At 44.9% G+C, this 57,671-nt stretch carries 56 protein-coding genes (1 of these 56 running past the window's edge); 35 read left to right on the forward strand and 21 right to left on the reverse strand.

The features are described 5' to 3' along the window. The first annotated feature begins 137 nt into the window (after window positions 1-137). Window positions 138-1,226: a peptidase C39 family protein gene (locus AAEU32_RS11695; RefSeq protein ID WP_421970711.1), complete on the forward strand. Its 1,089-nt coding sequence runs from the start codon at window positions 138-140 to the stop codon at window positions 1,224-1,226. Between the two features lie 136 nt (window positions 1,227-1,362). On the opposite strand, the gene AAEU32_RS11700 is transcribed toward AAEU32_RS11695, so the two are convergent. Further along, window positions 1,363-3,522, reverse strand: coding sequence for a M3 family metallopeptidase (locus tag AAEU32_RS11700; RefSeq protein ID WP_421970712.1), 2,160 nt, complete (start codon window positions 3,520-3,522; stop codon window positions 1,363-1,365). 412 nt (window positions 3,523-3,934) lie between these two features. Between AAEU32_RS11700 and AAEU32_RS11705 the strand changes: the two genes are divergently transcribed. From AAEU32_RS11705 to AAEU32_RS11745, 9 genes are all read left to right on the forward strand, one after another. Further along, entirely contained in the window at window positions 3,935-5,146 is a 1,212-nt protein-coding gene (locus AAEU32_RS11705; RefSeq protein ID WP_421970713.1) for an EAL and HDOD domain-containing protein, read from the forward strand. A 173-nt stretch (window positions 5,147-5,319) separates the two neighbouring features. Continuing rightward, complete coding sequence (locus AAEU32_RS11710; protein WP_421970714.1) at window positions 5,320-6,492, forward strand: DUF418 domain-containing protein; 1,173 nt, start codon at window positions 5,320-5,322, stop codon at window positions 6,490-6,492. 40 nt (window positions 6,493-6,532) lie between these two features. Continuing rightward, window positions 6,533-7,636, forward strand: a complete 1,104-nt coding sequence (locus AAEU32_RS11715; RefSeq protein WP_421970715.1) for an ABC transporter substrate-binding protein — start codon at window positions 6,533-6,535, stop codon at window positions 7,634-7,636. Between the two features lie 43 nt (window positions 7,637-7,679). Continuing rightward, on the forward strand, window positions 7,680-8,720 hold the full coding sequence (rluF, locus tag AAEU32_RS11720) for a 23S rRNA pseudouridine(2604) synthase RluF (RefSeq protein WP_421970716.1): 1,041 nt from the start codon (window positions 7,680-7,682) through the stop codon (window positions 8,718-8,720). Between the two features lie 33 nt (window positions 8,721-8,753). Beyond that, window positions 8,754-9,341: a GDSL-type esterase/lipase family protein gene (locus AAEU32_RS11725; protein WP_421970717.1), complete on the forward strand. Its 588-nt coding sequence runs from the start codon at window positions 8,754-8,756 to the stop codon at window positions 9,339-9,341. A 112-nt stretch (window positions 9,342-9,453) separates the two neighbouring features. Further along, complete coding sequence (locus AAEU32_RS11730) at window positions 9,454-9,960, forward strand: TerB family tellurite resistance protein (protein WP_421970718.1); 507 nt, start codon at window positions 9,454-9,456, stop codon at window positions 9,958-9,960. A gap of 5 nt (window positions 9,961-9,965) precedes the next feature. Continuing rightward, complete coding sequence (locus tag AAEU32_RS11735) at window positions 9,966-10,571, forward strand: hypothetical protein (protein ID WP_421970719.1); 606 nt, start codon at window positions 9,966-9,968, stop codon at window positions 10,569-10,571. Between the two features lie 96 nt (window positions 10,572-10,667). Continuing rightward, window positions 10,668-11,933: a hypothetical protein gene (locus AAEU32_RS11740; RefSeq protein WP_421970720.1), complete on the forward strand. Its 1,266-nt coding sequence runs from the start codon at window positions 10,668-10,670 to the stop codon at window positions 11,931-11,933. Between the two features lie 70 nt (window positions 11,934-12,003). Further along, complete coding sequence (locus tag AAEU32_RS11745) at window positions 12,004-12,456, forward strand: hypothetical protein (RefSeq protein WP_421970721.1); 453 nt, start codon at window positions 12,004-12,006, stop codon at window positions 12,454-12,456. Window positions 12,457-12,533: 77 nt separating this feature from the next. Here AAEU32_RS11745 and AAEU32_RS11750 read toward each other — a convergent pair whose 3' ends face one another. Both AAEU32_RS11750 and AAEU32_RS11755 read right to left on the reverse strand, forming a co-directional pair. Beyond that, on the reverse strand, window positions 12,534-15,599 hold the full coding sequence (locus tag AAEU32_RS11750) for an efflux RND transporter permease subunit (RefSeq protein ID WP_421970722.1): 3,066 nt from the start codon (window positions 15,597-15,599) through the stop codon (window positions 12,534-12,536). Beyond that, the gene (locus AAEU32_RS11755; RefSeq protein ID WP_421970723.1) at window positions 15,600-16,685 is read right to left on the reverse strand and encodes an efflux RND transporter periplasmic adaptor subunit; all 1,086 of its coding nucleotides are present in this window, start codon (window positions 16,683-16,685) and stop codon (window positions 15,600-15,602) included. A 115-nt stretch (window positions 16,686-16,800) separates the two neighbouring features. Here AAEU32_RS11755 and AAEU32_RS11760 point away from each other — a divergent pair, with 115 nt between their 5' ends. From AAEU32_RS11760 to AAEU32_RS11770, 3 genes are all read left to right on the forward strand, one after another. Next, the gene (locus AAEU32_RS11760) at window positions 16,801-17,685 is read left to right on the forward strand and encodes a LysR family transcriptional regulator (protein ID WP_421970724.1); all 885 of its coding nucleotides are present in this window, start codon (window positions 16,801-16,803) and stop codon (window positions 17,683-17,685) included. Further along, a complete protein-coding gene (locus tag AAEU32_RS11765) occupies window positions 17,678-17,980 on the forward strand; it encodes an MGMT family protein (RefSeq protein WP_421970725.1) in 303 nt (100 codons plus the stop codon). Before AAEU32_RS11760 ends, AAEU32_RS11765 begins: the two co-directional genes overlap by 8 nt. Before the next feature lie 254 nt (window positions 17,981-18,234). Continuing rightward, entirely contained in the window at window positions 18,235-18,498 is a 264-nt protein-coding gene (locus tag AAEU32_RS11770; protein ID WP_421970726.1) for a hypothetical protein, read from the forward strand. Window positions 18,499-18,641: 143 nt separating this feature from the next. Here AAEU32_RS11770 and trhA read toward each other — a convergent pair whose 3' ends face one another. Continuing rightward, window positions 18,642-19,268, reverse strand: a complete 627-nt coding sequence (trhA, locus tag AAEU32_RS11775) for a PAQR family membrane homeostasis protein TrhA (RefSeq protein WP_421970727.1) — start codon at window positions 19,266-19,268, stop codon at window positions 18,642-18,644. A 270-nt stretch (window positions 19,269-19,538) separates the two neighbouring features. Here trhA and AAEU32_RS11780 point away from each other — a divergent pair, with 270 nt between their 5' ends. The 14 genes from AAEU32_RS11780 to AAEU32_RS11845 all read left to right on the forward strand — a co-directional run bounded on the left by AAEU32_RS11780 (window position 19,539) and on the right by AAEU32_RS11845 (window position 30,087). Then, complete coding sequence (locus AAEU32_RS11780) at window positions 19,539-19,790, forward strand: hypothetical protein (RefSeq protein ID WP_421970728.1); 252 nt, start codon at window positions 19,539-19,541, stop codon at window positions 19,788-19,790. 418 nt (window positions 19,791-20,208) lie between these two features. Further along, window positions 20,209-20,766 (forward strand): sigma-70 family RNA polymerase sigma factor, encoded by a 558-nt coding sequence (locus AAEU32_RS11785; RefSeq protein WP_421970835.1) that lies wholly within the window; start codon window positions 20,209-20,211, stop codon window positions 20,764-20,766. Further along, entirely contained in the window at window positions 20,759-21,424 is a 666-nt protein-coding gene (locus tag AAEU32_RS11790) for a ChrR family anti-sigma-E factor (RefSeq protein WP_421970729.1), read from the forward strand. The genes AAEU32_RS11785 and AAEU32_RS11790 overlap by 8 nt, the downstream gene beginning before the upstream one ends. After that, the gene (locus AAEU32_RS11795; protein WP_421970730.1) at window positions 21,424-22,374 is read left to right on the forward strand and encodes a YbgA family protein; all 951 of its coding nucleotides are present in this window, start codon (window positions 21,424-21,426) and stop codon (window positions 22,372-22,374) included. Before AAEU32_RS11790 ends, AAEU32_RS11795 begins: the two co-directional genes overlap by 1 nt. Further along, window positions 22,374-23,765, forward strand: a complete 1,392-nt coding sequence (phrB, locus tag AAEU32_RS11800; RefSeq protein WP_421970731.1) for a deoxyribodipyrimidine photo-lyase — start codon at window positions 22,374-22,376, stop codon at window positions 23,763-23,765. The genes AAEU32_RS11795 and phrB overlap by 1 nt, the downstream gene beginning before the upstream one ends. Continuing rightward, complete coding sequence (locus AAEU32_RS11805; protein ID WP_421970732.1) at window positions 23,758-24,183, forward strand: nuclear transport factor 2 family protein; 426 nt, start codon at window positions 23,758-23,760, stop codon at window positions 24,181-24,183. Before phrB ends, AAEU32_RS11805 begins: the two co-directional genes overlap by 8 nt. Beyond that, the gene (locus tag AAEU32_RS11810; RefSeq protein WP_421970733.1) at window positions 24,183-24,893 is read left to right on the forward strand and encodes an SDR family NAD(P)-dependent oxidoreductase; all 711 of its coding nucleotides are present in this window, start codon (window positions 24,183-24,185) and stop codon (window positions 24,891-24,893) included. The genes AAEU32_RS11805 and AAEU32_RS11810 overlap by 1 nt, the downstream gene beginning before the upstream one ends. Continuing rightward, window positions 24,890-26,143 carry an NAD(P)/FAD-dependent oxidoreductase gene (locus AAEU32_RS11815; protein WP_421970734.1) on the forward strand — a complete coding sequence of 418 codons (1,254 nt, stop codon included), beginning with the start codon at window positions 24,890-24,892 and terminating at the stop codon, window positions 26,141-26,143. Before AAEU32_RS11810 ends, AAEU32_RS11815 begins: the two co-directional genes overlap by 4 nt. A gap of 4 nt (window positions 26,144-26,147) precedes the next feature. Then, the gene (locus AAEU32_RS11820; RefSeq protein ID WP_421970735.1) at window positions 26,148-26,918 is read left to right on the forward strand and encodes a DUF1365 domain-containing protein; all 771 of its coding nucleotides are present in this window, start codon (window positions 26,148-26,150) and stop codon (window positions 26,916-26,918) included. After that, on the forward strand, window positions 26,918-28,183 hold the full coding sequence (locus AAEU32_RS11825) for a class I SAM-dependent methyltransferase (RefSeq protein WP_421970736.1): 1,266 nt from the start codon (window positions 26,918-26,920) through the stop codon (window positions 28,181-28,183). Before AAEU32_RS11820 ends, AAEU32_RS11825 begins: the two co-directional genes overlap by 1 nt. Next, complete coding sequence (locus tag AAEU32_RS11830) at window positions 28,155-28,658, forward strand: DUF2878 domain-containing protein (RefSeq protein ID WP_421970737.1); 504 nt, start codon at window positions 28,155-28,157, stop codon at window positions 28,656-28,658. The genes AAEU32_RS11825 and AAEU32_RS11830 overlap by 29 nt, the downstream gene beginning before the upstream one ends. A gap of 23 nt (window positions 28,659-28,681) precedes the next feature. Further along, window positions 28,682-29,176, forward strand: a complete 495-nt coding sequence (locus tag AAEU32_RS11835; protein ID WP_421970738.1) for a chalcone isomerase family protein — start codon at window positions 28,682-28,684, stop codon at window positions 29,174-29,176. Beyond that, window positions 29,173-29,697, forward strand: a complete 525-nt coding sequence (locus AAEU32_RS11840) for a DUF3833 domain-containing protein (protein ID WP_421970739.1) — start codon at window positions 29,173-29,175, stop codon at window positions 29,695-29,697. The genes AAEU32_RS11835 and AAEU32_RS11840 overlap by 4 nt, the downstream gene beginning before the upstream one ends. 114 nt (window positions 29,698-29,811) lie before the next feature. After that, complete coding sequence (locus AAEU32_RS11845; RefSeq protein ID WP_105188989.1) at window positions 29,812-30,087, forward strand: HU family DNA-binding protein; 276 nt, start codon at window positions 29,812-29,814, stop codon at window positions 30,085-30,087. A gap of 217 nt (window positions 30,088-30,304) precedes the next feature. On the opposite strand, the gene ilvN is transcribed toward AAEU32_RS11845, so the two are convergent. The 8 genes from ilvN to AAEU32_RS11885 all read right to left on the reverse strand — a co-directional run bounded on the left by ilvN (window position 30,305) and on the right by AAEU32_RS11885 (window position 40,142). Beyond that, window positions 30,305-30,802 carry an acetolactate synthase small subunit gene (gene ilvN, locus AAEU32_RS11850; protein ID WP_421970740.1) on the reverse strand — a complete coding sequence of 166 codons (498 nt, stop codon included), beginning with the start codon at window positions 30,800-30,802 and terminating at the stop codon, window positions 30,305-30,307. Beyond that, a complete protein-coding gene (locus AAEU32_RS11855; RefSeq protein ID WP_421970741.1) occupies window positions 30,802-32,526 on the reverse strand; it encodes an acetolactate synthase 3 large subunit in 1,725 nt (574 codons plus the stop codon). The genes ilvN and AAEU32_RS11855 overlap by 1 nt, the downstream gene beginning before the upstream one ends. Window positions 32,527-32,888: 362 nt before the next feature. Next, window positions 32,889-33,896, reverse strand: a complete 1,008-nt coding sequence (locus AAEU32_RS11860) for an isocitrate dehydrogenase (protein WP_421970742.1) — start codon at window positions 33,894-33,896, stop codon at window positions 32,889-32,891. Between the two features lie 369 nt (window positions 33,897-34,265). Continuing rightward, window positions 34,266-35,978: a hypothetical protein gene (locus AAEU32_RS11865; RefSeq protein ID WP_421970743.1), complete on the reverse strand. Its 1,713-nt coding sequence runs from the start codon at window positions 35,976-35,978 to the stop codon at window positions 34,266-34,268. After that, window positions 35,953-36,345 (reverse strand): DUF3192 domain-containing protein, encoded by a 393-nt coding sequence (locus tag AAEU32_RS11870; protein WP_421970744.1) that lies wholly within the window; start codon window positions 36,343-36,345, stop codon window positions 35,953-35,955. The genes AAEU32_RS11865 and AAEU32_RS11870 overlap by 26 nt, the downstream gene beginning before the upstream one ends. Window positions 36,346-36,404: 59 nt before the next feature. Further along, window positions 36,405-37,208: a flap endonuclease Xni gene (gene xni, locus AAEU32_RS11875; RefSeq protein WP_421970745.1), complete on the reverse strand. Its 804-nt coding sequence runs from the start codon at window positions 37,206-37,208 to the stop codon at window positions 36,405-36,407. After that, window positions 37,208-38,551 carry a nucleotide 5'-monophosphate nucleosidase PpnN gene (ppnN, locus tag AAEU32_RS11880; protein WP_421970746.1) on the reverse strand — a complete coding sequence of 448 codons (1,344 nt, stop codon included), beginning with the start codon at window positions 38,549-38,551 and terminating at the stop codon, window positions 37,208-37,210. Before ppnN ends, xni begins: the two co-directional genes overlap by 1 nt. Window positions 38,552-38,576: 25 nt before the next feature. Next, window positions 38,577-40,142, reverse strand: a complete 1,566-nt coding sequence (locus AAEU32_RS11885; RefSeq protein WP_421970836.1) for a GGDEF domain-containing protein — start codon at window positions 40,140-40,142, stop codon at window positions 38,577-38,579. A 262-nt stretch (window positions 40,143-40,404) separates the two neighbouring features. Between AAEU32_RS11885 and AAEU32_RS11890 the strand changes: the two genes are divergently transcribed. The 3 genes from AAEU32_RS11890 (at window position 40,405) to AAEU32_RS11900 (ending at window position 44,544) form a co-directional block, all read left to right on the forward strand. Next, complete coding sequence (locus AAEU32_RS11890; RefSeq protein WP_421970747.1) at window positions 40,405-42,192, forward strand: M61 family metallopeptidase; 1,788 nt, start codon at window positions 40,405-40,407, stop codon at window positions 42,190-42,192. A 246-nt stretch (window positions 42,193-42,438) separates the two neighbouring features. Then, entirely contained in the window at window positions 42,439-43,524 is a 1,086-nt protein-coding gene (locus tag AAEU32_RS11895) for a PAS domain-containing protein (RefSeq protein WP_421970748.1), read from the forward strand. Window positions 43,525-44,043: 519 nt separating this feature from the next. Beyond that, the gene (locus AAEU32_RS11900) at window positions 44,044-44,544 is read left to right on the forward strand and encodes a type II secretion system protein (protein ID WP_421970749.1); all 501 of its coding nucleotides are present in this window, start codon (window positions 44,044-44,046) and stop codon (window positions 44,542-44,544) included. 125 nt (window positions 44,545-44,669) lie between these two features. Here the strand turns inward: AAEU32_RS11900 and AAEU32_RS11905 are convergent, their stop codons facing one another. The 9 genes from AAEU32_RS11905 to hisG all read right to left on the reverse strand — a co-directional run bounded on the left by AAEU32_RS11905 (window position 44,670) and on the right by hisG (window position 52,341). Continuing rightward, complete coding sequence (locus AAEU32_RS11905) at window positions 44,670-45,176, reverse strand: hypothetical protein (protein ID WP_421970750.1); 507 nt, start codon at window positions 45,174-45,176, stop codon at window positions 44,670-44,672. Window positions 45,177-45,260: 84 nt separating this feature from the next. Further along, window positions 45,261-45,869, reverse strand: a complete 609-nt coding sequence (gene hisIE / locus AAEU32_RS11910) for a bifunctional phosphoribosyl-AMP cyclohydrolase/phosphoribosyl-ATP diphosphatase HisIE (protein ID WP_421970751.1) — start codon at window positions 45,867-45,869, stop codon at window positions 45,261-45,263. After that, window positions 45,860-46,639: an imidazole glycerol phosphate synthase subunit HisF gene (gene hisF, locus AAEU32_RS11915; RefSeq protein WP_421970752.1), complete on the reverse strand. Its 780-nt coding sequence runs from the start codon at window positions 46,637-46,639 to the stop codon at window positions 45,860-45,862. The genes hisIE and hisF overlap by 10 nt, the downstream gene beginning before the upstream one ends. Next, window positions 46,621-47,355 (reverse strand): 1-(5-phosphoribosyl)-5-[(5-phosphoribosylamino)methylideneamino] imidazole-4-carboxamide isomerase, encoded by a 735-nt coding sequence (locus AAEU32_RS11920; protein ID WP_421970753.1) that lies wholly within the window; start codon window positions 47,353-47,355, stop codon window positions 46,621-46,623. The genes hisF and AAEU32_RS11920 overlap by 19 nt, the downstream gene beginning before the upstream one ends. Window positions 47,356-47,364: 9 nt before the next feature. Further along, window positions 47,365-47,955 (reverse strand): imidazole glycerol phosphate synthase subunit HisH, encoded by a 591-nt coding sequence (gene hisH, locus AAEU32_RS11925; RefSeq protein WP_421970754.1) that lies wholly within the window; start codon window positions 47,953-47,955, stop codon window positions 47,365-47,367. Next, complete coding sequence (gene hisB, locus AAEU32_RS11930) at window positions 47,952-49,013, reverse strand: bifunctional histidinol-phosphatase/imidazoleglycerol-phosphate dehydratase HisB (RefSeq protein ID WP_421970755.1); 1,062 nt, start codon at window positions 49,011-49,013, stop codon at window positions 47,952-47,954. The genes hisH and hisB overlap by 4 nt, the downstream gene beginning before the upstream one ends. A gap of 23 nt (window positions 49,014-49,036) precedes the next feature. Then, window positions 49,037-50,143 carry a histidinol-phosphate transaminase gene (gene hisC, locus AAEU32_RS11935; protein WP_421970756.1) on the reverse strand — a complete coding sequence of 369 codons (1,107 nt, stop codon included), beginning with the start codon at window positions 50,141-50,143 and terminating at the stop codon, window positions 49,037-49,039. Beyond that, on the reverse strand, window positions 50,140-51,435 hold the full coding sequence (gene hisD / locus AAEU32_RS11940) for a histidinol dehydrogenase (RefSeq protein WP_421970757.1): 1,296 nt from the start codon (window positions 51,433-51,435) through the stop codon (window positions 50,140-50,142). Before hisD ends, hisC begins: the two co-directional genes overlap by 4 nt. A 6-nt stretch (window positions 51,436-51,441) precedes the next feature. Next, complete coding sequence (gene hisG, locus AAEU32_RS11945; protein ID WP_421970758.1) at window positions 51,442-52,341, reverse strand: ATP phosphoribosyltransferase; 900 nt, start codon at window positions 52,339-52,341, stop codon at window positions 51,442-51,444. A 352-nt stretch (window positions 52,342-52,693) separates the two neighbouring features. Between hisG and AAEU32_RS11950 the strand changes: the two genes are divergently transcribed. The 5 genes from AAEU32_RS11950 to AAEU32_RS11970 all read left to right on the forward strand — a co-directional run. Continuing rightward, window positions 52,694-52,906: a hypothetical protein gene (locus AAEU32_RS11950; RefSeq protein WP_421970759.1), complete on the forward strand. Its 213-nt coding sequence runs from the start codon at window positions 52,694-52,696 to the stop codon at window positions 52,904-52,906. A 91-nt stretch (window positions 52,907-52,997) separates the two neighbouring features. Continuing rightward, on the forward strand, window positions 52,998-54,908 hold the full coding sequence (yoaA, locus tag AAEU32_RS11955; protein ID WP_421970760.1) for a DNA repair helicase YoaA: 1,911 nt from the start codon (window positions 52,998-53,000) through the stop codon (window positions 54,906-54,908). Next, window positions 54,908-55,594, forward strand: a complete 687-nt coding sequence (gene tsaB / locus AAEU32_RS11960) for a tRNA (adenosine(37)-N6)-threonylcarbamoyltransferase complex dimerization subunit type 1 TsaB (protein ID WP_421970837.1) — start codon at window positions 54,908-54,910, stop codon at window positions 55,592-55,594. The genes yoaA and tsaB overlap by 1 nt, the downstream gene beginning before the upstream one ends. A 243-nt stretch (window positions 55,595-55,837) precedes the next feature. Continuing rightward, window positions 55,838-56,128 (forward strand): hypothetical protein, encoded by a 291-nt coding sequence (locus tag AAEU32_RS11965; RefSeq protein ID WP_421970761.1) that lies wholly within the window; start codon window positions 55,838-55,840, stop codon window positions 56,126-56,128. A gap of 80 nt (window positions 56,129-56,208) precedes the next feature. Then, window positions 56,209-57,671, forward strand: the 5' portion of a protein-coding gene (locus AAEU32_RS11970; RefSeq protein ID WP_421970762.1) for an EAL domain-containing protein. Its footprint extends 586 nt past the window's final position; the window shows 1,463 of its 2,049 coding nt (coding positions 1-1,463); it begins with the start codon at window positions 56,209-56,211; the stop codon falls past the right edge of the window.

A 57,671-nucleotide genomic window follows, 5' to 3' on the forward strand; every position in this document is an offset into this window, starting at 1 on the left:
CATGCTCGATAACCTGGCGAACTGCTTCGTCTTTAAATTCTTGCGGATATTTATTTCTCATAACACCTTCTATCTTACTTCATTTTCAAAATAAAAGATGTCTAGTTGTTTGAGGGAAGATCACGATTGAGAAACACGTGCAATACACTAAAGCGCAACCTCAAGATTTAGACGCACTGATACACCTTGAAGAGCAAGTGTTTAACAGTGATAGGATTAGCCGTCGTCAAATGAAACGGTTTATCCAGTCACAACACAGCGAGCTTCACGTTGCCAAGCATGATGGTGCATTAGCAGGATATGCCCTTGTGCTCTTTAATAAAGCCACGCAGCTCGCGCGTTTATATTCTATTGCCGTGGCGCCACAACAAAGGGGTAAAAAGATTGCACAGACCCTGCTTGAACAGTGCGAACAATCGGTAATAGAACGAGGCTACATTACGCTAAGACTCGAGGTGAGGGAAGATAATTTATCAGCCATAAAATTGTACGAAAAGCTGGGGTTTAAACCACTAAAAACCTTGATTCATTATTACGATGATGTGGTGGATGGGGTGCGTATGCAAAAGCGGTTGGTGACCTCGGGGCCAAACGTCTCTCTGGCAATGCCACTTTATGTGCAAACCTTGCCATTTACCTGTGGTGCAGCGTGTTTATTGATGAGCTTTGCGGCGCTTGGTGATACCTCTGCACTTAATCGCTCTCGCGAGGTGCAATTGTGGCGTGAAGCAACCACAGTATATATGGCGTCAGGACACGGAGGGTGCAGTGGCCAAGGGTTAGCGCTTGCGGCACACCGTAGGGGATATCGGGTTGAATTATGGTCGCACTCTCATGGCACACCATTTATTGAGTCGGTGCGCGACCCGCATAAAAAATCGGTGATTGAACTGGTACATAATGATTTTGTTGAGCAGCTTGCCAGCACCGATATTAAGGTACAAGAGTCGCCGCCATTGACTGCCCATATAGAGCAATGCATCGCGCAAGGGGCAGCAGTATTACTGCTGATCAGTACCTATCGATTTAATGGATACAAAGAACCACATTGGATTGTGTTAAGTGGAATGAATGAGCATTTTTTCTACTTCCATGATCCCCTCGTAGAGGATCCTCAACATGCCGTTTCAGCGGCATCAGTGCCGATCAGTAAACGAGCACTTGAGCAAATAGTGGGTTTTGGTAAACAAAAGCACACCGCCTGTGTGGTCATTTTTGCTAAGTGATAACGTTCAAAAAGTGATCATTGCGGACGTGTGTTATGTGCAGTGGCACCTATAAAATTCAATACCAATGGTGTGACTGAAGGTGAAAAAAACGCGGCATGTGCCGCGTTTTTAGGGTATTTAGCTAAGCTATTGTTTACTCGCCTTCGCCGTCAACAAGACCACGGCGCTTAAGCAATGCGTCTGTGGTTGGCTGTTGGCCACGGAATTCAACATAGCTCTTCATAAGATCGCGGCTGTTACCACGTGAAAGCACTTCTTTACGGTAGTGGTCACCATTTTCACGCGTTAGGCCACCTTCGTTTTGCATGTGTGCGAACGCGTCCGCTGCAAACACTTCAGTCCAAAGGTAAGCGTAGTAACCTGCGCTGTAACCACCAGCAAAGATGTGGCTGAAGTAACACGTTTTGTAACGCGGCGGTACAGGATAGTAATCAATACCGTGGCGCTCAAGCGCTGCTTTTTCGAATGCAGCGACGTCGTCAATCTTCGTGCCTGGTGCAATTGAGTGCCACTCCATATCTAGTAATGCTGCGGCTAGGTACTCAGTGGTGTCAAAACCTTGGTTGAAGGTGTGTGACTCAAGTAGTTTATCCAACAACTCTTGTGGGATAGCTTCACCACTTTGATAGTGCTTCGCATAGTTTGCTAACACGCTTGGCTCTACGTTCCAATCTTCGTTGGCTTGTGATGGGAACTCAACGAAATCACGTGCTGTTGCTGTGCCTGCAAGTGAAGGATACTTCACATCAGAGAATAAACCGTGAATCGCATGACCAAACTCATGGAACATGGTGGTTACTTCTGAGAATGTCATCAGCGTAGGCTGGCCATCAGCAGGTTTTGGAATGTTTTGCGCGTTGTAAATCACTGGCTTGGTGCCCAATAGGTGGTTTTGACCTACATATGCACTCATCCATGCACCACCGCGCTTGCCTTCACGCGCGTATGGGTCAAGGTAGAATAAGCCTACAGAGCTGCCATCTTCATTGAATACTTCCCACACAAACACGTCTTCGTGGTATGTAGGTAAGTCATTGCGCTCTTTCATGGTGATGCCGTACAACTTGTTCATCGCAAAGAACAAACCGTCGTTGATCACAGTATTCATTTCAAAATACGGTTTTACTAGGCTCGCGTCGATACTGTATAGCTCTGCGCGAACTTTCTCACCATAGTAAGCCCAGTCCCAAGGCTGAAGCTCAAAGTCTTTGCCATCTTTTTTGATAGCTTCTTGGATCATTTGTGCTTCTTTTTGCGCTTTTTCAACTGCTTTAGGAGCGAGGTCGTCAAGCATTGTGAATACAGCGTTTGGTGTTTTCGCCATACGGTCGTCTAATTGATAGTGCGCCCATGACTCGAAACCAAGTAATTGTGCTTTTTCAGCACGAAGCTGCGCTTCTTCGATGGCAATTGGACCATTGGTTTGCTGTGCGCGTTGCGCTGAAGTGCGCCACACTTTTTCACGTAGCTCGCGGTTTTCTAAGCTTGAAAGAATTGGCTGGCGTGTGGTGTTCACAAGCGTGATCATGTAGCCTTCTTTGCCTGCTTTTTCAGCCGCTGCTTTAAGGCTAGCGATTTGATCTTCGCCAAGGCCAGCTAATTGTGCTTTATCAGTAACTAAAATCGTATCTTCTTTAAATGATTTAAGTACGTTTTGTGAGAACTGCGTGCTGAGTTTAGAAAGCTCACCGTTGATTTCACGCATACGTTGCTTTTGATCTTCTGTAAGCTTGGCGCCGGCGCGCACAAATTGCTTGTAGTAGTACTCAACAAGGCGCTGGTCTTCTTGTGACAATGAATCTTTGCTTTCGTATACCGTAGCAACGCGGTCAAACAGTGCTTTGTTCAGGAAAATATTATCGCGATGTTCTGCGAAAATAGGGGCCATTTTTGTGTTGATTCGCTGAAACTCATCATTTGAAATAAGGCCAGAGAGGTTACCAAACACGGCGCGTGTGCGTTTCAAAATGGTGCCTGATTTCTCTAGTGCAACGAGCGTGTTCTCAAACGTAGGCGCATCAGGGTTGTTGGCAATGGCAGCAATTTCAATGTTTTGCTCTTCAATGCCCGCATCGAACGCTGGCTCGTACATGTCGGTTGTGATTTTATCAAACTCCGGAGCCATGTACTGAAGCGGGCTAGGGCTTAAAAATAGGTTCTCTTGACTGACTTGCTGTGTTGCAGGTGCTTGTTGCTCGGCCGCTGTTTGTTGATTGTTATTCGCTGGCTGTTCAGAGCACGCAGATAGTAAGGTCGTTGCAGCAATAGCCGCCGCAATTACGGATAAACGCATTGTTTACTCCACTTGTTGTTAAAATTATTTGATTATGAGCTGTGGTTACTGCGAGGTGTAAGTACACTGGGTGTAAACCACCGCCATTCATCTTTGCTTTTGCTCGCGGCGCAATAGGCACCAAGCAAATGTCATAAAACAGATACATTACTTTGGATACCTTACAACGACAAGTGGGTTAGCCGCGTTTAGCGGTTATTTATCGTAAATAGTGATAATAAATGCGCCACAGTTTATAAACTTTACTATTCTTTTGTTAATAACTACTCACCTTCGAGAAGGTGAACTGTTTGTTTTTTGGAAACGTAAAATGATCACATACTGTATTGCTTGCGCGCGCTGATTTGCAGCGATGTAGGTGTTGAAGGCAGGTATAACTTGGATATAAACGCTTTTAAAAAGGAGATGCGAGTTGGATGTATTTGTAGCTCGTCAGGCGGTTTTTAATAAACACAATCAAGTTGTAGCGTATGAATTATTGTTTCGCGACAGCGCTGAAAACAGCTTTCCTGATGTTGAGGACAAAGTTGCTACAGCCAAACTCATTTGTGACAGCCAGCTCAATCAAGGGCTTTCTTACATAACCGGTGGCCGCAAGGCATTGGTGAATTTTGGCGAGCAATCATTACGTGAAGGATTGGCAGACTTTTTACCTATCGACAAAGTGGTGATTGAGATCCTAGAAAATGTCCCACCTGACGACAGTAACTACCAGCTTGTGAACGAGCTTTTTCACAAAGGGTATCGCCTTGCACTGGATGACTTCAAATACGAACCGAGGTGGGAGAAGTTTCTCAAACTCGTGCGTTTGATTAAATTCGATTTACAGCACACCTCATTCGACGAAATTGATCAAATGATGGAGTTGCTTCAGAAATATCCTAAGATCAAATATTTGGCTGAGAAAGTTGAAACCCAAAGCGAGTATGAACAGGCCAAACAACGCGGCTTTGAGTTCTTCCAAGGTTATTTCTTTGCTAAACCACAAATGGTGAGCCAAAAAGACTGTGCAAGTCGCTCGCCTTTGGTGATGGCTATCTATGCTCAAGCACTCAAGCCACAGTTAAATATCTCTGAGTTGGCTCAAATCTTCAGTCAAGACACTGGGCTTACGTATAAGTTGTTGCGCTTTATTAACTCTGGTTTATTTCCGCTGCAAGAGCGCATGGACTCAATTAAACAGGCGCTGGTGTACCTCGGTGAGGAGCGAGTGCGTCGATTCGTCTCTTTGATTGTAACGGCACACATCTCTCACGATAAGCCCTTAGAACTCACTCGGTTAGCGTCAATACGAGCGCGTTTTTGTGAACTCGTTGCCAAGCGCTATTTTCCGGCATCGAGTAACAGCGCATTTTTAGTGGGGCTATTTTCTTTGGTTGACGCCATGCTCGATAGACGTATGGACAAAATTGTTGAGACATTACCATTTCCTGACGAAATTGCCCAAGCCTTGTTAGGGGAGAACAACACGCTATATTACATCTTAGAACTGGTTAAAGCCTATGAAAGCGGCAGTTGGTGGGCGATGCAAAGAGCGTGTGAGCCTCTGAATATCACTGATAAAGAGCTTCCTAATATGCATAAATCGGCCATTACGTGGTCGCAAATGTTCGATACTTTGTAGGGCGTGCTCAAATCTCGACGATGCTAGAAACGCAGGTATTATGCGCTAGCATCGCTTTGTAAATGACGCCTCCCTTTTCTAGAACTAAATGATTGATAAAAAGCCTGTTGTTGCTGTTATTAGACTCCTTTATCATGACCTAAGTAACCCTCAACATGCTCTAGGAGCAAGAAGTGCCAAAACAAGGACTGTTTCACAATGTGGCGTATTTCGACGCCTTGTTACCCCAGCGAAACCGCTCCTTTAGCTTAGATGTTCTCAGAGGCATCGCAATATGCGGCATTGTGTTTTTAAATGCCCCCTTCTTTATCAACTTTGATTACGGCTACGTTGCTATCATGCCTGAAGTTGCCACAGATTCAGTGTTGTTGTCGTTGCAAGTGTTGTTACTTGATGGGCGCTTTCGTGGACTATTTTTGGTGCTATTTGCCCTTGGCTTAGTCATTCAGTGGCAGCGAATTGGTGCGCATACTCAGCCCTATCATCCATTACGAGCGCGACTATGCGTACTGCTTATTCTTGGTTGTATCCACAGCTTTTTTATTTGGGCAGGAGATATACTGCTAGGCTACGCATTGGCGGGTTTGATAGCCATTACGATGATTGAAGACTCACCTCGGCGCCAGTTAATTAACGGCATGGGGTGTTTTGCTATTGGTACTATTTTGTTGTTGTGTTTAGGTTGGTTGTCTAACGAGCCTCTGCCGACTTATTCATCGCCCGTATACCAGCAGTATTTAGACGACTTCAATCCTAATTTTTTGGCATCGCGAGTTGATAATGCACACAATGCAGTGTTAATGCTAATTGCTCTGCTTTTAGGCGTTCTTTGGCTAGAGCTTGGTGTGATTTTAATGACCATAAGTGTGTGGCGCAGTGGCTGGTTGGTAACGCCATGGCCACAAAAGCACAAAGCGTTAATAGGGTTCGTGTGTGCAGTGTGCTTGGTGGTGAGTGCATTTAAGTTAACGCATGCGAGCGGATTGAGTGATGTAGGGGCGCTAATTGCCAATTCTATGAGTGGCTTTCTAACCGCGCTGATAGTTATTCACTGTGTCACGTTTTGGCCAATCAATGCGAATAAAGTGACTTATGCATTTGCGTGTGTGGGGAAAATGTCACTAAGCTGTTACTTAGGGCAATCGTTAATCATGGTGATATTGAACCATTTTCATGGTGAAATATTTGCAAGGCAATTTTATTTGCATGATTACTTGCTCCTATCCACCGTGATTATGGTGTTTATGCTTGTTTTTTGTCCTTTTTATTTGCGTTTATTCAAGCAAGGGCCCATTGAAAAAGTATGGCGCGCATTGTCCCTGAAATATACACTGCATAACAGTTAGTATGTTTTATGCATAGGTTAAGCCAAAGGTGAGCAGTCGCATGAAGTGGCTAAATTGGATTTTGATGTCGGTATTATTGGTGTTTTGTGTAAATGCCAATGCAAAAATAAGCGTGCTTTTTGTGAGTCCATCAACAGCGGATGATCCTTTTTGGATAAAGGTGGAGCAGTTTGCTCAGCGCGCTGCACAGGACCTAGACATGGATCTTGTTGTTATTCATGGCGATGGCCACCGTGAATACCAGTATCAGAACCTCAACACCTATTTATCGTCCAACCCAATGCCTGATTATGCCATCGTGATTAACTACCCCGGTGATAATGGCAAATCAATGGGCGCGCTTGAAAGTAGAGGCATATATTTCATCACGTTGGAACAAACTCTCTCCCATGCTGGGCGAGCCAAAGTAGGCTTTGCGCAGGAGAAGTTCAAGTATTGGTTATCTGAGCTCAGCCATGACAACGAGAAAGCAGGGTATGACTTGGCGTCAGCGCTAACTGAGCAAGCTAAGATAAGTGGCATTATCAACCCTAGTGTGGTTGCCATAGGCGGCCATTATGGGGCTGAAACTGATTTTCGATTTAAGGGATTGAGTCGTTACTTATCGGCGAATCGACTGCAATTAAACCAACTGGTTCATGCACAGTGGCGCGCCGATTTAGCGGCCGAACAGACCAAACGTTTACTGCGTCGTTACAACCATACCAATGTCATTTGGAGTGCATCGGACTTGATGGCCCTGTCTGCCGTCAAGGAGGCTCAAAGTGCAGGAAAAGTAATTAATCAAACACTCTTTATCGGCGGTTTTGATTGGCTTGATAGCGCTTTAGATGCCATTGAAAACGAGCAAATGAGTGCATCGATTGGTGGCCACTTTTTAATGGGAGCATGGGCGCTAGTTGCTTTATATGACCATGCGCATCAAAAAGATAACGAAATCACTGTTCCTAAGAGTATCAGCTTTAAACTCGCTTTAGCAGACAGTACCAACGTCAAGCATGTTAAACCCGTAGTCACTGTTAAAAATTGGCAACATATCAATTTTAAGGACTTCACCTTGACGCATAGCCACAAGCAAAGCTATTCAAGTATTGATATTAATAACATTATTGAACATTACTTTAATTCGGATTTTTCCCGCTGAGTCGATTACAATAGAGCTAATTTAGTCTTTAGTTACAGCGATAATGTCTCAGCCAACCCGCTTAAATAAATACATCAGTGAAACTGGATTTTGCTCGCGTCGTGAAGCCGATGCGTTGATCAGTGATGGCCGTGTAAAAGTAAACGGTCATGCACCACAAATGGGCGATAAAGTCAGTGATGCAGACACCATTTTAATTGATGGCAAACCACTGAAATCAAAACCAAAGCGTGTATATATTGCATATCACAAACCGGTGGGCGTTACCTGTACCACTGAGCGCAAAATTAAAAGCAACATCGTCAGTGCCATTAACTACCCAGAGCGTATTTTCCCAATCGGACGCCTAGACAGGCCCTCAGAAGGGTTGATCTTCTTAACCAATGAGGGCGATATCGTTAATAAGATTCTTCGCTCTGGGAATAACCACGAAAAAGAATATGAAGTGGAAGTGGATAAACCACTGAACAAGCGTTTTGTTGAGCGCATGGCGGGGGGGATCCCGATCCTTGGTACCGTCACCAAGAAGTGTAAAGTTGAGCAGGTGGGGGCGTCGCGCTTTAGAATCATACTGACCCAAGGTTTAAACCGACAAATTCGCCGTATGTGTGAGTATCTCGGCTACGAGGTAACCAAACTTAAACGTACGCGCATTATGAATGTCACGTTAGATGGTTTGAAAGCGGGGCAATGGCGTCATCTGAGCGATGTGGAAATGGCGACGATTAATGACTTAATTGCAGACTCGGGGAAAACAGAAGAGCATTCAAAAGATACTCAAGGCGCTGTGCCCATAGCGACATCTAAAGCGCCAGCTCATCGCCCGGAGCAACGCGATAAAGCCAACCAGAGTGAAGGCTTTGATAGGAACAACAAGGGTAAAAGAAACGGAAGTCATTCTGGTCATCACGCTAGCAAAAACAATGATCAGGCTCCTAAGAAGCCGAACAAAGGTAAGGCATTTACGCAATCAGCGGACAAGCAAAAAGCAAAACCAGTGCATAAATCTAAAAGTTCGCCCTCAGGTAAACCAAGTGCGAACAATAAAAAGCGTATCGGTGGCACATTGCGACTGAAAAAATAACGTCCTTCTCGTTGCAAGGAGCTTAATTAACACATGCGTTTGTTCAGTATTATTTGTTTTATTTTCCTCACAGCATGCAGTGACGATAGTGGGCTTGTTAGTGTCAGCTCCGATGCGACGGTGCTGGCATTTGGTGATAGTCTCACTGTGTCGGTGGGTGCCAAACGCACGACTTATCCTAAGCAGTTAGCAAATCTAACCGGTTTAACCGTGATTGCCAGTGGTGTGTCAGGAGAGCAAACGCAACAAGGACTCGCTCGTTTACCTGCTGCACTCGATGCACATCAACCCGATGTGCTGGTGTTACTCGAAGGGGGTAATGACTTTTTGCGCAATCAGCGCCCAGCGCGTGTAAAAGCGAATTTAGCGGCCATGATAGAGCTGGCACAAGCTCAGGGAATTGCAGTTATTTTAGTGGCTGTACCTCAGAAGTCTCTATTCTTAAGCGATGCTCCCTTATATCAAGAACTTGCACAGCAATATGGCATTCCTGTTGTTGCCAATACCCCCAGTGAATTGTTGGCTGACAACGACTACAAATCAGATCAAATCCATTTGAATGACCAAGGTTATCAACGATTAGCTGAATCGATTGCTGAGCACATACGCGTAATACGATAGCGAGCACTGGTTTGTACCGACGGTGTGTTGCTTTATTGGTCTGTGTGTGGCTAATATGGGTATGGCATTATTCATGAAAGCAACATAAATTACACTCTGGCAGGGATAGCTTATGCATATAATTCTTGGTGTATTAGGGACAGTTGTCACCATTTTGGTACTCATTAACCGCCTCAGTGATGCGGGTCTTGATATTGGTTGGCTAAATCCATTCAGCTGGCACCGCAGACGCAAATTTAGAAAAAAGTATGAGCTTGCTGCGGCTTATTCCTTGGAATCTCCTATGGATGTTGCTGCGTTATTCTTAGTTGCTGTTGCTAAAGTGGATGGTGATATGAGTGCGCAGCAGAAACAAGCCATTTTAAATATATTCACAAACGAATTTAATCTATCTGAGCAAGAGGCGAAAAGTTTACTCGGTGCAAGTGTTCACATCTACGGGCGCAGTGACGAAGTCATTGACAATCCAAAGGCTGTATTGGCTCGCAGCAAAGAAAAATTTACTCAGAGTCAGATCAGTTCTCTTATTGAATTGCTCGAAAAACTAGCCCTGATCGATGGTGTATGTTCTCAGCAGCAAACTAGATTAATCAATAGCATCAAAGCACAATTTATTTAACAAGGATGGAAGTGAATTATTCAAACTACACCATAAGCGAGTTAGAAGAGTGCCTACGTAGTATTGATAAACACGCGTATCCTGAAAATTACCAACTACTACAACAGGAAATCACGGCTCGCCAGAGTGAGATTGAGGTCTATCATAAACAGCAATATGCGCAATTTGTAATCACTACACAGAAGCGCCTAACGTTAATCAGCTGGCTGCAATTATTTACCGCTCTCGCTTTTATAATTGTTGGTATAGCAGCTTTTCAGCAATCCGTGGCAGATGCCAGCATCCTATTTGTGATTGCATGCTTCAATGCTCTGTCAGGCTATTTTTTGCTAAAGCGCAAGCGACTAGGCTTTTACTTGTCGTATTTGAATCAAGTTTTACAGCTATTTTCAGTTAGCTTAGGCACAGTTTATTTCAGTTATGGCGGCGTTGGGACTTTAATGCTGGTAATTCAAGATGGCATTGAATTTACAGGCACAATTTTTAACCCCTACTTCTACTTTTTCCTCGGAAAAGATTTAGGGTTTGCAGTGGCCATCGATTTAGTGGCGTTCTTTTTCTTGGGTGTTTTGCACTCTTGCTTAAAAGATAGATATCAATGGCTTCAATAAGATCACTTGTGATGTGGTAAAGCTGTGCTCAATTGGCTTAGAAAAATACAGCACAAAAGACGTAAAGTTATTTTGTGTTTGTGTGTGCTCCCTGGAATGCTGGCTTTTGCTTTGATGCATTTTGATGATCCTATTGACTCGCAAGCAGAGTGTTTTTTAAATGAATTCAGTAATTTACCAGATTTGCATGAAAACGCCTTTATTGCTCTCATGGCGCTCGGCTTAGAGACAGAGGAACCTTATCGACAAGCACTTAACAACTATCAATACACTTTATTACCGTCAACGCTTAGACAGTCGGGACAGCAGTTTGACTTGCCAAGTGTGCCTTCAACCCTTGATGTAAAACAGTTTTGGGAAGTTAAGTCAGGTTTTTGTTATTTAGGTGATGAGTTGTGCACTGAACATCTATTGCAAAACAGAGTTGCACTAGAGGCTAGCCTTTCACAGTTTGAAGGGCTTTTGCAGCGTTTTGTTGCAGTCAGTGAGTTTAATAATTTTACTCCATTAAATTCAGTGCATGTGTTTATCGAATATGACAATTATAGCGCTCTATCCGCCATGGTCGGTGCCAAAGCGTTGTTTCTAATTGATGAGCATAAGTTTGACGAGGCGGCCACGTTGATAAATAGGCTAGCTATTTTGGATAGGAAGTTGCTTCGAGCGAAAGTATCACTGATTGCTGATATGGCATTTACGAGTAACTACAACCTTCTGTACGAACCTCTCATACAGAAGCTTCTGAAAACTAAATTTGATAACTGGCATTTACTTTGGCAAGTTTTGCAACCTTTAAGTATTGGTGAAATCTCTTATAACCACTCATTACTACGACAATCGATTACATTTCTAAATTCATTTGAATCAGAGTTGAATGTTGATAAACAGCAGAGTGATTTATGGTTAGGCGAAGATAAAACAAGCTATCTTTACAAGCGAAACATCACGCGAAACTACTTATATAAAACTATAAATTCGCAATTACTCCCTTATGATGTCAGCAAGGAGACATTATTAGAGGCTATCACTCTAGCACAAAGTGCTAATGGGCAAATTCAGAACGAGCGAAAAATGGCTCGAGGTAGCAATTGGCGCTTGCTCAAATACTTTAGAAATATAATCGGCTATCAGTTTGTGGAATTAACCCTGCCAACGCCTCTAGACTTTGGCGAAAATCTAGTATCAGTGGATCTTGAAATATATCTTTTACAAGCGCTCATTCAAGCAAAAAGGGAGGGCCTTGAATCAGTGATCACCGAGCCCTTGCTTAAAAATCCATATACAGGTGAAGGGGCTAGTTTTGTTGATAACCGCCTATGTTATCGTTTCGACGACGATGATGTATGTTTAACGATGCCATGAACGTTTGCCCTGTTCCTTTATTAAAATTGAAAGAGAATTGACCAATGCCAACTCCAAAAGAAAGTAACTCATGAAACAATTGTCATCACACTATACCTTTTTCTATAAAAAAGTGTTTCCGGTCCTGTGGTTCGGATTTATTGGATTTTTTATGTTTAATGCTTTAATGATTCGCCAAGAAGGAGATGTCGAAATTCTGTTTATCGTTGTTCCCTGGGGCATGGCGGTATTTGGCTATTTCATGATGAAAAAGTTCGTGTTTGATTTGATTGATAAAGTGTTTGATGAAGGCCACTGTTTATTATTCGTTAACGGCAACAAGCAAGTGCGAGTTCGTTTACAGGATATTATTAACGTCAATTATGAGCTTTTGACAAACCCTAAGAGGGTCACAATTAGCCTTCGCAATAAAACCGAGTTCGGTGCTGAGCTAGCTTTTGTGCCTAAATCTAGTTTTTTACCATTTACAAAGAATAAAGGTATCCAAGAATTAATTGTTCGCATCGATACGCTAAGGCAATAGTTTTGCGACCAAAGCAAAGCTTTAGTAAGCAAAATAGTATTTAAAAGGGCTTAACATGCGTTAAGCCCTTTTATCGTTTACCTTTTATGGCTTTGAATACCTAAGAGTTTACAGTAGAGCACAGGGATAAATACCAAGGTCAGTACAGTTGCAAAGCCTAAACCGAACATAATGGTGACCGCCATTGATTTAAAAAACACATCAAATAGCAGTGGGATCATCCCCAAAATAGTGGTGATTGCCGCCATAGCGACAGGGCGTACTCTAGATACGCCAGAGTCAAACACCGCTTGGTATGGGTCTTTTCCAGAGTCTAATTCAAGGTTGATTTGATCGATTAACACAATCCCATTTTTGATCAGCATCCCTGATAGGCTCAGTAACCCAAGTAATGCCATAAAACCAAAAGAGGCGTTCATGGTGAGTAAGCCTGCGCTTACGCCAACAATCGCTAATGGCACGGTAGCCCATATAACAAGCGGTTGGCGTACAGAGTTAAATAACAGCACGGTGATCACAAACATTGCCAAGTAGCCCATGGGCAAAGAGCCGAAAATGGCCTTTTGCGCCTTGCTTGAGGACTCAAATTCACCGCCCCATTGCAACTCGTATCCCCGTGGCAGCTCAATGGCTTCAATGTCACTGCGCACGCGAGCAAAGAGTTTTGCGGGCGTTTCATCTGAGAGTAAATCATGATCCGCCATTACCGTTAGGGTGCGTTTTCTATCGCGGCGCATAATCAGCGGATCTTCCCATTTAACCACAAAGTCATCAACGACCTGGGTTACTGGCACAAACACCCCAAGTACAGGGCTGTATATTTGTAAGTCGCGCAAACTCTCAACATTTAGGCGCTCTTGGGCGGGGCTGCGAGCGATAATCGGCAATAGTTGTGTACCATCGCGATACAAGCCTACTTTTTTACCACTGACGCTAGTCAGTAATAGCTGGTCTAAATCGCTTTTACTGATCCCCAAGCGGCGAGCTTTTTGCTCATTAAGAATGGGGCGAATAAGTTTGGAACGCTGGCGCCAGTCATCTCTGATATGAAAAGCACCTGCATCAGCACTAAGAATATTTTTTGCCTGTTCACCGAGTTGTCGTAACACAACCGGATCAGGGCCCGAGAAGCGTACCTCAATTTTTGCGTCGGTTGATGGGCCTATCTCCATGCGTTTTAGTTTGAGTTTGGCATCAGTGATGTGTGCTTGCTCATACTCCCTCACTTTGGCAATCATGCTTAGCACAGCCTCACGGTCTTTTACTCTTACGATTAACTGGGCAAATGCAGCGTATTGTTGCTGCGGCGCGTAGGTAAGCATAAAACGTGGAGCACCTTGACCAATGGTGCTAGTGACCTCCTCAACGAGGTCTTGACGCAATAAAAATTGCTCAAGTTCAGCTACGCCTTGGCTGGTGGTGCGAATATCTGCGCCTTGATAATGCCAATAGTCGATATAAAACATGGGCGTATTAGAGGCAGGGAAAAAGGATTGCTTAACCGCGCCGAAGCCAGCTAAAGCAGCTATCAGCAACACTATCATCAACGCAATGGTGGTTTTTCCATAATGCATAGCGCGACTAAGCATGAATTTATAAGCACTGAAAAGGATGCCCTGATAGGGATCATCGTTATCATTATTCTGTGCGTGTGCTGCTATCTTTTCTTTGAACAATAAAGCTGCAAAAAATGGCGTAAGGGTAATGGCCGTGACCCAGCTCAGTAGCAAGGAAATAAATAACACCCAAAATAAGCTGCCCGCAAACTCACCGCTGGCGTCTGAACTCAAGCCTATGGGCGCGAACGCAGTAATAGCGATGATGGTTGCGCCAAGCAATGGCCACTTAGTTTGCGCCACTATATTTACTGCCGCTTGGAGTTTTGTTTGCCCGCGCTTGAGGTTAATTAGGATCCCCTCGGTGATAACGATAGCGTTATCGACCAACATGCCCAGTGCAATGATCAGGGCACCCAGAGAAATACGTTGCAGATTAATGCCAAATAGCGCCATGAAAATAAATGTGCCGAGCACGGTAAGTAGCAAAATGCCACCAATGAGCAGTCCACTTTTTACGCCCATAAACAGCAAGAGTACGACAATAACAATGGCTACCGCCTCAAACAGGCTGAGAATAAAGCTCGATACAGACTTTTCCACTTCTTGAGGTTGGTTATATATGGCATTTATTTCCATGCCATGGGGGCGTTGATATTCAAGTGCGTCGAGGTGCTCATCAATGCGTTTTCCTACATCAACAACGTTTACGTCTGAGGCAAAAGAGAGCCCGAGCAGCAGCGCTTGTTGATCGTTATAACGCACAATGTGACTAGGAACTTCAGCAAACTCGCGATAAACGCGCGCCACATCGCCTAAATAAATGAGCTCGCTAGCGCCGGGTTTTGAGATCAATAAATGCTCTAGTTCGCTCACATTATCAAACTCGCCTGTAGGATGCAGGCGAATAGACTCACCATCAACCATCACTCGCCCTGCATTGGACACGGTATTTTGTGCTTGCAGCATGGAAAAAATGGAATTAGGACTGATCCCTAACTGCGCTAATTTGTGTGTTGAAATTTCAACGATAACTTGGCTTTGTTGCTCACCTGCAACGGTGACCTTACCAACGCCTTCAACAAGCACGAGCTCACGCTTTAGGAAATCCACATAGTCTTTGAGTTCATCGTAAGAGTAGCCATCGCCAGTTAGTGCAAGGGTGACACCGTAGACATCACCAAAATCGTCAAGAATCTTGCTTGGATATACACCCGGCGGCAAAGAAACGGATAAATCATTAATCTTACGTCGTAGCTCATCCCAAATTTGTTTCAAATCTTCCTTACGATAGGTGCTTTTCATCTCGACGGTGATCTGGCTTTTGCCATTGGAAGATATCGAGGTCACATAATCAACATACGGTAATTCTTGAATGGCATTTTCGATGGGGAAGGTGACTTCCTCTTCAACTTGCCGTGGCGAAGCGCCTGGATAGGCGGTGATCACCATCGCCTTTTTTAAGGTGAATTCTGGGTCTTCCAGCTGCCCTAATGAAAAGTAAGACACAGTGCCGCCTACCAACAGCAGCAGCGCAAACATCCAACTAATAACTTTGCGCTCAATCGCGAGATTAACCAAACTCATTTACAGGCCTCGCTCTTTTTGCCAAGGGCGAACTTGCATACCTTCTTGCAAATAATGCACACCCGCTGCCACTATTTGCTCGCCCGAGTCCACACCAGATCTCACCTCGATACCGTCGCGGTGTAATTGGCCAACTTCAACCGCTCGCTTGCTAACGAGCCCTGTTTGCGCATCGTATACCCATACGTAGCTGTTGTTGTTGGTATCTTGTTGAGGGTCTGAAAACACCGCTTCAGCGGGGATTTTATGCCATGCCTTGGTGTCGTTAGTGATTTTGCTGGTATCAATGTGTACTTGCCCTGTCATACCCGCTAATAAGTTGAAGTCGGTGGGCAGGGGTAATGAAAACACCACTTTGTACGTTAAGGTCGCGGGATCTGCTTGGGTGTCATATTCCTTGATGGTGAGCTTGTATTCTTTGCCAGGAAAGCCGTCAAAAACCACGCTAGGCTGGTAAAGCGTGTTTTTGTTGACTCGCGCCACCAGTTTTTCTGGCACTTGAATGACCACATCCATCAGGTCACGCGTCTCTAATCGCAAGATATTTTGCTTGGCTTGAATATTTTCAAAATTTTTCACAAATACCTTCGCCACCGTGCCAGCAAAGGGGGCGCGCAGCTCTGTGTTGTCTAAGTTGGTCTTGGCGATATTGAACGCTGACTCAGCGACGCGAGCATTGGCAATGGCTTGGTCCAGCTCCGCTTGGCTGGCAATTTTTTTGTTAAAAAGCGCTTCAATGCGCTGCAGTTGCGATTTGGCTAAGTCATATCGTGCCTTGCGTTCTTCTACTTGAAGCTCAAAGTCCTCAGGGTCTAGCTTTGCCAATAATTCCCCTTTTTCGACTGCCTTGCCTGCTAATGCGGGGAATTCAATGAGCTCACCGTTGACGCGAAAAGCCAGGTATGAACCTTGATGCGCTACAACCTCTGCTGGGAAGTTGCGCATGATGCTTTCGTCACTTTCACCAATGGTGAGCAATTTAACTGGACGAACAGGCACGCTTTTTTGTATTTGCTGGGGCTCAGAACAGCCACTCAAGGTTGCAAACAAACTCACAACACTAAGGGTAAAAAGAATACGACGCATGGGCGATAACTCCCTGTATTTTGGATAAAGCTTGGGTAATTGTAGTTGCATAGGGTACTGTAAGGTGTGCTACATTAAAAATTATTAATTACTTTAAACATAATAATCTTTACTTATGAAGTTGGCATGGCTCCACGTATTAGATGTACTCTCTCGCAGTCGCTCCTTGAGTGAAGCTGCGCAAAAGCTACACAAAACACAACCTGCGTTGACAATGACGGTAAAAAAAATCGAAGAAGAAGTAGGATTCGCTGTGGTCGATAGGGAGGGGTATCGTTTTTCTCTGACTCCTCAGGGACAGGCTTATTGCCGCAAAGCGCAAAATGTGTTGCAAGAAATTGATGGACTTAAGGAATTCAGTAGTGAGTTAGCGAATGGTAATGAACCTGTGTTTCGTCTGAGCTATGAGCAAGTGTGTGTGAGTGAGGATGTGACGTTGGTGCTTAAAGATTGTTGCCAAGAGTATGAACACACAGAGTTTCTTATCGACAGCGGCAGACGCTTCAGCTCTTTAGATCAAGTAAATAAAGGCGAAGCTGACTTGGGTATTGGTCCATGGTTTGACATTTTTCATACTACCGGAGATTTAGAAAGTCTGCCTTTAGGGGATATTCAGGTGGGGTTGGTGGCGTCCCCATCATTAATAGCAAACAACAAGTTGAGCTTTAAAACGCTGCGCCAACATCCCTGTATTTCGATGCATGAGAGTGAACTGCGCTTCGACGAAGACAGCATGTCATTTATGAGCAACATTTCCCGCATCAAGGTTGATGATTATTTCGTGTTGCGATCATTACTCCTTAACGGCACTGGATGGGCGTTACTGTGTTTAGAGTTATGTCAGGCGGAGATAGAATCTGGGCAATTGCAGGTACTGGAGCTGACTGATAGAGAAGACCGCTTTCATGCGCAAATTCGTGCCTTCCGACGACATTCCAAACACCATGGTCCTGTCGCTCGGAGTTTATGGCAAAAATTAGAGGCATTAACGCATGGATAAACAAGTTGCTATTTACAACGTGGTTGCGGCCATCCCTGTAGGCAAAGTATGTAGCTATGGTGAAGTTGCTAAGCGTGCAGGTTTACCCGGATACGCCCGTTACGTTGGTCACACCATGAAAACCCTGCCTCAACAGAGCACTATTCCTTGGTATCGGGTACTCAATGCGCAAGGGAAAATAGCCTTTGAACAAGGCAGTGAAAACTTTGAGCGCCAGCGACAGGCACTTGCAAGTGAGGGAGTACTGGTCATCAATGGCAAAGTAAATATGGCCAAATACATGTGGCGGCTATAGCTTCTGTAGGGATGGCAATACCATGCAGGGTTATGATCTGCGAGGGTGCTAATGGGGTGGTCAATTTTACTAAATTTGATGTGAAAAACACTAAACATTAGTGTCTAGATGTGTGTCTAATAAGACATCGTGAGCATGTGAAATTGTTTTAATCTTTATAAATCAATAGGATAAAAAATTTATTCAAAATGGCACAACCTTTGAAACAGTTACTGCGACTAACTTAATAACGCATTAACAGCAGGAACACCATTATGAATACTTTCACTAAAGCAGCTATCGTAGCAACCACCTTGACAATGAGTATGGGCGCCAACGCAAATTCATTGACCGATGAAATTGAACGAGCAGTAAAAGAGGCTGCTACTGAAGCACTCTCTGTTTTGGTTAGCTCTCAAAAAGCATCAATCACACAAGCGACCAAAGCAATGTTTGAAAGCTCTGTTGAACAACAAAGCACAAAACAAACGAAAAAAGCGCCTAACAACGAGAATAAAGGTGACGACAATGACGCCTAATTTTGCACTTCTTGGCCTGATGCTATTACCTGTCGCAAGTTTATTTGGTACTTACTTAGGTTTTAGCTTTTGCCGCTATCTCGGTGTGTGGGCTAAATAGCTCCTAGCACCGAGGTAACTTTTTCTGATTATCTGTTTATTTGCTAAATCACATACAGATAAATGGCGAGAAAGTGGCATAAGCAAGCAATGAGTACAAAGATATGCCAAATCGCATGACTGAATTGACGATGTTTAGCACTGTAGAAAACTGTACCAATGCTAAATAACACACCTCCAAGTACTAAAAGCCACAATGCCGCGCTAGGTAGGGCCAAGTACAAGGGATAAACGAACGCCAGCGATATCCAGCCCATTACTAAGTAGGTAGCAAGTGACACTCTTGGTCTAGGTACCTTTGCCAATAATTTAAATAACACGCCAAATAGTGCCAACCCCCATATGCACGCCATACCAGCCCATGCCCAATATCCACCTAATGCAACCAAGAGAAAGGGTGTATAGGTGCCGGCGATCAATAGATATATCGCACTGTGATCGAGCTTTTTAAGCTCCGCTTTGACCTTCTGTTTGGCGATCGCGTGATAGCAAGTTGAACTCGCAAACATCAACAATAAACTCGAGCCGTAGATGGCAGCTGCAAATGTGGCTGTAATCGTTTCGCTCGTCGTTATCATAGCGATGAGCGCGACAACAGACATTAGGGCGCCGATACCATGACTAAGCCAATTCAATTTTTCTTCGGTAGGTGAATAGGGACTCGTTTGCATATAGAGTTTTTACTCAAAATTACACTTGCCCGCCACTATAACGATTCAGCGTACACTTGTACACTGAAATTCAACTGGCGAAAATAACTAAAACTGATGTGAAAATAACCAAAAAATAACTATTTAGTGTATGTGCACCATCAGCTTCCAACATGAAATTAAAATATAACTTCAATAAAAACAGATGGATAAAAATTAATCAATAGATGGCACAACCTTTGTAAAAGTAATTGCGACTAACTTAATTACGATTTAAATAGGATACCCATTATGAACACCTTAACTAAAGCAATGCTAGTTGCAACAACTTTAACTTTGAGTATGAATGCCAATGCGACATCCCTAACAGACGATATTGAGCGTGCCATTAAAGAAGCTGCTAATGAAGCGTTCTCAGCACTTGTTAGCGAGCAAAAAGCTGCAGTGAAAAAATCAACGCAAGAGATGTTTAGTCAAAGTGCTAAACAACAAAAACAACCGCACTCTAAAAAGGTAACAAAAGGTGACGGTAATGACGCTTAATCTACCTCTGCTAGGTTTGATGCTACTACCTGTAGCTAGTCTCATTGGCATGTATTTAAGTGTGAGTTTTTGCCGTAATCTCGGCTGGTGGCTTAAGTAGTACCCCTGCCGCGCATTCGGTTGTTAATTTTACGCATTTTAGTTTTCCTCGCTCCTTTCCCGCAAAGTTCGATTACCTATTGATTCGTCAGAAAAATATAACAAAAAATCGTGATAAATTTTGAACATAGCTTGACCATCCTCCATACTCTAAATATTCAATATTAAAGTGATCTAACCACTATCTCATTGCGTAATGTTCGCTATAGATGAAAAAGTGAGGTAGCAGATGGCTTTGCAAATGGCTTCTACAACAGCATCAAAGCCGCATCGGGTTATTCCTTCTCAATGTGGTGAAGACTCAGATAAAGGACACACTATGACGCCAACGGAGCATCTGTCAGATGCCTTGGTCAAAGTTGCATCCCACCGAGACAGAGCTGCGTTTGCAGTTTTGTTCGAGTATTTTGCGCCCAAGATAAAGCGCTTTGGCATTAAGCAGTTTAACAACGAAGCGTCGGCGATGGAGTTAGTGCAAGACACCATGACGTCGGTGTGGAGAAAAGCCCATTTGTATCACCCTAGTAAAGGTGCTGCGACAACGTGGGTATATACGGTGATGCGAAACGCCTCTTTTGATGCGCTGCGCAAGATCAGGTCGAATCGTGAAGACACATTGAGTGAAGATATTTGGCCAATGGTGCAAGTAGAAGACGAAGAAGTGGTTTTTACAGATCACCTCGAGTCACAGTTGCTCCAAGAGCACCTTGACAAGTTGCCGCTCGCGCAGCAAGAAGTGGTTAAAGGCGTGTATTTTCAGGATTTGTCGCAAGAGCAACTTGCAAAGCAGTTAGGCGTACCTGTGGGGACGGTTAAATCTCGTCTTCGCTTAGCGCTCTCAAAGTTAAGAAATCATATGGGAGCTGAACATGATTAAGTTTCACCCAAACACAGAATTGCTACAACAGTACGTGGCCGGAACTCTACCAGCTTCTTTGAGTGTGGCCATTTCAGCGCATCATGAGATGTGTGATGCATGCGCTAAAAAGGCGGCAGAGCTAGAGTCGCAAGCGGCCTTAGCTACATTCGATGACGCAACAACGTCAGAGCTAAGCGCTAATGAGCTGGACGACGCCATGAGCATGATGATGAACGATATTACCGCCGATGCAGACATCGACGAGTTTTCATTTGAGAGCCGCAAAGAGCTAACCGTGGGCGATAGAAGTATTACGTTGCCACGTTCGTTGAGCCACTTGAGCATGTCTCGTTTCGTACAGGCAGGAAAGCTCGCTCGTTCACGATTGGAACTCGAAGAAGGGAGTATTCGCACAAGCTTGCTGTTCATTGCGCCAGGCGGAACTATTCCTGAGCATACTCACACCGGATTTGAGCTGACTTTGCTATTGGACGGTCACTTTAGCGATGAGCACGGCGAATATGTTCCAGGAGATTTTATCTGGTTGGACGACAAGCACGACCATACACCCTACACTGAAAATGGTTGCTTGTGTTTAGCCGTTGTTAATAGTGCGCTGCACTTCAATAAAGGCTTGAGCAAATTACTTAACCCTATAGGTGAGCTTATTTACTAATGAATCGAGACGTTAAAATTGGAATTAGCGCGTGTTTGAGTGGTGAGAAAGTACGCTTCGACTCAGGACACAAACGATCAAATTTTTGTATGGACGAACTCGCAAGGCACGTTGAATACGTGCCTTTTTGCCCTGAGGTTGCCATTGGTCTACCCATCCCGAGACCAACTATTCGTCAAGTGCGCAAAGGCGATATCATCACTGTATGTCAGCCAGATGGCAGTGGTGAGGTGGGAGACAAACTTACCGAATACGGACAACGCATCGCCAAGAGTTATGGTGATAAGTTAGACGGCTTTATTTTTTGCGCCAAAAGTCCTAGTTGCGGTATGGAACGCATCAAAATATATAACGAGGCTGGCACAGGTAACACATCCGAAGGCGTGGGCTTTTTCGCCAAGCAGATTATGGAATTAAATCCTCTGCTTCCGTGTGAAGAAAACGGCCGCTTGAATGACATGCACTTGCGCGAAAACTTCGTCATGAGGGTCTATGTCTATCACAGCTGGCGAAAGTTGTGTGATACCGAGCTAACACCTGACCGATTAACGCGCTTTCACGCGATGCATAAGTACTTGCTGATGAGCCACAATTACCAAGCATATCGCGACTTAGGACGCTTGCTGGGCTCGCATTCTGGCGACAACCTTGACGAAATCGCCGAACAATATATCGCTGGATTGATGAAGGCACTGAAAAAGCCTGCGTCACGCAAAGCACATACCAACACCCTCATGCACCTCCAAGGGTATTTTAAACAGCACTTAAGCAACGATGAAAAGCAAGAATTGCGCGCCGCAATCGAAGACTATCGTCAAGGCATGGTGCCTCTTTATGTGCCTTTAACCTTATTAAAGCATCACCTTAATGTGCACCCAAATCCCTATTTAGCACAGCAGGTTTACTTTAACCCTCATCCGAATGACTTAAAACTGAGATACGGAATTTAATGTCAGCATTATTTTGGTTTAGGCGCGATTTCCGCCTTTATAGTAACGAAGCGTTGATCGATGCACTCAATGATGGAGCGAAACATGCTGTATTTTTTGTGTGTGAGCAGCAGTGGCAACAACACCAAATGTCTGCCATTGCCCGTGATTTGCTCCTTCGGCGCGTATCGTATGTAGGGCAAAGATTGGCTCGTTACGGTGTGACGCTGCATGTGCTGCATGCCCCAATGTTTGCTGATGTTCCCTCTAAGCTAAAACAGTTAGTTGATGAGTTAGCGCTTAAGCGCGTTTACGCCAATAAAGAATATGAAGTAAACGAGGTGGCGCGTGACAAGGCATGTTCTCTGTTAGGCTTAGATTTGCAGTTATATGATGGTGACGTTATTGCACCTCCTGGCAGTGTCACGACAAAAAGCGGAGACATGTTTAAGGTGTTCACGCCGTTTAAGCGTCAATGGCTAAAAATTCATGAATTAACCCAATTTGGATTGCCATCTTGGCCATTAAACGACAGTGAAGAAGCCGTAACTTGGCACGCAGATGCGTGTTTAGAGGGAGATGGTAGCTCCAACAAATGGCCGGTGGATGATGAGGCGTTGCACAATATTGTATCGCGCTTTGTACATGACAAGCTTGCTGGTTATCAAGATGACAGAGATTTCCCCGCCATCAAAGGGACATCTGGTCTAAGTCCTTATTTAGCCATTGGCGCGTTGAGCGTTAAACAGCTGCTTATCAACGTGCAAATACATCATCCAAATGTATTGCAAAACGCCAAAAGTAATCTGTTTTGTTGGGTTAATGAGTTGATCTGGAGAGAGTTTTACAGACATTTAATTGTTGCCTATCCATCACTGTGTAAGCACCAAAACTTCAACGCCAAGTACGATACTCTGAAGTGGCAAGATGATGAAGAGGCCTTTATGGCTTGGTGTGAAGGGCGTACCGGCTATCCCTTGGTCGACGCTGCAATGCGCCAACTTACGCAAACCGGGTGGATGCACAATCGTTTGCGTATGGTCGTGGCCAGCTTTTTAACTAAACACTTGCTTATTGATTGGCGCAAAGGGGAATCCTTCTTCATGCAGCACTTGATTGATGGTGACTTAGCGTCAAACAATGGCGGTTGGCAATGGGCGGCAAGCACAGGATGTGATGCACAGCCTTATTTTCGTATCTTCAACCCTATTACGCAAAGTGAACGCTTTGATCCAGAGGGGGAGTTTATTCGTAAGTATCTACCAGAGTTGGAAAAAGTCCCAACGAAGTATATTCACTTTCCACATCAGTATTTGGCAGCCACAGCTTCAAATTGCTACTGGCCTGCGATAGTGGACCACAAAGCGGCGCGCGAGCGTGCCTTGGCTAGGTTTAAGGTAGACGATGAGTAAACGTGTTGAGCAATTCGTAGAAATGTATCAGCGACTTGATAAAAACAGCCTGTCGCTACTTGATGACATTTATCATCCAAGCATTCACTTTATTGACCCCCTTCATGAAGTCAAAGGGCTGGACCAATTGTACAGCTACTTCGCAAATATGTACGCCAACGTGACCAGTTGCTCTTTTAATATTACTGAGCATTTCGAGTTGGAAGACCGAGCATTCTTGTATTGGACAATGACCTATCAACATCCGCGCATCAATGGTGGTAAGGATGTTGAGGTGCAAGGCCACAGCCAACTGCGATTTGGTGACCAAAAGGTTATTTTTCATCGTGATTACTTCGATGTGGGGGAGCTTTTGTATCGTCGTTTACCGGTTATCAACAAGCTCATTAAAATGATTGATAAACGGGCGGGTTCATAATGAAAGCGCTTATCACAGGCGCGACCTCTGGTATCGGTGAGTCGCTTGCACTGTTGTATGCAACAAAAGGCGCAGAAGTGTTCGCTTGCGGTCGTGATCAAGACAAACTCAACGAGCTGTCCCAGCATCCAAACATTACAGGGCTGCGTTTTGACGTCACAGACTTGCAAGACATCAAATATCAAACTTCGCAAATTCAAGAGATTGACCTGTTAGTGCTCAACGCTGGCAATTGCGAATACGTTGATGATGCCAAGCATTTTGACAGTGCCCTGTTCGAGCGTGTCATTAAGGTCAATTTACTGAGCCTAGGTTACTGTCTTGAAGCATTGCTCGGCAAAGTAAAATCTGGTGGGCAGCTGGCAATCGTGTCTTCGAGCGTCACTTATTTACCCCTGACTCGCAGCGAAGCCTATGGTGCATCCAAAGCGGGAGCCACATACCTAGCAAAGTGTCTCGAAATTGATTTAGAAGACATCGATGTGAGCGTGGTTCATCCGGGCTTTGTGAAAACTCCCTTAACAGATAAGAATGACTTCCCCATGCCGATGGCCGTTAGTGCTGATGAAGCCGCGCTGTATATGTATAAGGGGTTGAAAAACAGAAAAAAAGAAATCCATTTCCCAAAAAGATTTACACTATTTTTAAAGCTTCTACGTATTTTACCGTGGAGTATTTGGGCTAAATTAGCAAAAAGGATGGTGCGGTGAAGAAAATCGCAATTATAGGTAGTGGTATCGCTGGCATGACAAGCGCTTACCTGTTGTCAAAAAAGTATAACGTAACTGTATTTGAAAAAAACAACTACATTGGTGGACACACAGCAACAGTGGAAGTCGAAATGGGCGGGCAGACATTGGCAGTGGACACCGGCTTCATTGTCTTTAACGACCGAACTTATCCCTTATTTGAAAAACTACTTGCTCAGATAGGCATTGATAGAAAGCCTACAGAAATGAGTTTTAGTGTTCACAACCTCGATACTGGCTTTGAATACAATGGGCACACGCTAGCAACGCTCTTTGCTCAAAAACGCAATATTCTGCGCCCAAAGTTCTGGCATTTACTGTGGCAAATCGTGCGCTTCAATCGTATTTGCAAAGACATTTATCACAGCGGTGAGTACGAGCAAGCGTTAACGCTTGGCCAGTTTTTAGATAGACATAATTTTAATGACTTTTTCAGAAATCACTACATTCTGCCTATGGGTGCGGCGATATGGTCAACGTCTATTAAGAAAATGAATGACTTCGGCATCGAGTTTTTCATCAAATTCTTTTTTAACCACGGCTTACTCGATATAACTAATCGCCCGCAGTGGTATGTTATTCCAGGTGGCTCAAAGCAATACATTGACCCATTAGTTAACGAGTTCAAAGATAACATTGTGCTCAATGCCGAGATATCGTCAGTGCAACGCCTGCAAGACAAGGTGAAAATACTGTTTAGCAATGGCGATGTGCAGGAATTTGATAAAGTAGTGTTCGCTTGTCATTCTGACCAAGCCCTATCCTTGCTGGGGGATGCCAGCGAAGCGGAACGACAGGTACTTGGGGCAATCCCTTACACTGCAAACTCGGTAGTGTTGCATACCGATGAGTCACTGCTACCAGTGCGAAAGGCAGCATGGGCAAGTTGGAACTATCGCCTTGATAACAATACCGACAGAGCCGCGGTGGTGACATATCAAATGAACATTCTGCAAGGGATAGAGTCGCAATTACCGCTGTGTGTAACGCTCAATTGTGATGACGCCATAGACGAGAATAAGGTTTTGCGACGCTTTACCTACCACCATCCTGTGTTTAACAGTGAAAGTTTGGCTGCGCAGCAGCGCCGTACAGAGATAAACGGCGTAAATTCTAGTTATTTTTGTGGTGCGTATTGGTATAACGGGTTTCATGAAGATGGCGTGCGCAGTGCGGTTGATGTTGCGCGTTTACTCGACGTGGAATTTTAACCGTATGGCGTCAGAGCAACCGGGTGAGGCGGATTTACAGCAACATTGGCAAAGTGCCATTATGCTCGGAGATATCCGTCATCGCCGTTTTGCACCTAAGTCTCATCATTTCAATTATCCACTGTATATGATGTGGGTAGACCTCGCTCATCCGCAGCAACTCAATGACGTGCACCCATTGCTCGGTACCTCTAAGTGGAAGTTACTACGCTTTGAGCAAAGCGACTATGTACCCCTTCAGCAAGGTGATGTCGTCACTCGCGCGACAAAGCAGCTTCATGAGCTAGATGACAGCCTCCAGGTAGAACAGGTTTATTTACTGGGTCAATTACGTTGTTTTGGAGTGTATTTTTCGCCGGCCAATTTTTACTTCTTTCGCACCAAAGGTGCAGCGGGCTTTACCCATATGATGGCTGAGGTGAGCAACACTCCTTGGAATGAGCGTCACTATTATTTAGTTGATTTACATACTAAAGTGAACTTTAAGAAATGTTTTCACGTATCACCGTTTATGAATTTGGATATGCATTATCATTGGGTAGTCAAAGTGCTTACAGGGTCTATGCTTATTCATATTGAGAACAAACGTCAGCAAGAAAAACTTTTCGATGCGACGATGCGATTGCAGCGCCGCACCTTGAACAAACAAGCAGTCAGCGCACTATTAAAGCGATTTCCTGCCATGAGTTTAAGTATCGTAAAGGGGATCTACTGGCAAGCTGTAAAATTATTTTTAAAACGAGTGCCTTTTTACGCTCACCCTGGGAAAGAATGATGGAAAGAGTTACTGAGGTAAAAGTTAACCCTAGTTTAAACTGGCGAACGAAATTAGCCAGACGTTTAGTGTATGGTGCATTGAACACGATCGAACATGGTTGCATTGAGCTTCATCAAAGCGACGAGCCGGTGCAAATATTTGGCGATAAGCACAGTGCTTTAAAAGCAACTGTCACTGTAAATGACCCGTTGATGTTTGCCGCATTTGCCTTTTCTGGCAGCATTGGCGCTGCCGAGTCTTTCATAGATGGCCATTGGCACTGTGACAACCTTACACGCTTAATCGAAATCTTTGCGATAAACCAAGATCAACTCGATGCCTTTGAACAGCGCTTTGCCTTTATAAGCGGTTTGATATATCGATTCAAACATCTGCGTAATCGCAATAATACTTCTGGCTCTAAGCGTAACATTGTTGCGCATTACGACCTCGGCAACGAGCTGTATGAGTCTTTTTTGAGCGATGAGATGCTTTACTCTTGTGCCGTATACCCAGAAGCTGATGCGAGTCTCGAACAAGCACAGCAACATAAGCTCAAACTTATTTGTGAGCGAGCTCAGCTTAAAGATGGCGATAAGGTTGTAGAAATTGGTACTGGTTGGGGGGCATTCGCAATCTATGCAGCAAGTCATTACGACGTTCATGTTACCACTACCACAATCTCTGATGAGCAACACGACTATGTGGCCGCAAAAATAGCGGCGCTGGGCCTACAAGACAAAATCACGCTATTGAAAAAAGACTACCGCTTGTTAGACGGGCAATACGATAAGTTGGTGTCGATAGAAATGATTGAGGCGGTAGGGCATGAGTATCTCAATGGTTTCTTCGCCAAATGCAATAGCTTACTTAAGCCAGATGGTGCCATGTTGCTCCAAGCTATTACCATTAATGATCAGCGCTATAGCACCTATGTAAAGCAGACTGATTTCATTCAGCAGTATATTTTCCCCGGCGGTTGCTTGGTGAGCGTGGATGAAATGAGCCGTCATTTACGTGCTAGTACGGGCCTGGTGATGCATGAACTACACGACATTGGTTTGCATTATGCACGTACCATAGCAGATTGGCGTGAACGTTTTGAAAAAGCATGGCCGCAGCTCCAAGGTGCTAAGTTCAACCAAGCGTTTTTCCGTTTGTGGCAATATTACTTGGCCTATTGTGAGGGCGCATTTCGTCAACGGGCGATAAGCACTGTGCATCTAGTGGCCCGTAAACAAGGATTTGTCAGTAATGACACGGCCATTGCGCTTAATTATTAATTTCCTACTATTTCAAAGCAGCTGGTGGGCTGCTTTTTTCTTTCAAAACGATGCGCTCATCGTGATGGTGGGTATTGCATTAGTGATGTTGATGCTATCTCATAAGCGCCGTCTTGATGCATTACTGTGTGGGACATTCATTCTCGGTTGTGTGTTGGAGTTAGTAGCGAATCATTTGGGCTTGTTGCACTTTGACTCTCCTTTATTACCACTGTGGTTAGCCGCTTTGTGGGTAAGTTTGATACTAACCATCAACCATTCTTTGGACTTCATTAACTCCCTCAAAACGTGGCAATGTTTTGCTTTATGCTGGCTCGTTGCGCCATTAAGTTACCTTGGGGCAGCGAGATATGAGGTAATACAGGTGAGCGCTCCGTGGTGGTCTTTCTACCTATTTTACGGCTTTTTATGGGCGCTGACCTTTTCTGTGATTGTCGTGATCAATAAACGTCTTAACCACGTAATAATAAAATAATCGTTGTTAAGGAAATAGGTGCAATGAAGCAGATGTCGTTTCGTTTTATTGGTTGTGTATTAATGCTGGCCTGTGTAAGTGCGCACGCAAACATGAAGCTGGTTGGTGAAGCCAAGCTAACCTACATGTTTTGGGATGTTTACAATGCAACTTTGTATACCCCCACGGGACAATACCAGTTCGGGCAGCACCCTATGCGTTTAACCTTGACCTACCTTAGAGACTTCGAAGCAGAAGATATTGTCGAAGCAACGAAGGAGCAATGGCAAGAGTTGGGGCATCCAGAGTATGTGCAACTATTTTCGCAGCACATTGAACAGGCATGGCCCGACATAGCACAGGGTGATTCACTCACGTTTGAGACTAATGAGCACAGCATTGGCGCGTTTTATCATAATGATGAGTTTCTTGTATCCATCGATGACTCACAGTTCAGTGATGCGTTTACTGCTATCTGGCTTTCTGAGAAAACAACAGAGCCGAAATTACGGAAAAAACTCATTGGAGACGCAAAATGAAAAAATTTCTCCTCGGCGCCCTAGTATACCTGCTAGTTGGTTGTAGTGCGTCGATTGACGATTATGAGGGCAGTGAGCCTAACTTTGACTTCAAGCGTTTCTTTAACGGAGATCTCGTCGCCTATGGGGTAGTGCAAGACTACACCGGCATGGTCACGCGTCGCTTCAAAGTAGACATGCAAGCCTCTTGGCAGGGCGATAACGGTATAATAGATGAGCAGTTTTACTACCAAGACGGAGAGACCGACGAGCGTGTTTGGAAGATTGCGCTAGGCGAAGATGGCACGCTCACAGGAACGGCAAATGATGTAATCGGTGTGGCCAAAGGAGAAACAAAAGGCGGTGCGTTTCATTGGCAGTACACATTGGCTATTCCACATGATGGCGATACCCTTGAGGTAAACCTTGATGACTGGATGTTTTTAGTCACCGAAACAAGGTTGATCAACCGCACTACTATTGATAAGTTGGGTATTGAAGTTGGTGAAATCACGCTGGTTATCGAAAAAGTTGAAAAATAAACGTTTCGATCGAAGTTTTTTGCGAAAAATGTGTGGTTTGCAGTTGCCAAGTCAATAAAAATGCTTAAATATAGGTCTTGCTAAGGCAAAAAAATAACGAATAGGAATCAAACAATGAATAAAGCTCAATTAGTCGAAAAAATTGCCAACGATGCAGAAATCTCAAAAGCTGCGGCTAGCCGTGCGTTAGATGCATTCACTGGTGCGGTAACTGACTCTTTGAAAGACGGTAACTCTGTAGCGCTAGTTGGTTTTGGTACTTTCTCTGTAAAAGAGCGTGCTGCTCGTACAGGTCGTAACCCACAAACTGGTGCGGAAATTCAAATCGCAGCGGCAAACATCCCAAGCTTCAAGCCTGGTAAAGGTCTTAAAGATTCTGTAAATTCTTAATCTTACCGAATATGTATTAGAAAGGGCCTTAATGGCCCTTTTTTTATGTGTGTACGTGTTGTCCATAAGCGCGTCTTATACCACAGATACCGGCGCACTCAGAGCGATTAGACAGACAACATAAACCAGCAGCACTGTTCAACCCTGGCGTATCAATAGGGTTTGACCTTTAAGCCGATTACACTCTCAACATAAAGGCCAAATTTATCATTTGGTGTTAACCTTTTAGCGCTTTATCACCGCGGCCAAGGCCTATCGCGCCGGAGCGTACCACTTCAATAATGTCGCTCTCGTGGCGCAAGGTATCAAGGAAGGACTCTAACTTCTCAGAGCTCGCTGCTAGCTGTAGTGAGTAACTTATGCGGCCCATATCTAAGATGGCGCCACCGAACACATCAACGACACGGGTTACAGCTGCTCGCGTTTTCTCATCTTGTGCAATCACTTTTACTAGCAATAGCTCGCGTTCGATATGACTTTGTTCTGTTAAATCGATGACTTTAAGTACATCGACGAGCTTATTTACTTGTTTGAGAATTTGCTCAAGCACGCGATCACCGCCTTTGGTGGTAATAGTGATACGTGACAAGGAGTTGTCATCGGTTGTACCTACCGCGAGGCTGTCGATATTGTAAGCCCGTTGCGAGAAAAGACCGACAATGCGAGATAATGATCCCGGTTCGTTTTCTAATAGGATGGAAAGAATACGGCGCATTATGCTTTAACTCCTTTTTTCAGCCACATGTCATCAACGGCTCCAAATTTAATTTGCATTGGGTAAACGTGTTCAAGTTCATCAACTCGAATATCTAAAAACACGAGCCTATCGTTAATGCTGACCATTTTCTCAATTGCGGCATCAAGTTCATCGGGATGATCGACACGAATACCTACATGGCCGTAGCTCTCAACAAGTTTCACAAAATCCGGCAATGATTCCATATAGGATGATGAGTGACGACCGTTGTACATTAAGTCTTGCCACTGGCGTACCATGCCAAGCGAGCGGTTATTTAGCGACACCACTTTGACGGCGAGGTTATATTGCAGGCAGGTGGAAAGCTCTTGAATATTCATTTGAATGGAGCCGTCACCCGTTACACATATCGACTCTTGGTCACGATAGGCAAGCTTTACACCCATCGCCGCAGGTAACCCAAAGCCCATGGTGCCAAGGCCACCAGAGTTGATCCATTGACGCGGCTTTTTAAATGGATAGTACTGTGCCGCAAACATTTGGTGCTGACCTACGTCAGAGCTAATGTATGCGTCCCCATTTGTAGCCTGATACAGCTTTTGAATAACTGTCTGCGGCTTTATTTTGTCTTTGCCTTCACTAAAACTTAAGCACTTTTGCTCTCGCCAACTGGTGATCTGGCGCCACCAATCTTCTTGCGCATGTCTATCGATGCTTTGCGCAGACTTGTCTATCGCAGTCAGTAACTGATCAAGGACCACATCAAGGCTACCCACTACGGGAATGTGTGCGCTAATGGTTTTTGAGATGGACGTAGGGTCTACATCCACATGCACGATGGTGGCGTTAGGGCAAAACTTCTGCACATTATTGGTAACACGATCATCAAAACGAGCACCGAGCGCGAGGATAACATCCGCATTGGCCATCGCTTTGTTGGCCTCTAATGTTCCGTGCATACCGAGCATACCGATAAAGTTAGGGTGTTCGCCACTGATCCCCCCTAATCCCATTAGCGTGTTTGTACACGGTGCATTGAGTGTTTCCACAAGTTCAGTAAGCTTGTCACTGGTATTGGATAAAATGATGCCGCCGCCCGAGTAGATAACTAATTTTTTCGCATCGAGTAACGTGCTTACGGCCTTCTTGATTTGCTTAGGGTGGCCTTTCTTACTGGGGTTGTAAGTGCGAATTGCGACCTCGTGTGGCATTTCAAACGGGAACTTAGTTGCTGGGTTCAAAATATCTTTGGGAAGCTCAACGACTACGGGGCCGGGGCGCCCTGTGCTAGCGATATAAAACGCTTTGGCCAAAATAGTCGGAATTTCCTGAGCATTACGGCAGTTAAAGCTGTGTTTTACGATGGGGCGAGAACAGCCAACAATGTCAGTTTCTTGAAAGGCGTCGTCACCAATCAAGTTGCTAGGTACTTGCCCTGAGATCACCACCATAGGGATAGAGTCCATGTAGGCAGTCGCTATGCCTGTGATGCAGTTAGTGGCCCCCGGCCCCGAAGTAGCAAGTACTACGCCTACTTTGCCTGTTGCTCTAGCATAGCCATCAGCCATATGAGTCGCTGCTTGCTCATGGCGTACCAAGATGTGTTCGATGTCGTCTTGTTCAAATAATGCATCGTACAAGTCCAGCACCGTGCCCCCGGGATAGCCGAAAATGTACTGTACTCCTAGTGTTTTCAATGCGCCGACAACGAGTTCCCCGCCGTTGAATTGTTGCTCATTCATCCTCATTCCTCAAAAAAAAACCCCCGCATGGTTGCGGGGGTTGATTCGTTACTTAATGTCAGTTCACGCACGCCCCGCAGTCTGGTTAAAGACCACCACTAGCAGCACTACGAGAACTAACATTGTTGACATGACGTGTCCTAATTTATTAATCAAGTTTGTGACTAAATTCGTTACGCCTCTATTGTTATTTTTTTTACCTGCGCGCGTCAACCTTGTTTTGATGTTTTTTTGGATAAAATATTCAAATGGGTAATATTAAATCGGTTATTAAGAGATAGAAATTTCATTTTGATTTTATTTAATGAAAAAAAAGACCAACATGATGTTGGCCTTTAAACTATTTATTCGTGCTTTGCTGATTATAGGCGTTCAATAACCGCTGCTGTGAAATCAGTTGTGCCGTGCTCTCCGCCTAGGTCGCGTGTAGTACGGTCACCTGTTTTGATAACGTCTGCGACAGCGTTGCGAATGCGATCTGCTGTCTCACCCATTTCTAGGTATTCAAGCATTTGAATTGCAGCAAGGATCACGGATGTTGGGTTAGCCAGATTTTTACCAGCGATATCAGGTGCACTACCGTGTACCGCTTCAAAAATAGCAGCATCTTCACCAATGTTTGCACCAGGCGCCATGCCCAGACCACCCACAAGACCTGCACATAAGTCAGATAGAATGTCACCGAATAGGTTTGTCGTTACAATAACGTCAAACTCTTCAGGGCTCATAACAAGCTTCATACATGTTGCATCAACAATCATCTCTGCTGATTCAATATCAGGGTAACGCTCACCAACTTCACGCGCTACTTTTAAGAATAAGCCAGATGTTGATTTAAGGATGTTCGCTTTGTGAACTGCTGTTACTTTCTTACGGCCTTCACGGCGCGCTAGTTCATATGCAAAAGTAACGATCTTTTCAGCACCTTCGCGGGTGATTTTTGACATCGCTTCAGCTTCGTTGCCATCTTCTGAAACAACTTGACCAAGACCTGAGTACATACCCTGTGTATTTTCACGGATAGTGATGATATCGATGTCATCGTAACGCGCTTTAGTACCAGCAAATGATTTTACCGGGCGCACGTTTGCATAGAGGTTGAACTGCTTGCGAAGCGTTACGTTGATAGACGTAAAGCCTTCGCCCACTGGCGTTGTAAGCGGGCCTTTTAATGTAATTTTGTTACGCTCAATGGCTTCAAGTGTATCAGGTGGAAGTAGTTCACCTGTTTTTTCAAGCGCAGCAAGACCTGCATCAACGTATTCGTAGTTAAAGTCACAACCTGCGGCATTGAGGATTTCAATTGCAGATTCGATGATGCTTGGACCGATGCCATCGCCTTTGATGACGGTAATGGTTTGCTTAGCCATTTGACGTATTCCTTAAAACTGAAAGATATTACCAATCAACTCACATAGCTAATCATTCTAGCGGGCGAAATATGGTGCTCACGGCGTTAAATTTTTTCTATGTAGAATAACTACATAAGAAAAACTTTGCCTTGTTATCACATCATTTATCCAGCGCTATACCTGATCACATATTTAAGATGATTGGTATGAGACCGACACCAAAACATACCGCACATATTGATGTGGGTATTGAAAGCTAAAAGTGGTGGCGGCTAATTTACGTGAGAATTCAGGGGCGATTTATAGCAGTTCACCCCTATTTTTTCCAGTATATCCCATTTAAATATATGTTATACCCAACATAAATATGGTGAATTATGGCGAGATTCAGATGCCATTGGCAGGAGCGCATGACAGTGCGAGTTGTACCAACACGGCTAATTCTTGGTGAGGTCCTTGATGTTCTGTCATTGCTTTTTCTACAACTTGATTCTGCCAAGGTGAAATAGGGTGATTAGGACCGTAAAGGTGAAAAACGACCAGCTTAATGGCCAAGCATAAACGTCCTTGAGCATCTAGCTCATTAAAGGGCAGCTGCTCACTGTGTAGCAGTGCATCGACCCACTGGTTTTTAGTGCCGAGGTGTTCGCTTAAGTAGGCATGTAATGCGTGGTCATCGTAATTGCTGATGCCCAACAGGGCGCTCATTGGCCTTGGGTTGTGCTCATCAAAGGCAAGTTTAAGTGGGTCAAGGGCGAGTGTGCGGGAAAAATGATGTCGTGATTGAGTCAAAAAGAAATTAAAGTAACCCAAATACAGCGCAGCCAATTGTTGCACTTGTACATTAGGCATATTCTGGCTGAGTTCTGATATCACATTCACAGTGCTGGTGATTCGTGCACTAATAAAGTGCGCTAAAGGATGCTGTAAGCGTGATATTTGATGTTCAAAAATTACGCGCGTGATGAAATCCCCGACATTATATAACCCCACCATAGAAAGGGCATGCCTAAGGGTGCTAGCGTGATTTTCAGTACGATTATAACTGGCGGCTTTTTTCATGATCATGGCAACAAGGTCGTGATCTGAAGCGATACACTCTTCAATTTGCTCATAGCTATCGGCAAAGCTCAGATCGTGCATGAGTTGGGTGTAGTTCTTAGTTGGCTCCGAGTGGTGCATTTCGAGACGTTTAACGGGCGCATCAATACGGGAAAACCATGTATCAAAGCTGCCATATTCAACACAGTTGGGTTCATAGTTCCAAACTGGTTGTTCGATGAGACGGTATCGAGGCTTGTCTCCTTGCGTATCCAAAAAGATATGTTCATTGTCAGGATGACGGCCCATATATATAAAGTTGTTATCATCAAAACTGGCACAACTACCAAGTAGCTGTGGACTGAGATAATCAACGACTTTGATACAGGCATTGTATACATCAAGATGATGTGTTGTCTTAAACACCAACGCGCATGCTTTGAAAAAATGTAAGCCTGGCTTATGTGAGGTCGTTGTACAGTAATTTCCTAATAGCTTGGCAAGCGCGACAGTGCGGGCATAGCCATCATGTAATTGCGCATTTTTGTGATGACTAATAATGCGCTGGTATGGCAAAGACTTAGCCAAAATTTGGGTCAGAGCTGGTTGCTGTTGCGAGCCGACATTAAGCATTTTTAAACTTAGTAGCGGGGCGCGTTGATAGCGCTCTTTTTCTTTCCCCTCAAGGGCCAGACCCTGAGCGCGCTTTTTGAGCAAGTTAGTAATGGATAGATCACAGGCGAGTAATGCCATCATCATTAATTGGCAATCGCTCTGTCGATACCCTTGGGATTTACATATTACGGCAAGTGCGCCAACGCGTTTGAGGTGAAGGCGGGTTGCGTAATCAAACTGCATTACCTCACAAGATAATAGCCATTGAAACAACGAGCCTTGCTGCTCATTGAGATTACTGAGTCGCTCACTGAGCACCAATAGTGCGGGGTAGAGGCTTGGCCATTGCGATTTGTCGTTTGCTGCTTTTAGAAACCGAGCAACATACTTGATCAGTTTACCAAGCTCTTGGGTGTGCTTAGGATTGTAAGTCGACTTTGTCATAGTCAAGTTCGGCTTGTTGTCCCCACACTAATAGCTGTTTGTTTTTAAACAATAATCCAGTGCATTCATCCTTGGTAGTAATGCCATCTGCTTTCACATGTTGGGTGCGATAAAAAACGATTTGGTAAATATCGTCACCGCGGCGTTTTACAAAGGTTAAATCAGGGGTCCCTAAGGTATCTAAGACTTCTTCAATATGCATCGGGTTGTTGGGCTCAAGACGAGCAATAAAACGTTTGTTGTACGCTTCTCTGTCTTGCCACACCATGGCACCGGGGTCATCTTTGTACAGTGTCATCACTAACGTAGCGATAATAGCGTACACGCCAATCCCAAGAATTATGTATTTGAGAACCTTAGTCCACATCTATTTTCTGCCTTTGTGCTTGCGTCTCATGCCAGTATACCGAGTATGTTGAAAACACGCTAAATTTGTCGCCCAGATAAGGTAATATGCTCGGCATCTTCGCGCAACCGCAATTGTTTTAGCGATATTCCCAAATCAATATCAGTGCGCAACGATACCAGTGCTAATGCACGTACGTAGTCAGCAAGATTTTTCGTTAATAACGATTGAACTTTACCCTCAGGTTCGCTCTCAAGTGCCTGTTTAACGCTGGGGTAGTCATTGAGTAATAACTTTGCAGATTTGGCGCCTATCCCTGCAACCCCGGGGATGTCGTTCGTCTTGTCACCCACAAGAGCAAAGTATTGCCATAATTGTTGGTGATTAACGCCATATTTGTCTTGCACTTCTTTACTCGTACGCGGCGTCTTATTGAAATAATCAAAGACGATGATGTTGTCGCTGAGCAAAGGCAAATAGCCTTTATCGGTTGAAACAATCACGGTTGATACGCCATTTTTTGCCGCTTTGTACGCCAAGGTGGCGATAACATCATCGGCTTCTTCATTGATAGCACGTACAACGTTAACCTGCGCATTAGTTATGACTTTTGCAAAGCGCCCCAGAGATTTATTTAAATGTTCTGGCATGGGTTTGCGTGATGCTTTGTAATCACTGTAATAGTCATATCGCCAGCTGGTTTCACCGTCAAAGGCGGCAAGCGCATAATCTGGCTTATGCAGATTGATAAGTTTACGAAGTGCATTTTCGGTGCGCTCCAGCGCGTGTTCAATAGCCTGTTGAGACTGAGCGCCATATTGGCTTTCGCATACTGCGTAAATGCGCCGAATAAGATTCAGCGCGTCAATTAACAATAACTGCATTAGGTTTTTATCGTGTAACAGGGGATGTATTTACTGCCGGGAAGTTTCATGCGACCTTGTTTAACAAATGCTCCAAGCAGCGCATCCATTTTTTGCATCAGCTGTGAATCGCCGGATAACTCAAACACGCCTTTTTTCGCTATCGCATGGATCCCTTCTTCTTTTACATTCCCCGCAACGATGCCAGAAAACGCGCGGCGTAAGTCCGCAGCAAGTTGCTGTTTGGGTTGCTCTAACGATAAATTCAGTGACGCCATATTCTCATGAGTAGGCGCAAAAGGCGCTTGGAACTGTGGCTCAATATGTAAGGTCCAGTTGAAGTAATACGCGTCGCCTTGTTGGCGACGATAGTCTCTCACTGATTGCATTTTTGCTTTTAAGGTGCTGGCAACGAGCTCTGGGTCATCGATGATGACTTCGAACTTGTCTAATGCTTCTTGGCCTAGGGTGTCACCAACAAACGCAACAATTTCATCAAAGTATTCTTTACTTTGTGCAGGACCCGTTAAGATCACAGGCAGTTGTTGCACGGCATTATCTGGGTGCAACAAGATCCCAAGTAAGTATAGAAGTTCTTCCGCAGTTCCAGCGCCACCGGGGAAAATGATGATTCCGTGCGCTACGCGTACAAAGGCCTCAAGACGTTTCTCGATGTCAGGCAAAATGACCAATTCGTTGACTATTGGATTCGGTGGCTCGGCAGCGATGATACTCGGTTCAGTTAAACCTAAATAGCGCGCATGGTTGATACGCTGTTTGGCATGGCCAATAGTAGCGCCTTTCATTGGCCCTTTCATTGCGCCAGGGCCACACCCTGTGCATATGTTTAAGCCGCGAAGACCAAGTTGATAACCCACTTCTTTGGTGTATTTATATTCGTCTTCATTAATTGAATGTCCCCCCCAGCACACTACCATGCTTGGGTCGGTATTAACTTGCAGTGCTCCGGCATTGCGAAGCATATCAAACACCATATGCGTAATGGCTTTTGGCTCGTGTTCTTGCATGATGTGATGCTTTTGACAAATAAATAAAATATCGCGAATGACAGAGAAAATATGCTCATGAATACCGCGAATAATCTCACCGTCAACGAAAGCGGTTTGCGGTGGATTAGTGAGTTCAATTTTAATACCGCGCTCACGCACTACCAAACTAATATCAAAGTCTTTATGACTGTCATAAATCTCAGCACTGGAGTCAGTGTGACTGCCCACGTTTAATACTGCCAAGGCACAATTACGAAACAGCCGATAGCGCTCGGCCGATGATTGCTCGAGTAAGTCTACTTCTAATTGGGACAGTAAATTAAGTACACCGGTTGGATTGAGTTGTATTTTCATAGCCTACTCCTTGTACTAATAAAGACTATTGCTTGATTATCAAGCGGTCACGACCACTGTTTTTGGCTTCATACAAGGCATTATCAGCCCTATCGAAAGCACTCAGTGCGGTGTCACTGGTGAGGATCTGCGTTGCACCGATGGAGACGGTGATCTGCACTTGTTTATTTTTAAACTTGAACGGGATAGACCGAATAGTACTGCGCAATTTTTCAAGTGGGCGTTCGATGTGCTCAATACCAACATGAGGCATGATGATGACAAATTCTTCACCTCCAAATCGGGCGATAAAATCAGTATTGCGAATCGCTTTTTTCATCGCACTTGCCAGCACTAGAAGGGTTTTGTCACCCGCACTGTGGCCATAGGTGTCGTTAATAGATTTAAAGTGGTCCACATCTATCACCACTAGACTCACTGGTACATTTGTGCGTTTAACGTGATTGAGTTCGATATCGAGGCGTTCATCGAAGGCCAACCTGTTAGGTAAACGAGTGAGCGCATCTTGCAACGACATCAGGCGTTGCTTCTCGATGGTTGTCTCATAACTTTCAACTTGTTGCTCTAAATCTTTTACGCGTGAGCGCATCGATTGCAACCCTTGTTGCAAAGTATCGCGTTGCTGAGCTTCGAGCTGCTCTTTGTCGACTAACTGCTTGGTCAACGATGCGAGGCGCAATTCAACAGTGCCTTTTAAATCTTCAATGCAGGTTGCTTGCTCAGTATGGGCACTTAACGCTGTGATGTTATCGTCAATTTGGCGGTATACGTCTTTGATTCGCTCATCAATTTGTCGAGATTTATCTGCGGTATTGATAAGGAGTTGTTGTAAATCGGCCAGACTTTGGTTTAGCGCACTGAGGAAGTTTTGCGCTGATTTACGTTCTTGACTCAGGCTGAGGATAATAACACGCATGAGCTCAACACTGGCATTGAGCAGTTGTTCTAAGTCACTGGCATGGTTTATGGCAGTTTTGATATTGGTAACCATGTTTGCCAAATCACCCTGAACGCTAATTTCACTGCACAGCTCCATGAGCTCATCAGAAAATCGACGTACCTCAGCGTTGACTTTGCCAGTAGCGTCATTGTCAGTGACGGCGTCTTTTGCACACAGCACTTCGTCGTAAATGTTTACCAAACGCTCGAATAAAGGGATAAGTCCCATCGGCGTTTTTATATTTACGAGGTGTTTGTTTAGCAACTCGCGCAGGTTACGACGAGACTCGTCAGGGACACCTTTGCGCTGTTGAAGGCGAACACCGGCTTTTTGGATACTCGCTTGTAGCTGAGTAAATTGCTCTTCAACACTGGTTTCATGGCGACTAACAAGTGTCACTAGCTCATCGATAATCGGATTAAGGTCTGTGTATCCAGCGCCTTGTTGCAATAGCCGACGAAAGCCTGCTAAACGATTATCAAGCTCGATATCAATTCCTTTGCATACCAATGACAATTTAGAGATTAATGACGCCAGTGTGGCGACTTGCTCTTGTCTTGTCGTTTCCAGAGACTGCCTTTGAGAGATAGCTGAACTCAACTTTTTTCTTAATGCTTCAAGTTGTCCAGTCACGCCTATATCCTTGGAGATTAATGTATCAGTAAGTGTATATTATATTTTTAGGCATTACCTGTTAAGTCTCGGTTTTTTGTCAATAATTTTTTAGGATTTGTTGGGCTATGTTGGTTGTTTTCAGCCGTCATTGGGGCAAGGCATAGCCTGCGTCGCAGTGTGGTTCTATGGAAGCCTGGTGATAACGCAGTGAAAATTCCCCAATGGCCATCGGACACGATTAAACGCAAACAATTTTAGTCACACACGCTGTTTTGATACCCTTGGAACATTGTAACCAATGTACAGGTATGACGTGAACAAACGCATTTTCGGAGCAAGCCTCTTACTGGCCAGCCAATTTTCTTTTGCAGACACCCAATATCAACTCAATATCACAGACGGCGCGCACCAATTAGGTGATGTGAAAGTAACATTTGATACTACAAGCGCGCAGTATATCGATGCTAAGTTGCCAGCGTGGCGTACAGGGCGATATAGCATTTTAGACCTTGCTAAAGGCGTGCGTTATTTCGAGGCCAAAGATGCCCAGGGCGAAAAACTTAAATGGCAAAAAATCGACAAAAGCACATGGCGTGTATTTGTGCCGAAAGCAACAGAAGTTTCTTTGCATTATCAGGTGTATGCCAATGAATTAGGATTGCGTGCACGGCACATAGACGACAGTCATGCATTTATTGATGCATCAGGTTTTTTTATGTACGCCGAGCAAACGCGTGATGAGCCTGTTTCCGTACAGCTTAATGTGCCTGATGGCTGGCGCTCAGTGTCGGGTATGAAAACAGGTGCTAATGAGCATCACTTCGTTGCCGCTAGTTATGACGTGCTGGTGGACTCTCCCATTGAGACGGGGATCAATGAACTCCATAGCTTCTCTGTTGATAATCGCGATTATGAGCTCGTGATCTGGGGAGAGGGCAATTACGATGCTACCAAAATGGTAGAGGATTTAACAACGCTAGTGCAAACCGGCGATGTCATTTGGGATGGTTATCCGTATCAAAGATACGTATTTATGGTCCATGCGACATCAGGGGCACGTGGTGCGACCGAACATTTGAACTCCACTATTATTCAGCGTCAACGTGACAAGTTTGCCAAACGCGAAGATTACCTTGGTTTTATTGCTACAGCGGCTCATGAGTTTATTCACACTTGGAATGTGAAGGCCTATCGCCCAAAAGGTATGGCTAAATATGATTATGTAGAGCCAAATTACACTAATTTACTGTGGCTATCGGAAGGGTCGACGAGTTATCTGGAAGATCATTTATTACTGCGCGCAGGCTTGATGACTAAAAAAGAGTTTTATAAAGACTTGGCTAAACGTGTAAACCGTCACTTAGAAACGCCAGGGCGCACAGTGCAAAGTGCTGCTCATACCAGTTTCGATAGTTGGATTAACCAAGGTGGGGATCATGCACGTAACTTTAGCACCAATATTTATGCAGAGGGTTCTTTGCTATCGATGGCTTTGGACTTAAAGCTACTGCAAGAATCACATGGCAAAGTGAGTTATCGCGATGTGCATCGCCAGCTCTATAATAAACATCCATTGCCTTATGGTTTTACTGAGCAAGATGTCATTAACATCCTAACAGAGTTAAGTGGTCAAGATTACAGCCAGTGGTGGGCAGACAATGTCACTAGCCCCATGGCACTGGACTTCGATGCGCTGCTATCAAGCGTGGGTCTGCAACGTGTTCCTGCAAAAGACGCTAAACCCATTCCTACACTCGATGTCACCGGCAAGCTAGATAATGGCTTAGTAAAGCTTGACCATGTACGCCGAGGCGGCGTGAGCTGGCGTGCAGGATTGAACGCAGGTGACACGCTTGTGGCTATCAATGAGCGTCGTATAAGTACTGATTTGGTAACCTTGCTTAAGCAATACCAAGTAGGCGAGAGCGTATCAGTGAGTTATTTCCGCCGCGATCGTTTGTATCACGCTGAGGTAATTCTGGGTCAAACCTATGACAAAGATATGGTTATTCAAGCAGTTGATAATCCCACTTCCAAGCAAAAATCGCTGTTCAAAGCATGGATGGGCGTTGATTTAACGCACTAGCCATTAGTTAGGAGGCGTACTCACGAACAATGTGAGTGCGCCCCTGAGCCCCCAGTGACCGCTATTATTGATAAAACCGCGCTCGGATGTTTTACAAAACTGCATATTGTTGCCAAAATTTACTCGGTATCTGAAGCACACCCGTATTAAGCATTATAACTAACAGTTGTTTAGTGCACCTTATCGTAAAGGTTGCACATTTTTGCAAGATGATTTATTCGATGTGTCTAACTAGGAAAATGCATCATGGGTGACAAACTTTCAACATCTGAGCTCTCACAAGACCTTTGTTCCTTATTGCGAAATGCGCATTATCTTTTTGAACATAGTTTTGATGCAGTCCTCATTACTACTTATGATGTTGACGACCCGCGTATCTTGTATTCAAACCCAGCTCACAAGGAGATGAGTGGTTATGACAAGGAAGACTTGTTGCATCAATCTCCGAAAATTTTTCAAGGACCGAAAACTAACAAAAAAATACTTAAACGCCTACGAGAGTGTCTACAGAGATCCGAACCATTCATAGGCGCTGCAATTAACTATAGAAAAGATGGCAGTGAGTATCATGTCGAGTGGAAAATTACTCCGATCCTAGACCAACAGGGTAATGGAATTGCCTACTTATCAATTCAACGAGATCTGACTTTTCTAAAACACTTTCTATCGAGGCTTGTAAGAAGTACAACGACATTTAGAGCCTTTATCAATGAATTTATGGATGAGAGTCAAGGCCCTCGATCACGAGATAAGTTACGACAAATGGCAGGTCAATTTGCGCGAGAGGGTGTGTCGAATATGTCACTGTTTTCATCTGATCTCAGGTCACGCGAAGATAAAGTCATTTTTGGGGACGAGCTATTTTCACTTGGCCAAAAAGACATGGGTGTTATGCCCGTGCATCAAGCAAAAACAAAAATAAGCGCCAGAGAGTACTTGTCAGCAAATCAAGCTTTATTGGACGATGCGCAGCATATTGGTGATATTTTGGCTGACATGTTTACACATATTGAATTTGCCAACCTAGGTCAGAATGTTGATTCAAGCATGAAGATGGTTTTAAAAGAGCTTCAAGAGTTCGCTAATATCATTTTCTACATTGATGAATTTATCGATATATCAACGGTGCTAGGTCAACTTGTTGTCAATGTGAGTAAATCACCAGAATTGTTTAACGAGCAATTTTTGATAACGACCCTACACTCACTCATCGTAGATTTGAATCAGTGGTATCGTAATATTTTTATTGAGCAAACAGCGAGTGATATCCATGAGCTTGATGCCAGTATTCTGAGCTCAGCAAAGCAGATTATCTTCATGATTGACGGGTAAGCTAAATATCATTAGCAAAGACCTGTAGTCAAAATTCAAAAAGCCCAACCGAGCCGCAAGTTCATTCGAACAACCAAAAAGCACATCACTTCTTTGTTTTGCCAATGTCGTAAGACGTTGTCCAAGGTGTTGAGCGTGATAACGATTTACCTGTGTGAATTGACACGTTAGCTGAGCTTTCATCAAGCACAAAGGTGGTGCGCAAGGATGTATCAGACTCTTTTTGTTGCTCAAACCAATCTTTTCCCGGACGTTGTTGATAATCCCACTTCCAAGCAAAAATCGCTGCTTAAAGCATGGATGGGCGTTGATTTAACGCACTAGCCATTAGTTAGGAGGCGTACTTACGAACAATGTGAGTGCGCCCCTGAGCCCCCAATGACCGCTAATATTGACAAAACCATGCTCGGATGTTTTACAAAACTGCATATTGTTGCCAAAATTAAAACACTGTTTTTTAATCAATAATCTGGCCTATGAGTGTTCAACGAGAACGGGCATGTGTGGTGGAGAGTGAATGTGCTGAGTCAACGAGGTTTTACGCTAATTGAAATGGTGATAGTGATCGTGCTGTTGGGGGTTTTGGCGATAACGGCAGCACCAAGGCTTATCACGATTACAGATGACGCAACCGACTCTACCTTCGCTGCCACTGTGGCCGCATATAAAGCTGGGATACAGCAAGTTCATCTAAATTGGCTCATGCGTGGCGATGGTGTCGCGCAGCAAGACTTCATTAAGATTACTGATCCTGAGGTTGGGGGGGATTTAAGTATCAATAGTTTCGGTTACCCCGCCGACACGCGAGGAACTAGTCTTACTCTAAATTCTCAAGGAGACTGTATTGATGTATGGAAAGCCATACTTGTAACTACTAACGTGACCGTCGGTAGAACCAGTGAATTCGACTTCAAAGCAACGTATAACGGCTCTCAAAAATGCACTTATGAGCTGTCAAAAGATACATCAAAAAAGATATTTTATGACTCGCTGACAGGTGAAGTGACCTTTACCCAGTAAAGCCCATGGCAGGGTTGTAACAGCGGGCGCTAGTCAGGAGTGCGTTGCGCGCCTTTTTACCGTAAAAACGCCAGCACATATTAAGGTGCTGGTCGCAATCACAGTGACTTATTCGTTATTTCTTATCACTTTTTTGTTTTGCCAATGTCGTAAGACGTTGTCCAGGGTGTTGAGCGTGATAACGACTTACCTGTGTGAATTGACACGTTAGCTGAGCTTTCATCAAGCACAAAGGTGGTGCGCAGAGATGTTTCAGACTCTTTTTGTTGCTCAAACCAACCTTCGCCCAGACATTGGCGGGTAAATTCCACTGCTTGTTGATGCACTGCGAGGGCACTTTCTTTGTCGGAGTATGCATTTTGGCAGCTATAGGCATAGGTGGTGTTGTTTAATGCGCTAATTTGGCAACTATCACCGACAAGGTGATATTTCGCTTGCCAGCTATCCATAAATTTAGATTGTGTACGGGTTAGCTTAAGACCATCAAACTGATTGTCATATGCAGCCATTAAGCCTTGAATTTTTTCACAGGGACTGAGGTTATCGACCGCTGCTTGCTGTTGCTTTTGCACAGGACCCGCGCAACCTGCGGTAAAAAGAAGTGCCGCGACAGCGGGATAAAATGCTTTCATGCCAATAAGTTCCTTATATTTGATTGCCGTAGCATACCCAATCAATAGGCGCTATGGCAATCATAATGAGCATAGCTAAGCGTGTTAATGCCTTGATTGTAAACGCGCTACTACATCAGTGAGTGATAATCCTTGGCGTTGCAATAACACGATTAAGTGGTACAACAGATCAGCAGCCTCATCGGTAAGTTCGTTGTTGTCATTTTTCATTGCCGCCAATGCGACTTCTACACCTTCTTCGCCTACCTTTTGGCAACTTCGGCTTAAGTCTTTCGCAAATAACGATGCGGTGTAACTGCTTTGTGGATCGGCATCTTTGCGCTCAACAATGATTTGCTCAAGTTCCGCTAAAAAGCCCAAACTCGGTTTAGCATCGCCAAAGCAACTTTGCGTCCCTAAATGACAGGTCGGCCCATCAGGGTAAGCCATCACTAAAATGGAGTCTTGATCACAGTCGGTGTAAATCGCTTCGACATGCAAAAAGTGTCCAGAGCTCTCGCCCTTGGTCCATAAGCGCTGTTTTGAGCGCGAGTAAAAAGTGACTTTCTTGTGCTCCAATGTATGACTTAACGCCGCTTGATCCATAAAACCCTGCATCAGAATTTGTCCGGTGGCAAAGTCTTGGACAATGGCAGGGATCAACGGGGATTTTGAAAAATTGACGTCGCTGATATTGTTTAAATCTATTCGCATAATCGAGTCGCTATGTTGTTTTGGGCAAGGTGTTGCTTTAACTCACCCATATTAATGATGTTCTTGTGGAAAACGCTGGCAGCAAGGGCACCGTCAACATCTGCTTGTATAAATACGTCACTGAAATCACTGATTTTACCAGCGCCACCAGAGGCAATCAGTGGTACGTGGCAAATGTCTCTTACCTTTGCGAGCTGTTCAATATCATAGCCATTGCGTACACCATCTTGGTTCATACAGTTTAGTACGATTTCACCGGCGCCTAGCGCTTGAACTTGCTCAACCCACTCTAAGGTGTTGTATCGCGTGCGCGAAGAACTGTTGGGATCCCCTGTAAGTTGATACACCAAGTACTCACCGGTGGCACTGTCATAAAAGCTGTCAATGCCGACCACTACACACTGCTTGCCAAACTCATCATGGAGCTCTTTGATAAGTTCGGGGCGCGCGATAGCAGGACTGTTGACGCTTATTTTGTCAGCGCCACTTTGTAGCACACGGGCCGCATCTTCAACCGATTTAATGCCGCCTGCTACACAAAAAGGAATATCGATATTCCGGGCGATGTGCTCAACCCAATTCACGTCTAACAAGCGTTTCTCAACGCTGGCGCTGATTTCATAAAACACTAATTCGTCAGCACCGGCATCACTGTAGGCTTTGGCTAAGTCGAGAATGTCGCCAACGATCTCATGACCTTTAAATTGTACGCCTTTGACGACTTGGCCATCTTTAACATCCAAACAGGGGATTATGCGTTTTGATAGCATGCCAATGCCTCCTCAACTGTGAATGCGCCATCAAGTAATGACTTGCCTAAGATCACCCCTTGAGTACCAATTTCTTTTAAACGGCGAATATCCTCCAAAGAGCTGACACCGCCGGACGCTTGCACTTTTAGCGCGGGGTTGTGCGCGTGTAATTGTTCATATAGCGCGAAAGATGGACCTGTCATGGTGCCGTCTTTACTGATATCGGTGCATAAGAAGTCAATAACACCCAACTGAGCATAAAAATCGACAAGTTCAAACAAAGAGACATCACCGCTTTGTAACCACCCATGCGTCGCTGGCATCCAGCCTTGTTCGGTTTTATTCACATCTAAGGCAATAACAAAGTGTTGAGCACCGAATTGGTTTATCCATGACGCTACTTCTTGCTTTTCGTTAACGGCCTTGGAGCCAATAACGACTTGTGCAGCGCCTGCCTCTAGCCATTGCGCTACGTCTTCGCGGCTGCGAATACCACCACCCACTTGATAACCGACAGTTAACGCTGCAGTGGCTTGTTGAATTTGTCGCCATTGCTTTTTATCTGGATCTCGGGCACCTTCTAAATCCACCAAATGCAGCTTTTTTGCGCCTTGATTTTGGTACTCCATTAAGCGCTGCGCTAAGTCGAAGGGGTAGAATTGTGCAGTATCATATTTGCCTTGGTACAAGCGTACGATTTGCTGTTGTAATACGTCTAATGCTGGGATGATCATACTGCGTCCTTAAACCTGCCAGTCGATAAAATTTTGAAGAAGGCGCGCGCCCACTTTAGCGCTGCGCTCGGGGTGAAATTGCATGCCTGCATAGTTATCCTTGGCGACAATGGCTGAAAAGCGTTGACCATATTCGCTCGTTGCTAAGGTTGCCTCGTTTGGCTGGTGGGCGAAGCTATGAACGAAGTACACCTGTTCATCTTCTTTGATGCCTTTGGTTAGAGCGTGCTGCTGAGTAATACTGAGTTTATTCCAGCCCATGTGTGGCGCACTCAAGTTACCTACCTCAAGTTCGCTGACTTCGCCTGGGATAATCCCCAAACAACGAGTATCGCCCTCAGCGGTGTGCTCACATTGCATTTGCATACCTAAACAAATTCCAAGTAGTGGGCGTTGAAATTCATTGATTGCCTGTTGCCAACCCCCGTCAATAAGTCGCGCCATCGCAACTTTAGCGTGGCCGACACCGGGTAATACGGCTCGTTCGTATTGGCTTAATTGTTGGGCGTCACTTATTACATCGACGCCAGCGCCTAAGCGTTCAAACGCAAAGCGCACAGAGTTGATATTGGCACAACCAGTGTTGATGATAGCAATCATAACACCCCCTTGGAGCTGGCTGTTTGCTGACTCGCGTCTTTGGCAATGGCCATACGCAGGGCACGAGCAAACACTTTAAACAACCCCTCAACTTGATGGTGACAGTTGCCCTCAGACACACTGAGTATCAGTGACATTGCTGCATTATCACTGAGACTTTTGAAGAAGTGCTCGACCATCTGTACATCGAGATCCCCCGCTTTTTCACGAGTGAAATCGGCATTTAATACAAATGATGCGCGTCCTGACAAATCAATTTGCGCTTGTGCCTTACACTCATCCATTGGCAGTGCAAAACCATAGCGGGCAATTTGTGATTTGGTGCCGAGCGCTTGGCGCAATGCTTGGCCAAGTGCGATGCCAACATCTTCAACGAGGTGGTGTTCATCTATGTGTAAATCGCCCTTGGCTTGAATATCTAGGTAGATATTGGCATGAGTGCGAATTTGATCGAGCATGTGATCAAAAAAGCCAAGCCCGGTGCTAATGTCACCACTTTTTGTGGCGTCCAAATTCACGCTGACCGAAATTTGCGTCTCTTTGGTGTCGCGCTTAACTTCGCCGTGGCGATTTTGTGTCGTTAGCTGGGTCACAATTTGTGGCCAATTGTCTGCATACAAAATCCCCTGCATACATAAATTTTCAGCCAGTTGAATATCTGTTTGACGGTCGCCAATCACATAGGAATTAGCAACATCAACTTTGCCAGAGCGCATTAAATCCACCAGTAAACCAGTTTTTGGCTTGCGGCATTGGCAGTTGTCGCTATCAAAGTGCGGGCAAATTAACACATCCTCAAAACGCACCCCTTGCGAAGTGAAAATATCCATCATTTTGTCGTGTGGTAAATCAAAGTCCGCTTTTGGGTAGCTATCAGTGCCCAAGCCATCTTGGTTTGACACCATGACCAAGGTGTAGCCGGCGTTTTGCAGGGTGAGTAGGGCGGGGATCACACCGGGCAAAAATGCTAATTTTTCAAGGCTGTCTACTTGTTTGTCAACGATGGGTTCTTCAATCAAGGTGCCGTCGCGGTCAATAAATAAATATGGATTGCTCATTGTTATTCCTGTTTAGGGCCTTGTTATTGATTGTCATTAGTGAGTGAGTCGAGCCATGCTTTTACTTCACTTAGTTCTTGCTCACTGCCAATAGAAATACGTAACCAGTTATCTTGGCCGTATAGGGTAAATGGGCGCATGACCAAGCCGCGTTCGTAGGCGCGGGTGATAGCGCTTTTATCGTGTAATTGCAGGGTGACAAAATTTCCCTCACCACTGAGCACCTTGTTAACCGCAGCACTTTGTTGCAGCCATTGGCTTAAGCGTTGCTTCAACGCATTCAAAATACCTACTTGACGTCGCATTGACACAATGTTCGAGGTGCTTAGTGCCTGAGCGGCAATGTCGGCAACGACACTGGCCACAGGGTAGGGCGCGAGTACTTTACGAAATGGCGCTAACAAGGCCTCACTAGCTAAAGTAAAGCCGGTGCGCAAACCCGCTAAGGCAAATGCCTTGGAGAGTGTGCGCAGCACAACAAGATTATTGAAATCGTTGATTAACGATACCGCACTTTGCTCGGGGCAAAATTCAATGTAGGCCTCATCAACAACGACAATCGCCTTATCTTGCAATTGTGTGGCGATAGCCGCGATTTTTTGCGTGCTCACCATGGCGCCTGTAGGGTTGTTAGGATTACAAATAAACACCAATTTCGAGTCGCCAATTTGCGCAACAATGTCGCTGACATCGCTTTGTTGTAACACCTCTTGGCTCAGAGCATTGATAGCAACGTTGTGGGTGTCGGCGGTGACTTTGTACATGCCGTATGTTGGCGCAAACAAGGCAATGCTGTCTTGGCTTGGCGTGCAAAATGTACGGACCAACAGCTCGATACCCTCATCGGCACCGCGCGTCATGACGACTTGTTTTGCACTGAGGCCAACATACGCACTGTAGGCATTAATGACAGACTCAGGTTGTGGGTCCGGATAGCGATTAAATTCAGTGCGGCTGAGTTCATACGCACGTGTATACGGGCTTTCATTGGCATTGAGCCAAGTAGTGCCGGTTAGCTTTTCGCTTTTTGCCGAGCTATAAGCTGTTAATTTATCGATGTTTTTTGGTAATACATTGCTAGGGAACTGTGCCGTCTCGGTTGCTTGTGTAGTGTTGTTTTCGTTGCTCACTGTTTGTCTCCTAAGCGAATTCGAACGGCATTGGCATGAGCTTCAAGACCTTCTGCTTGTGCCATAGGGATAATTGATTTAGCCAAATCAGCAAGACCACTTTTGGTGACTGTTTGCACTGTGTAAGTGCGGTAAAAGTCGAGCAAGCTCAAACTTGAATACACTTTAGAGTAGCCATAGGTGGGCAACACATGATTCGTGCCCGAAGCATAGTCACCTGCTGATTCAGGAGTGTAGTCACCGACAAATACCGAACCAACGTTTTTAATTTTGGGTAATACTTCAGCACTTTCGCCAAGTTGTAATATCAAGTGCTCAGGACCGTATTCGTTAGATACTTCAACAGCTTGCGCTATGCTATCTACTTTGATGAGTGCGGAGTTTTCCATCGCAGCACGAGCAATATCAGCGCGCGGCAATAGCGCTAGTTGCTCTGTTAACGCCTGTTGGGTAGCGCTAATAACTGCCTCGCTATCGCTTAGTAAGATAACCTGTGAATCAGGGCCGTGCTCTGCTTGTGAGAGCAAATCAGCGGCGATGAAATCCCCATTGGCGCGGCTATCTGCTATCACTAGTACCTCTGAAGGGCCTGCAGGCATATCAATCGCAAGCCCAGGAACGAGTTGTGCGCACAGTTGCTTGGCCATAGTTACGTAGGCATTACCTGGGCCGAAAATCTTATTCACTTTTGGCACACTCTCGGTGCCATAAGCCATAGCCGCAATCGCTGGCGCACCGCCAATTTGCAGTACTTGCTTAATGCCACACAGTTGCGCTGCATATAAAATGGCAGGATGAATATCTGCATCGCCTTTCACAGGAGTGGCGAGTACTACCGTTTGTGCGCCGCTGATCTGTGCTAACACACCTTGCATAAGCACTGACGAGGGCAATGGTGCACTGCCGCCTGGTACGTATATTCCTACCGCTTCAATTGCTTGGTAGCGCAGTTCGCAAGCAACACCAGGCTGGGTACTCAAACTCATATTCTTAGGCACTTGAGCAAGGTGGAAACGACGAATGTTGTTGTATGCCTGTTTAATGGCATTTTTGAGTTCATCGCTTAGCGCATCTTGTGCTTGTTCGAAATCCTCGGCACTACACAAAAGCGGGGCATCCGTTGGTCTTGCATCAAAGGCATTGGCATAGTCACGAAGTGCTGCATCACCTTGCGTTTGAACCTGCATCAGGATCTCAGCACACACAGGGCGTACATTGTCAGCAGCGCTAACAGCAGGGCGCTGTAATAGTGCCTGTTGCTGCTGGTCGCTGAGCGTATTCCAATCAATCATGGTCTCTTACTCCATCATTTTTTCGATAGGCATGACTAAGATTGAATTAGCGCCAAGGGCTTTGAGTGACTCCATTGTTTCCCAAAACAAGGTCTCGCTGCTCACCATGTGCAAAGCAACATAGTCGTCACTGCCAGCCAGAGACAAAATTGTTGGCTGCCCCGTACCAGGCAGTAAGGCACAAACGTCATCAAGTTTCGCCTTAGGTGCGTGCATCATAATGTATTTGCTTTCTTTGGCTTTCCTTACTCCGCGCAGGCGTGGCATTAATTTATCGATGAGGGCGAGTTTTTGGGGATCGTTGAGGTCTTGATTTTGAATAAGGCAAGCGTTGGACTCCATGATGGTCTCACCTTGCATTAAACCGTTCGCTTCCAATGTAGCACCCGTTGATACTAAATCACAAATAGCGTCAGCAAGGCCTGCACGAGGTGCGACTTCAACAGAGCCTGTGAGCATCACCACACTTGCATCAATATTTTCACGTTCGAGGTATTTGCTGAGGACCTCGGGGTAGGTGGTGGCAATACGTTTGCCCGCAAACCAGCTCTTGTCTTGTACGCCGAACTCTTGAGGCCACGCTAAAGCGAGTCGACAATAGCCAAAGTCCAAGGTAGAGAGTTTTTTCACCGTGCTGGCGTTACCACCGCGAGCACGCTCTGCTTGCACTTCTTCAAGCACGTTCTCACCGACAATACCAAGATCACAGACACCGTCCATGACCAAACCAGGGATGTCATCATCACGCACACGCAGTACATCGATTGGCATATTTGTGGCGTGCGCGATTAAGCGCTGCTCGCGCAAGTTTAGTTTTACGCCCAGTTGTTTAAGTAGATTCTGGCAATCTTTGGATAGGCGCCCTGATTTTTGAATGGCGATACGTAAACGGTTGTTGTTGCTCATAATTCATTTTCCTAAGTATTAAAAACTAAAAACCCCGAGGAATCCTCAGGGCGAAAATGAATGTTATGTATACTTCGCGCCAGAGGTTCCTTTTAAGAATAACCCCCCAGCGAAAAGACCTGACAGGCTATTCGGTGATGTGGTGATGATGATGAATAGTTGTCAGTAAAAACGTCATGGTGATTTCTCTTGGCGAATAATAAAACGATATTGTCGTTAACTTGGGTAATAGATAAACATATAACCGATGAGTCTTGCAACTGTTTTTTACATAAAATTAAAGCATAAGCTATAACTGCCGATACTATTTACACGTATACTTGTATTTAACGGCAAGAGTTGAGGAACATTTATGGATATTATGATCCCATTTCTGGGCCAGATCACACGTCTTGAGGTCCAGCATAAAGGCGCATTTCATGTCGCCGGTGTGAAAGATTCGAAGGTGCAAAAAGTGCGCAATGACTTGCGTCGTGCTAAGGATCAACGCGGCATGGAAACGTTAGTTGAAGACAAAGACGAGGTGGCAGATAAAAAGTCAACACGACTTGATACCTGGGCCTAATCAACTTACCGACAGACCCACTGTACACGCTCTTATATTCATGGCGCTTTTGAGCTATTATCGGCGTTCGCTCGAATAATCAGCCGCTTGCATGACCATAGAACAGTTTTTTTCCACAACAGGCCCACTTGCGCTCGCTATCAAGGGCTATCAGCCTCGTCAGGCGCAAATCGACATGGGCAAAGTCTGTGATTTGGCATTGAAAAATGGCGAACAGGTGGTCGTTGAGGCCCAAACGGGCACAGGAAAAACCTTCGCATACCTCATTCCAGCGCTGACCAATAAAGGTAAATACATCATCTCAACAGGGTCTAAAGCGCTCCAAGAGCAGCTTTATCACCGAGATTTGCCAACCGTATATAAAGCACTTAAAAGCACCAAGAAAAAAGCGTTACTCAAAGGGCGTAGTAACTATGTGTGCCACTATCGCTTAAATCAACATGTCGCTCACGTCCCCAGTGATGACCCCGATATCATGCACCAACTGGCCATGGTCGCTAAGTTCGCAACCGAAACGCGAAGCGGTGATATCGCCGATTGTGCGGGTATTGAAGATGATGCCAAAGTCCTGCCATACGTTACCTCAACTGCCGATAATTGTCTGGGTAAAGAGTGTCCCGATTTTGATGCGTGTTTTATCCGAAAAGCACGACTCAAAGCCGCAGAAGCAGATATTGTGGTCATCAACCATCATTTGTTTTTTGCCGACATGGCAATCAAAGAAAGTGGTTTTGCCGAACTGTTGCCAGGGGCCGATGGTTATGTTTTTGACGAAGCGCATCAATTAGCTGACATTGCCAGTGATTATTTTGGTGAGACGGTCTCAACGAAAAAAATATTCTCCTTTATTACCGATGCCCGCATGCTCTATCGCACAGAGCTAAGAGATATGCTGCAATTGGGTAAAACCTTAGACAAACTAGAATCGGCAACCATGGATTTACGTTTGCAGTTACCTCACGACGGTGGGCGTGGGGACTGGCGACAAATGCTCAGTTCTAAACCTCTTTGCGATGCGTTGCATCGGGTTACAAAAGATCTGCAGTTTCTCAATCAAGTATTGAAATTGTGTATTGAACGAAGCGAGCTTGTTGAGCCAATGCTAGAGCGATTAATGTCGCTTATTGGTCAATTTGATCGGGTGTTTGACGTATCACCTCGGGGTTACAGTTATTGGTATGAAACAAGCCGCAAGCATGTAAGTATTCATATCACCCCCCTAAACGTGGCTACAAAATTTAAAGAGATGCTCGCTGAGCGTGATGCTGGGTTTATATTCACTTCAGCGACGCTCTCAGTGAACGACAGCCTTGCGCATTTCAGTGATGCGCTTGGGTTAACACCCAGCCACACAATGATGTTGGCGAGTCCTTTTGATTATCAGCAACAAGCATTGTTCTGCTTACCGCGTTATTTACCCGCGGCTAACTCTGAAGATATGCCAAGAGCCTTAGTTAAAATTTGTCAGCAAGTAATTAAGGCTGCGCAGGGGCGTTGCTTTTTACTCTTCACCTCATATCGGGTGATGTATATGGTGGCTGAGATCTTGTGTCAACAAATGGAGTATCCGGTGTTTGTGCAAGGGCAAATGTCCAAGCGATTGTTAATTGAACGCTTTACTCGCCATGGCAATGCGGTGTTAATGGGCACGGCATCCTTTTGGGAAGGGGTCGATGTGCGTGGCAGTGCCCTTAGTTGCGTTGTCATCGATAAATTACCCTTTGCCGCTCCCGATGATCCTCTTTTGCAGGCGCGTATGATGGAGTGTGAGCAAGGTGGAGGCGATCCGTTTGCGCAAATTCAACTGCCTCGCGCTGTTATTGCCCTGAAACAGGGGGTCGGTCGTCTGATCCGAGATAGCCAAGATCGCGGTGTTTTAGTATTATGTGACAACCGTGTGGTGACACGAGATTATGGTCAAGTGTTTCTCAAAAGCTTGCCGAATATGCGCCGTAGTCGTGACATGGATGAAGTTAAAGCCTTTTTATCAACGATAGAGTAATTATGAGCCAAACTATCCTTGCCCTTGATGCTTCAACAGAAGCGTTATCAATCGCTTTATTGCACAACGACACGCAATATCACTTTTTTGACGTGTGTCCACAGCAGCACGCTCAACGTATCCTTGAAGAGGTTGATAACCTGCTAAAGCAGGCACAATGCGACATTAGCGATGTGGATGTTATTGGCTATTGTCAGGGCCCGGGAAGTTTCACTGGGGTGCGCATCAGCGTATCAGTGGCCCAAGGCTTGGCGTTTTCAAGCAACATTCCAGTGGTCGGCGTGTCGTCTTTAGCGATGATGGCACAACAAGCGATAGAGCAAGGAGCGCAGCACGTCTTAGCGGCAATAGATGCGCGTATGGGAGAGGTATATCTCGGTGCCTTTACTGTCGTCGATGGCATAGCGCAACTGCAAGGTGAACAACAGGTTATCAAACCTGAACAGGTAACCAATGCCCTCGAGCATGCAACAGCCGTTGGTACGGGCTGGCAAGCTTACCCAGAGCTGTTGAGCTCTGTCGATGCTCTTGAAGCCGACCCATCAATCACGCTACCTGACAGCCGCTTTATGCTGGCGCTTATCAAAAAGGGGTTGGCGGATGGGTTAGCGACATCAGCAGCACATGCTCAGCCTGTGTATGTGCGTGACACAGTGACCTGGAAAAAACTACCAGGGCGCGAGTGATATTACCCTAACTCGTGTTGCGTTAACGACAGCACGCTGCGAGATACCCGCACCTTGTCCTCAATGGATGACCTAGCGCGAGTATCTCGTTAACTCCCAGCGCAACGCTCTTTTAAGTGCGCGAGTAAGCGCACGAGTCCAGACACGCTATTTCTTACACTTTGTATAATATTTGTCCGTGAAGTATTGCACGGATGTAAGCTTTGTATCAAACTTAAGTGGTTATCACTTATACCAACGCTTATGACCATTCGCGCCATCACACAATCCGTTCAACCGAACCCTTCTGTAAATCCGAAGGCGGGCAGTGCACGTGTAGGTCAATCACAGCAACAAACCCCAACACCTAGGCAAGATCAGGTTAATGACTCGCAGCAAGGGCGAGCGCTAGCAGACAGTTTATACCGCAAAACCATCTATGATCAGCCCCAAGATAGCCGCACCAGTAAAGCCATTTCAACCTATAAAGAATATGCCTATCTCGAGCGCCGAGAAGAAGTCAAAGCGATGTTAAATGTCAGTGTCTATGCGTAAATCTCGTCCATAAGTTGTGGACAAAATCGTTCTCAAGCGCTAAGTTATCGGTAAATAAAAATAATAATAAGTTATTAGTTGTGCAAAACCACGTTTTTGATGTTTTTACTCGTGGAGCAGCCAAACTTGCCGCAAATACGATTGTTTTGTCGTTGCGAGAGGGATACGTAGCCTTGATACCATTTTTCGTCATGGCGGCGTTAGTCTCTTTGGTTACTCATATTCTTGGCCAAGCAAATCTCTCGGGTTGGTCAGGCTCAATTTCTTCGTTCAATACGCTAATTTGGGCGTTATTTCCAATCGTCACATTATTTTCGTTTAGCTATTACCTTGCTAAAAACCTCAAACTCAACACCATTGCGTTGCCTATTTTGGTGTTTATCTGTTTCTCATTTTCAACTGATTACCTATTTGTTGTTGATAGTACAAGCTTAGGTATCAACTATCGCTCTGGCGTGCTTTATACCATTTTAATGCCCATTTTTTGCTGCTATTTGATGCGCACCATGTTGGCCTCGCGATCGTTTCGCTTTTTACCCGTTGATAATGCCAGTTTGTTTTTAGTGAAACACCTCAATTTGATGTTTCCCTATTTTTTAGTATTGATCGCTTCAGCCGTAATTTTTCCTTTATTGGACGAGGTGTTTAATTTAATTAAAGCGGCGTTTTTTATGCCCGACGAATTGCTCAGTAGTAATGAAAAGCTGAGCTTACAAATTATTGGCTCGCATCTTTTATGGCTAGTCGGTGTCCATGGTGATAACGCGTACTATATACTCAGCGCCCCTCAGTTAAGCCACTACACCATGGATTTTGGTTTAGACAACATGAGTTATTTAAACAGTTTTGTGTTGTTAGGCGGTGCTGGGTGCATGTGGGGTTTGGTGATAGCGTGTTGTTTGCAAGGACATAAAAGTTATGAATCCTCTATCGCAAAATTAGGAGCGCCTTTAGTGCTGTTTAATTTGAGTGAAATACTCATCTATGCGCTGCCTATCGTCTTTAACCCTTACTTTCTGATCCCCTTTATACTTGCGCCTTTAACCAATGCATTGCTAAGCGATATGGTGTTTGCAAGTGGCCTTATAACACTTGCCCCTGATGCCAATGTGCCATGGTTTATGCCGGTATTTATAAACGGTTTTCTTGCCACCAACAGTGTAGGTGGAGCACTATGGCAAGCGGTATTAATTGCTATTAACGTACTTATTTATTTGCCTTTTGTTAAAGCCCATCGAGATCACAGTATCTCTGGCCGTGAATTGGATGTGTTGGTTAAAAGAGTGAGTACAGGGCGACAATTAGAACGACAAATCGCCACCCAGTTTGCCAAAAGAGACAGTGAAAAACTCATTGAACAGCAGGCGCTTACAAAAGCTATTGCAGCGCTTGATGAGGGCACCTTGTGTTTATATTATCAACCCAAAGTGTGTAAACACACCGAGCAAGTTCTCGGTTATGAAGCACTGTTGAGGTTTAAGGATGCTAAGGGTAACGTAGTTGCGCCATGGTTCATCGATATCTTAGAGCAATTTGATATGAT

It is taken from the genome of Pseudoalteromonas maris (assembly GCF_049257235.1).
Taxonomy (GTDB): Bacteria; Pseudomonadota; Gammaproteobacteria; order Enterobacterales; family Alteromonadaceae; genus Pseudoalteromonas.

Excerpts from the sequence above, each read along its gene's own strand:
- AAEU32_RS11700 (WP_421970712.1), bottom strand. The coding sequence starts at position 3,522 with ATGCGTTTATCCGTAATTGCGGCGGCTATTGCTGCAACGACCTTACTA.
- AAEU32_RS11715 (WP_421970715.1), top strand. The coding sequence starts at position 6,533 with ATGAAGTGGCTAAATTGGATTTTGATGTCGGTATTATTGGTGTTTTGT.
- rluF (WP_421970716.1), top strand. The coding sequence starts at position 7,680 with ATGTCTCAGCCAACCCGCTTAAATAAATACATCAGTGAAACTGGATTT.
- AAEU32_RS11725 (WP_421970717.1), top strand. The coding sequence starts at position 8,754 with ATGCGTTTGTTCAGTATTATTTGTTTTATTTTCCTCACAGCATGCAGT.
- AAEU32_RS11730 (WP_421970718.1), top strand. The coding sequence starts at position 9,454 with ATGCATATAATTCTTGGTGTATTAGGGACAGTTGTCACCATTTTGGTA.
- AAEU32_RS11735 (WP_421970719.1), top strand. The coding sequence starts at position 9,966 with ATGGAAGTGAATTATTCAAACTACACCATAAGCGAGTTAGAAGAGTGC.
- AAEU32_RS11740 (WP_421970720.1), top strand. The coding sequence starts at position 10,668 with ATGCTGGCTTTTGCTTTGATGCATTTTGATGATCCTATTGACTCGCAA.
- AAEU32_RS11745 (WP_421970721.1), top strand. The coding sequence starts at position 12,004 with ATGAAACAATTGTCATCACACTATACCTTTTTCTATAAAAAAGTGTTT.
- AAEU32_RS11750 (WP_421970722.1), bottom strand. The coding sequence starts at position 15,599 with ATGAGTTTGGTTAATCTCGCGATTGAGCGCAAAGTTATTAGTTGGATG.
- AAEU32_RS11755 (WP_421970723.1), bottom strand. The coding sequence starts at position 16,685 with ATGCGTCGTATTCTTTTTACCCTTAGTGTTGTGAGTTTGTTTGCAACC.
- AAEU32_RS11760 (WP_421970724.1), top strand. The coding sequence starts at position 16,801 with ATGAAGTTGGCATGGCTCCACGTATTAGATGTACTCTCTCGCAGTCGC.
- AAEU32_RS11765 (WP_421970725.1), top strand. The coding sequence starts at position 17,678 with ATGGATAAACAAGTTGCTATTTACAACGTGGTTGCGGCCATCCCTGTA.
- AAEU32_RS11770 (WP_421970726.1), top strand. The coding sequence starts at position 18,235 with ATGAATACTTTCACTAAAGCAGCTATCGTAGCAACCACCTTGACAATG.
- trhA (WP_421970727.1), bottom strand. The coding sequence starts at position 19,268 with ATGCAAACGAGTCCCTATTCACCTACCGAAGAAAAATTGAATTGGCTT.
- AAEU32_RS11780 (WP_421970728.1), top strand. The coding sequence starts at position 19,539 with ATGAACACCTTAACTAAAGCAATGCTAGTTGCAACAACTTTAACTTTG.
- AAEU32_RS11785 (WP_421970835.1), top strand. The coding sequence starts at position 20,209 with ATGACGCCAACGGAGCATCTGTCAGATGCCTTGGTCAAAGTTGCATCC.
- AAEU32_RS11790 (WP_421970729.1), top strand. The coding sequence starts at position 20,759 with ATGATTAAGTTTCACCCAAACACAGAATTGCTACAACAGTACGTGGCC.
- AAEU32_RS11795 (WP_421970730.1), top strand. The coding sequence starts at position 21,424 with ATGAATCGAGACGTTAAAATTGGAATTAGCGCGTGTTTGAGTGGTGAG.
- phrB (WP_421970731.1), top strand. The coding sequence starts at position 22,374 with ATGTCAGCATTATTTTGGTTTAGGCGCGATTTCCGCCTTTATAGTAAC.
- AAEU32_RS11805 (WP_421970732.1), top strand. The coding sequence starts at position 23,758 with ATGAGTAAACGTGTTGAGCAATTCGTAGAAATGTATCAGCGACTTGAT.
- AAEU32_RS11810 (WP_421970733.1), top strand. The coding sequence starts at position 24,183 with ATGAAAGCGCTTATCACAGGCGCGACCTCTGGTATCGGTGAGTCGCTT.
- AAEU32_RS11820 (WP_421970735.1), top strand. The coding sequence starts at position 26,148 with ATGGCGTCAGAGCAACCGGGTGAGGCGGATTTACAGCAACATTGGCAA.
- AAEU32_RS11825 (WP_421970736.1), top strand. The coding sequence starts at position 26,918 with ATGGAAAGAGTTACTGAGGTAAAAGTTAACCCTAGTTTAAACTGGCGA.
- AAEU32_RS11830 (WP_421970737.1), top strand. The coding sequence starts at position 28,155 with ATGACACGGCCATTGCGCTTAATTATTAATTTCCTACTATTTCAAAGC.
- AAEU32_RS11835 (WP_421970738.1), top strand. The coding sequence starts at position 28,682 with ATGAAGCAGATGTCGTTTCGTTTTATTGGTTGTGTATTAATGCTGGCC.
- AAEU32_RS11840 (WP_421970739.1), top strand. The coding sequence starts at position 29,173 with ATGAAAAAATTTCTCCTCGGCGCCCTAGTATACCTGCTAGTTGGTTGT.
- AAEU32_RS11845 (WP_105188989.1), top strand. The coding sequence starts at position 29,812 with ATGAATAAAGCTCAATTAGTCGAAAAAATTGCCAACGATGCAGAAATC.
- ilvN (WP_421970740.1), bottom strand. The coding sequence starts at position 30,802 with ATGCGCCGTATTCTTTCCATCCTATTAGAAAACGAACCGGGATCATTA.
- AAEU32_RS11855 (WP_421970741.1), bottom strand. The coding sequence starts at position 32,526 with ATGAATGAGCAACAATTCAACGGCGGGGAACTCGTTGTCGGCGCATTG.
- AAEU32_RS11860 (WP_421970742.1), bottom strand. The coding sequence starts at position 33,896 with ATGGCTAAGCAAACCATTACCGTCATCAAAGGCGATGGCATCGGTCCA.
- AAEU32_RS11865 (WP_421970743.1), bottom strand. The coding sequence starts at position 35,978 with ATGACAAAGTCGACTTACAATCCTAAGCACACCCAAGAGCTTGGTAAA.
- AAEU32_RS11870 (WP_421970744.1), bottom strand. The coding sequence starts at position 36,345 with ATGTGGACTAAGGTTCTCAAATACATAATTCTTGGGATTGGCGTGTAC.
- xni (WP_421970745.1), bottom strand. The coding sequence starts at position 37,208 with ATGCAGTTATTGTTAATTGACGCGCTGAATCTTATTCGGCGCATTTAC.
- ppnN (WP_421970746.1), bottom strand. The coding sequence starts at position 38,551 with ATGAAAATACAACTCAATCCAACCGGTGTACTTAATTTACTGTCCCAA.
- AAEU32_RS11890 (WP_421970747.1), top strand. The coding sequence starts at position 40,405 with ATGTACAGGTATGACGTGAACAAACGCATTTTCGGAGCAAGCCTCTTA.
- AAEU32_RS11895 (WP_421970748.1), top strand. The coding sequence starts at position 42,439 with ATGGGTGACAAACTTTCAACATCTGAGCTCTCACAAGACCTTTGTTCC.
- AAEU32_RS11905 (WP_421970750.1), bottom strand. The coding sequence starts at position 45,176 with ATGAAAGCATTTTATCCCGCTGTCGCGGCACTTCTTTTTACCGCAGGT.
- hisIE (WP_421970751.1), bottom strand. The coding sequence starts at position 45,869 with ATGCGAATAGATTTAAACAATATCAGCGACGTCAATTTTTCAAAATCC.
- hisF (WP_421970752.1), bottom strand. The coding sequence starts at position 46,639 with ATGCTATCAAAACGCATAATCCCCTGTTTGGATGTTAAAGATGGCCAA.
- AAEU32_RS11920 (WP_421970753.1), bottom strand. The coding sequence starts at position 47,355 with ATGATCATCCCAGCATTAGACGTATTACAACAGCAAATCGTACGCTTG.
- hisH (WP_421970754.1), bottom strand. The coding sequence starts at position 47,955 with ATGATTGCTATCATCAACACTGGTTGTGCCAATATCAACTCTGTGCGC.
- hisB (WP_421970755.1), bottom strand. The coding sequence starts at position 49,013 with ATGAGCAATCCATATTTATTTATTGACCGCGACGGCACCTTGATTGAA.
- hisD (WP_421970757.1), bottom strand. The coding sequence starts at position 51,435 with ATGATTGATTGGAATACGCTCAGCGACCAGCAGCAACAGGCACTATTA.
- hisG (WP_421970758.1), bottom strand. The coding sequence starts at position 52,341 with ATGAGCAACAACAACCGTTTACGTATCGCCATTCAAAAATCAGGGCGC.
- AAEU32_RS11950 (WP_421970759.1), top strand. The coding sequence starts at position 52,694 with ATGGATATTATGATCCCATTTCTGGGCCAGATCACACGTCTTGAGGTC.
- yoaA (WP_421970760.1), top strand. The coding sequence starts at position 52,998 with ATGACCATAGAACAGTTTTTTTCCACAACAGGCCCACTTGCGCTCGCT.
- AAEU32_RS11965 (WP_421970761.1), top strand. The coding sequence starts at position 55,838 with ATGACCATTCGCGCCATCACACAATCCGTTCAACCGAACCCTTCTGTA.